This is a genomic window from Bradyrhizobium sp. Leo78 (assembly GCF_059512425.1).
In genome coordinates this window covers 1-56,858 of record NZ_JCAMOT010000022.1, presented here as the reverse complement: position 1 = coordinate 56,858, position 56,858 = coordinate 1, and the positions used below count along the sequence as shown (strand labels likewise).

Here is a 56,858-nt window from a genome sequence, read left to right as displayed (position 1 = left end):
TGAACTGGATCGGGCACTGGTACCGGCGCGACGGCACATCGTCGCCGACCGACATCGCCGACGAATTCACGGCCCGGCTGACCGAGGGCTTGGCTGCGGTCGCAATTCCCAATCACAACTCAAAACAAAAGACGCCGAGCGCGCCCTTGCGGCGCGAAACAAGGCGCAAGGCACCAGGGAAGAAACGCACAGGAGGAGCGTCTTAAAGAACATCACCCACGGATTGCGGCGGGCGCTGCAGATCAACCCGAATGGACTGGCCACTGTATGCCGCGAGCGACGACGCACCTGGCGCGTCGTGGGAGAACGGGTCGCGCGCCTCGCCGGAGGCTTGCGGGCGCGCGGCGTCGCCGATGGCGATCGCGTCGCGGTGCTGTCGCTCAATTCCGACCGCTATCTCGAGCTCTATCTCGCGGTCGGCTGGGCGGGCGCGGTGATCGTGCCGCTCAACATCCGCTGGAGCGCGCTGGAGAATGAGGATGCACTGCGCGACTGCCGCGCCAGCGTCCTGTTCGTCGACAAGGCGTTTGCGCCGACCGGCGCGCAGCTCGCGAAGGCGATCCCGGGACTAAAGCTGATCTTTGCCGACGATGGCGATGCGCCATCGGGCACCGAGAGCTATGAGGCCGTCATCGCGAGGAGCGAGCCGGTCGCCGACAGCATGCGCGAGAGCAAGGATCTCGCCGGCATCTTCTACACCGGCGGCACCACGGGGCGCTCCAAGGGCGTGATGCTCAGCCACCATAATCTGATGGCGAATGCCCTCAATGCGCTCGGTGAACGGCTGTTTCCGGCAAGCTCGGTCTATCTGCATGCCGCACCGATGTTCCATCTCGCCAACGGAGCGGCGATGTATTCGCTGCTCCTCTCCGGCGGCTCCAATGTGATCATCCAGGGCTTTACGCCCGACGCCGTTGCGGCCGCGATCCAGAGCCATTGTGTCACCGATGTGCTGCTGGTGCCGACCATGATCCAGATGCTGGTCGATCACGCGGCGATCGGCAGCTATGACCTGTCCTCGCTCAAGAACATCGTCTATGGCGCATCGCCGATCAGCGAGGCGGTGCTTGACCGCGCGGCGCGGGCGCTGCCGCATGTTCAGTTCACGCAGGCCTACGGCATGACCGAACTGTCGCCGATCGCGACGCTTCTGCACTGGAAGGAGCATATCGGCGAGGGACGCAAGAAGGGTCGCCACCGCGGCGCGGGCCGCGCCACCCTTGGCTGCGAAGTACGTATCGTCGACGAGAACGACCAGCCGGTGCCTTCGGGCAATGTCGGCGAGATCGTCGTGCGCGGCGACAACGTGATGATGGGCTATTGGGAACGGCCCGAGGAAACCGCGCGAGCCATCGTCGATGGCTGGATGCACACCGGCGACGGCGGCTATGTGGACGAGGACGGCTTCATCTATGTGGTCGACCGCGTGAAGGACATGATCATCTCCGGCGGCGAGAACGTCTATTCGATCGAGGTCGAGAATGCGCTGGCGCAGCATCCCTCGGTGCTGCAATGCGCGGTCATCGGCATCCCGAGCGAACAGTGGGGCGAGCAGGTCCATGCGGTCGTGGTCAGCGCAGCGGCGTCGAAGTCTCCGCCGGCGAGCTGATCGAGTTCACCAAGACGCTGATCGCGGGCTACAAATGCCCGCGAAGCATCGAGATCACCGAGGCGCCTCTGCCGCTTTCCGGCGCCGGCAAGGTGCTGAAGCGCGAGCTGCGCAAGCCGTTCTGGGACAACCGCGAGCGCCGTGTAAACTGACTCCCTCGGTTGATCGGAATCGATCGGACTGGGCCGGTCGCTCCGCGGGCTCCCGTTGAGCGGGGCGCTCATACTAGTCGCGGCCGACCAAAGCTCTCATCTCATCGAGGTCCTGAAAAACGTCAGCCTGACGACGCAACTCGTCAGCGACCATGGACGGATGACTCTTGATGGTGGATACCACTGTCGCGCGCACGCCACGGCGCTGTACGGCTTCGACCAGCGCGTGACGCGCTACCTGCCGGTCACCGATAGGCGTCAGTAGCGGCCGCTGGCTAGACAGTGCCGCAGTTCTGATAGATGTGCTTGATCTCAAGGAAGTCGATCAGCCCATCGTAACCGTGCAGCCGGCCTAGTCCGCTGCGGCGGTATCCACCGGTTTCCGCTTCGGCAAACAGCCTGTTATGGTCGTTAATCCACACCGTGCCATTGCGCAAAGCGCGTGCGACGCGCATCGCGCGCGCGCCATCGTGGGTCCAGACGCTGGCAGAGAGGCCGTATTCGCTGTGATTGGCGCGGACAACCGCCTCCTGCTCGTCCTCGAACCTCTCCAGAACGACAAACGGGCCGAAGATCTCCTCCTGCACGAAGAATCCCGAAGTATCGCGATGCGCAACCAGCGTCGGCGTCAGAAAGAATCCCTTGGCCAGATCTCCGTTCGGCCGTCCGCCACGCAGGACAACCTCGTCCGCTGCAGCCATCGCATCGTCGATCCTGTGCGAGACTGCGGCAAGCGACGCCGCATCGATCAACGGACCCATGTTCGTCTCTGCCGACAGGCCGGAGCCGATTTTCAGGTTTGTGAGAGAGGACCGCAGCGCTGCCTTCATCTCCTCATAACGCGACGCATGTACCAGAACACGCCGCGCCGCCGTACATTGCTGTCCGGAGATGATGGTCGCAGCGGCAGCGAGCTTTGGTGCCACGGTCGCGATATCTGCATCTTCAAAGACGAGACAGGCCGACTTCCCGCCGAGCTCAAGCGACAGTTTCTTCATGGTCGGCGCAGCCGCAGCCATGATGCGTTGCCCGGTCGCGTTCGAGCCGGTAAAGCTGAGCACGTCGACTTCGGGCGAAGTGACGAGATATTCCGCCACCTCGTGCCCCTGCTCGTTGACGAGATTGACGACGCCGGCAGGAAGCTGCTCGACGTCGCTAAGGCACTTGATGATCTCGGCAGTAACCAATGCCGTCTGCGGCGCGGGCTTGATCACCGCCGTGCACCCGGCGGCAAGGGCCGGCGTCAATGCGCGGATAAGCAACACCGCGGGTGCGTTCCACGGGATGATCAGGCCGGCGACGCCTGCCGGCTCTTTCAGCATCGTGGAGAACGTACCCGGTTCGACCTCGAGAACGTGTCCGGGGATATGACGCGTCAATCCCGCGTAGTAACGTATCTCCGAGACGCTGCCCTCGATCTCGCCGCGCGACTGCGCAAGCGGCTTTCCGTTCTCCAGCGTGAGAAGGCGCGCCAGTTCCGCGCCGCGCTGCTCCATCCGGTCCGCCCATCTCAGCATGACCAGCTGGCGAAGCCGCGGATTCTGCGACCAGCCCGCGCGCTCGAAAGCGCCGCGTGCGGCCGATACCGCCGCTTCCGCGTCTTTCCTTCCGCCGGCCTCGACGCGGCCGACCACCGCCTGATTGGAAGGATCAATGCTCGGCACCGTTTCACCGGAGGATGCCGGTTGCCAGACGCCGTCGATCAGATTGAGAGCATGATGAGACATAATATCCGAACCTAACTTTCGATCGTGGCGACGCGGCCCGACCACGCCGCCACTAGTCCTCACTTGAAGTCGCCCTTGGTCTCCGGGATCACGATTGCCCCGATCAGGTAGATCGCGAAGACCGCAACCGAGAAGATGGCGAGCGATGTCGGAATCTGCGCGGCGCCGGCACTCACCAGCGACACGAAGGTCGGCATCATGCCGCCGAGCGCAAAGCCGATGTTCCAGGACAGCCCTGTACCGCTGGCGCGCACAGCCGTCGGGAAGCGCTCGTTCAGGAAGATCAGCACCGGTGCATAGCCGGCATTGCCGATGAAGGCGATCGCCAGCGCATAGAGCGTGATCTGCGTGATGTCCTTCGCCGCGGCAAGGCCCAGATAGCACAGCGGAAGCAGCACGATGGCACCTGCCCCGACCAGGAGAAAGGTCTTCTTCCGCCCGATCTTGTCGCTCAGCGATCCGATCAGAACCGCCGAGAAGAACGACGAGACGCTGGCGCCCATCAGAATCAGCGACGAGGTCTGGTTCGGGACCGCGTTGATGATCTTCAAGAAGCTCGGAAGATATCCGGAGGTCAGATAATAGCCCGCTCCGCCGCCGAACGTGATCAGGATATTGAGCAGCAGGATCCTGCGGTACTCTCCTGAAAAAATCTCCTTAACCGGAGCCTTGGACGCCTCTGCCTTACGTGTCTTCTGCTGCCGCTTCAGTTCCTTGAAGTAAGGCGATTCCTCGAGGTTCTTGAAGATGAACCAGCCGAGCAAAGAGCTCAGCAGGCCGGAGAAGAACATCACGCGCCAGCCCCACTCCGCGAAGGCTTCACCGGGAAAGATCGAGGAGGTGATCAGGAACACGAACGACGCCAGCAACGCGCCGATCCCGGCGCCGCCGCCACCCACCAGGCCGGACATCGCCCCGCGCCAATTTGCCGGCACAGATTCCGTGCCGATGGTATGGGTCGACGCCACCACTCCGCCGACGAAGACGCCCTGCACCAGGCGCAGGATCAGGAAGATGATTGGCGCGATCACGCCGACCTGGGCGATCGTCGGCAGCAAGCCGAAGGCAGCCGTGCTGATGCCGACACCGAAAATTGCGACCAGCATGGCGCGCTTGCGTCCGTGCACATCGGCATAATGGCCGAAGACGGCCGAGCCGAGCGGCCGCATCAGGAGCGTGACGGCGAACGATCCATACACTGCGGCCAGCGACAGCGCCGTATTGCTCGATGGAAAGAACAATGCGCCGACAACCGGCGCGACATAGAGCAGAATGAACAAATCAAAAAGATCGAGCGCCCAGCCGAGCACCGAGGCAATGATCGCGTTGACCATCTGTCGATTGTCTGCCGACGTCCGCACGTTCGCGACGGACACGTCCATCTCAGCCATATTTCCCTCCCCGTCGAAGATTGCCGCGGCGGCTGACCGCCGTCCGCGGCGTTGTTAGTCGTCTTCCTTGTCGTCAGCGCCCAACGAACTTGGGCGGACGCTTGGCGTTGAAGGCTTCGACGCCTTCTTTGAAGTCCTCGGACTGACGCAGCCGGCTGTAGCAATGGCCCTCGAGCTCGATCGCGATCGTGAGCGTCGAGTCTTCGGTGTCGTTCAGGAGCTTCTTCGCGGTACGCTGCGCCAAAGGCGAGAAGGTGCGCAGCTCGTCGACCAGCCGGTCCGTCGCCTTCTCAAGCTCGGCGTCCGGCACGCATTCGGTCGCAATCCCCCACTCCAGCGCCTGCTTCGCCGAGATCCGCTTGGAGCGCATCACGATGTCCTTGGTGCGGGTGATACCGACCATTTTCTGCAGACGTGCCGATCCTCCCGACCCCGGGATCTGTCCGAGCTTCTGCTCCGGCAAGGCGTATTGCGTGGTTTCGGAAGCGATGCGGAAGTCGCAGGCGAGCGACAGCTCGAATCCGACGCCGAAGCAATAGCCGCGATTGGCGACAATCACCGGCTTGGCGCAACGTGCGGGCGCCGCGATATTCCAGGCCAGTTTTGATACGTGCTCCGGGCTCGCTTCCATGAAGCCGCCGATATTGCCGCCACTGGAGAAATGGTCGCCCTCGCCCCGCAACACGATGACGCGAACACGCGGATCTTCGTCGAGCGTCTCGAAGGTCAGCCGTAGCTGATCGCGCTGCGGCATCGAGACGACGTTATAGGGCGGCCGGCCGAGTATGATGTCGGCGCGCTCATGCGCCTCGTCGATCTCGACCTTGAACCCATCGAGCTTGGCGAGACGGGGATCGGCAAAGGTGTACGGGGATGGCATGTGGTTTTCCTTTCGTTGGTGTCGTGTGATCAGGCCGCATCCGAGGGCGGCAGGCGCTCGGCTTCGTATTCTCCTGCGACGAGCAGACGCCGGAGAAGTTTACCGACCGGCGATTTTGGAATGGCATCGACAAAGACGTAGCGTCGCGGGCGCTTGAAATTGGCAAGACCGGAGGTACGGCAGAACTGCTCGAGCTCCGCCTCGGAGACCGATCGGTTGCGCTTGACGAAGGCGGCGACGATCTTGCCCCATTTCTCGTCGGCGAGACCGACGACTGCCACTTCAGAGACAGCGGGATGCAGCGAGAGGCAGCTTTCGATTTCCACCGGCGACACATTCTCGCCGCCGGTGATGATCATGTCATCGACGCGGCCGGTCACGAACAGGTCGCCGTCGGAATCGATGAACCCGGTATCTCCGGTAAAATACCAGCCCTCGCGCAGCGCCTTGGCATCGGCCTCGGGCCGCCGCCAGTAGCCTTCGAATGCTTCGTCGCCGGCGAGCGAGGCGATGATCTCGCCCTCTTCGCCCGGTGCGGCAAGTTCGGCAATCGAACGAGCGTTGATCCGTACCACCCTGATGTGCTGGTTGATGCCGGCCTTGCCGGCCGAGCCGGGCTTGGCCGGCGCGTTCTGATCGATCGTGAAGGTGTAGATCTCGGAGCTGCCGTAATGATTGACGAACAGGTCCGGCTTGAACACTTCGCTCAACTTCTTGAGCAATCCATCCGTCATCGAGGCGCCGGCAAAGCCGAGTTTTCGCACGCTCGATACGTCGGTCGCCGAGAACGCCTCGTGGTGAACGAGATCGTGGTAGAGCGTTGGCACCAGATAAAGATTGCTGATCTTCTCGCTCTCGATAAGGGCCAGCGCCTGGCGGCTGTCATAGCGCGGCAGGCAAATGAAGGTGCCGCCGATCAGCGACATCGCGAGCAAGGAGCGCACACCCATGGTGTGATAGAGCGGCATCACGCCGAGCGTACGCTCGTTGCGGCCATAGAGGTTTTGCGCGACATGCGCGATTGCCGCCGCGCGCTCGGCACGATGGTGGCGCGGCACGCCCTTTGGTCGCGATGTCGTGCCCGAAGTGTAGAGCATGATCGACCATGCATCGGCGCCGACCCGAGGCTGGGCATCAGGAGCGTCGCCTTCCACCATGTCCGCGAAAGCCAGATCTCCGTCGGCATTCATACCGACCGCAATGCGTTGCAAGCCGGCCGCGCGCGTAGAATTTCTCACGGCGTCGGCGGAGACATCCTGATAGAAGACCGCGCAGGCCTCCGCATTCTCGATGCAGAAATCGAGCTCGTCGGCCTTAGCACGCCAGTTGATCGGCGTGATGACCAGCCCCGCAAACTGGCAAGCCCAGTGCAGGGTCGCAGCCTCCCAGCGGTTCTGCAGCACGGTGACGACGTGATCGCCGGGCTTCAGCCCGATGCGATCGAACGATGCTACGAGCGCCGAGATCTTGCCGTACCACTGGCGATAGGTGAGGCGAAGCTCGCCGTCGACGATTGCAAGCGCATCCGGATCACGCGCGACGCTTGCAATGAAACTGCTGCCGAGATCAAGCATCTGACTTCTCTTGGGTGGTGGTGGCGAGCTCGGCGGCCGCTTCCAGCGCCGCCTTTACGATCGGGGTGTAGCCGGTGCAGCGGCAGAGATGGCCGCTCAGGAGATCGCGGATATCGGCTTCGCTTGGCGCCGGATGCCGGCGCAGGTAATGGTCGAGCGACATCAGGATGCCGGCGGTACAGAAGCCGCATTGCAAAGCGTGGTTGCGGCGGAACGCTTGTTGCAGGATGCCGAGCCGGTCCGGCGACGGAGCAAGCCCTTCGACCGTCTGAATCTCGCAGCCATCCACCTGTGCCGCCAGCGTCAGGCAGGAGCGCGTGAGCATGCCGTCGACAATGACCGTGCAGGCACCGCAAACCCCATGCTCGCAGCCCACATGGGTTCCGGTTGCGCCAATCTGCTGGCGCAGGAAGTCGGACAGCAGCATGCGCGGCTCGGCTTCGGCTTCAACCGGCCTGCCGTTCAGCTTGAAGCGAACCGGATGACGGCCATCGGCGCTGAGACGGGTCATTGCAGCACCTCGCGCACCAGATCGCGACCGATGATCCGCACCAGATCGCGGCGATAGCGCGCGGTCGCGTGCACGTCATCGCGCGCGTCGAGCTCATAGGCAAAGCCGTTCAGCGCGTCGTCGAGCGCACTTCCGTCCAGGCGCGGCCAGTCCCGCGCCTGCGGAACATCGGCGACGCCGCCAACAGCAAAGCGGACACCTTTCGAGGTCGCAACCGCCGCGCAGGCCACGATGGCGAAATCACCGTGGCGGCGGGCGACTTCGCGAAACGCGCATCGCTCGCCGGCCCGAGCGGGAAACGATACGGCTTCAATGAGTTCGTCTTCCGCCCGCGCAGTGGCCATCATGCCAAGAAAGAACTCGGTCGCTGCAACCCGTCGGCGCCGTCGCGCATTGCGCAGATGCACCTCGCCGCCGAGGGCGATCAGCGCGAGCGGCATCTCGGCGCTCGGGTCGGCATGTGCGAGCGAGCCGCAGATGGTGCCGCGGCTGCGCGTCTGGACATGGCCGACCCAGGGCAACGCCCGCGCAAGAAGCGGCTGAGTCCGCGCCAGTTCCGGCCATGCGAGCAAGGCGGCCTGGCGCACGCCGGCGCCGATCGTCACTACTCCCGCTTGCTCCTCGATGCGGTTGAGCTCCTTCAGCCGCATGATGTCGATCAGGAGTCTCGGCTTGGCGAGGCGCATATTGAGCATCGCCATCAGCGATTGGCCGCCGGCGAGCACGCGGGCATTGCCGCCCTCTTTCGAAAGTCCCTCGAGGACTTCGTTGACGGATTCGGCGCGGACATAGTCGAAGGCGGCTGGTTTCATCGTCGCCCTCCAAACAGGCTTGCGAGCTTGGCGAGCAGCGCAAATATCGAGGTGCCGCCCGCCGGCGCCCCACCGCCGGCCTGGCGCGCAAGTGCCGCAAAGAACTGTCCGATGATCACGCGCGTGGCGCCGTCGAGCAGGCGGCCGCCGATGCTCGCGACCTTGCCGCCGATCGCTGCGTCATAGCTGTAGCTGAGCTGTGTGCCGCCTTTGCCGTCGGGCTCGAGCGTGATGCGACCTTCGGCGTTTCCGAAACCGAGTGCCCCCTCCGCTTTTCCACGCAGCGTGACTGCGCGGGGCGGGTCGAGATCAAACAATTGGACGTCAGCACGATAACGTCCGCTGACAGGACCGATGCCGAGCGTCACGTGGGCGCGGAAATGCGTGTCGGAAACCTTGTGGACCTGCTCGCATCCGGGGATCACAGCCTGCAGCGTCTGGGGATCGAGCAGCATCGTCCACACCTGCTCCGGCGCCCCGTTGACGGACGCACGGCCCTCGCCGCGCAGCCGGCGGTCTCCTTCGCGTGCAGGCGCCGCCTTCGATTGTCCGGTCGGCGGTTCGGGCTCCGGACCACGCACCAAATCGGCGAGCTTCGCCGGCACCAGCGGCAGCGTGACGTCGGCAAGGCCCAGCGCGTCGGCAACGGCATTGGCGATGCACGCCGGCGTCGACATGCAGTTGCCTTCGCCGACGCCTTTGGCCCCGAGCGGGGTGAAGGGCGACGGTGTCTCGATATGGATGATCTGCGGCTCGGGGACTTCGGTCGTCGTCGGCAGCAAATAGTCCGCAAACGTTCCGGTCAGAAAGCTGCCGTCCGCCGCATAAGCATATTCTTCATAGAGCGCCGCCCCGAGCGCTTGCGTAAAGCCGCCGCGGATCTGCCCGTTCACCATGCCCGGATGCAGGATGGTGCCGCAATCGTGCATGGTCACGTAGCGATCGATACGGGTCTCAAACGTCGTGCGGTCGATCTCGACGCCGCAAAAATCGAAGATGAAGCCGTGGCAGAGCGAGGAGTTGATGCGATCCTGATCGTCCGGCGGGGTCAGCTCCGGCGGCGTCCAGAACACGGTTTCGCGGATGGTCTGGCCGGCATCATCAGGCAATGAGCCCGGCGACCAATGACAGAGGGCCGCCACTCTGGAAAAAGGGATGCGGTTCTCCGGATTGCGCTTCGACGCGACGAAGCCGCCGGCGAACGTGATATCTGCCGGCTCAACATTCAGCTGGCTCGCGGCGATGCGCGCAAGACGGACCGCGATCCGCTCAGCCGCCAACTTCGCGGTCCCGGCTACGGCGGCCGCAAACCGGCTCGCATAGTTTCCGGAGGCGATCGACCAGGCATCCTTGGCGGTATCGATCTCCGTATTGACGCGAACATCCTGCGGCTTGAGGCCGAACACATCGGCCACCACCTGCGACAGCACCGTGCGATGACCCTGCCCTTGCGGCACGGATGCGACATGGACCGTGACACCCCCGACGGGATCAAGCGCAACCGTTGCGGTTGCCTGCGCGCCATTCTTCGGTCCGGCCTTGCGACGTTCCGCCGCCGTAAGCACCGTCGTGATATAGCCCATGTTGGAGACGCTGGGCTCAACGACAGCCGTAAAGCCGATGCCATAAAGGCGGCCTTGCGCGCGCGCCTCATCGCGTCGCGCCTTGAGTTCCGCGAGTTGGCCCTGCTCGACAGCTCTGGCGATCGCCTCCTGATAGTTTCCGGAGTCCAGCAGCGCACCGGTCGCCGTGCGATAAGGAAAGGCGTTCGCCGGAACGAGATTGCGCCGGATCACGTCGAGCGGATCAAGGCGCAGCCCGATCGCAATCCGCTGCATCAGGCGCTCGAGCGCGAAGTAGACTTGCGGTCCGCCAAAGCCGCGGTTGAGGCCGGTCGGCGTCTTGTTTGTGACGACCACGCGGTTGCGCACCTTCACATGGCGGATGTCGTAGGCGCCAGTGAGATTGCCATGCATACGGTAGAGCGTTGCGGGTTCGGGTGCGCGCAGGTGGGCGCCGCAATCCTCGACCTGGTCCCAATCGAGCGCGAGGATCTTGCCGTCCGCGGTGATCGCGGCTGAAAGCGTCGTGGCGCGGTTGGTCGCCGACACCGAGGCCGTCAGATGCTCAAGCCGATCCTCGATCCACTTCACGGGGCGCCCGACGGCGCGAGAGGCCGCGCTGATCAAAACGATATAGGGAAAGACGCCCTGCTTGACGCCAAAGCTGCCGCCGGAATCCGGTGGCGTGCGCAGCCGCACCCGATTGCCCGGCACCTTCAGCGCACGCGAGATCACGGTATGAATGCTGAAAGGACCCTGGAAATTGGCGAGGATGTCATAGGCATTCTCAGCCGCATCGTAGGTGGCGACGATGCCATAGGTTTCGATCGGCGTGCAGGAATTGCGCGGATAACGGATGTCGATTGAAAAGCGATGCGTTGCTTCGGCAAACGCCTGCTCGGGATTGCCATAGGAAAAACTGCGGTCGCTGGCGAGATTGCCGGGAAAACCATCGTGCAGGACAGGCGCATCGGCAGCGAGCGTCGCCAACGGATCGACCACCGCAGCGCGCGGCCGGTACTCGACGTTGATCAGTTCGATCGCATCTTCCGCCCGGGCGCGATCGCTCGCGACGACCACGGCGACGGGCTCGCCGACATAGCGAACCCGCTCGGTCGCAATCGGCCAGCATTCCACCGGCGCCTTCACGCCAACGACGAGGCTCGACGTCAGCGCCTTGACCTGCTCGCCGGTGAGGACAGCGGCGACGCCCGGCGCATGCCGCGCCGCCTCAGCGTCAACAGAGACAATATCGGCATGGGCATGTGGGGAGCGCAGGATGGCAGCATGCAGCGTCCCCGGTGGAGTGCCGAGATCGTCGATGAAGCGCCCGCGCCCGGTGAGCAGCGCGGCATCCTCGACGCGTTCGATCGAACGGCCGACCCAAGGCCGGTCTTCAGCCGTGTTCCGATCTGCAGATAATGCGGACTGAACCGCGGCCTCCGCCATTCCGACGCTCCTCTCCATCGCGCTCTCTGACGCGACGTGGAGCAGTTGTCAGAATGTCAGCCATGCGGGCCATACCGCCCGATCTCACGACCTACCAAATCGTCTCATTTCGGAGTGTGCGCCGCAATATCAACTTGCAAGCCGCGAGACGTTGCGAAATTCGCGCGGGCCGACTCCGGCGTGATCGCGGAAGAAGCGGGTGAAATGCGCCGGCTCCGGAAAGCCGAAGCGCTCACTGAGATCAGTGACCGACGTATCCTGGTGGATCACGGCATCAAGCGCCCGCTCCATCCGCACGACGTTCAGATAGATCTTGGGCGAAACCCCGAGCGAGGATTCAAACAGGCGGAAGAACTGCGCCCGCGACAGCCCTGCGCCCTTCGCGAACTGATCGACATTGGCGTGGGCTCCCTCCTGCGCGCGAATCACTTCCGTCGCGCGCCGGATCCGCCAGTCGCACGACATCGCGTTCATGCCGCGGATGGAATTGGGAAAGCTCCGCCACGGTGTGAAGCGTTCGATCACCGCGATCATCAGGTCCGAGAGGGTCTGCTCATGGGCACGGACGCAGTCCGGATGCGACATCATGTCGGTGGCAAGATGCATCGTGAGTTGCCGGATCCGCGGCGAGACCTCCCCGGACGGCTGATCGAAGAAACCCGGCGCGCCGCTCGCGGCCCATCCGGGCCGGAACTCCTTCAACCATTCAGGTTCAATATAAAGCGCCAGAATGAGGGTTCGCGGCCGCGCGGGATCGTGAACATAGGCGTGCGGCTTCCAGCCGTCGACGAGCACGGCGCATGTGTCGGTCAGCGGATAGACCCTATCTCCCACCAGGAACTGTGTATCGGCGCCTTCGACCTTCAGCAGGACATGGCAATGCGGATGCGCATGGCGCACCAGCGAACGATCCATATCCAGCAGCGCGACCCTGCCGAAGGCGCCATGAGCGATGCGCAGAGCTGTCGACATCAAGGCCTCCCTTCAGACGTCGTTGTTGCTTCCTTTCCCGTCAGCACAAGTCGAATGATCTGTCAATCCGAGAGGCAGCCACGGCACGCCATCATCGTTGCGGAGCAACATCGCGCGCAGCGAGCGCACGCTCGCGTAATTGCGTCAGCGTTGCAGTGGGCGTAATCGCTTCCGGATCGATCCTGAGCTCCAGTATGGCGGGTTTGCTTTTTTCATCGGCGAAGGCCCGGGCCCGCGCAAATGCTGCGGGAAAGGCATCGGTTTCCAGCACAAGTTCACCATAGCCGCCGAAGGCCCGCGCGAGCGCTGCGAAATCCGGATTGTCCAGCGCCGTCGCATGTACCCGTCCGGGATATTCCTTCTCCTGGTGCATGCGGATCGAGCCGTACATGCTGTTGTTGATGATGATCGCGATGACGCCGAGCCCATGTCGCGCCGCCGTGGCGAGCTCGTTCGCGCTCATCAGAAAGCAGCCGTCGCCCGCAAAGCAGACAGCAGTGCGCTCGGGATGCGCCAGCTTGGCGGCGATTGCCGCCGGCAGGCCATAACCCATCGATCCGGAGGTCGGCGCAAGCTGGGTCCTGAAGCCGCCATAGCGGTGAAATTTGTGCACCCAGATGGCATAGTTGCCGGCACCATTCGAGATGATCGCGTCCGCGGGGAGCACCTCGCGCAAGTGCAGCATCACTGCGCCCAGATCAACCGGGCCCGGCATTGATCCCGGCGTCTGGTCGGAGACGAATTCGGCACGGCCTGCCGCAACCCAGGCCTTCCGTTGCAGGCTCCTGGTTGCCTGCGATCCGTCGGACGGCTGCAGTCGCGCGACGGCCGCGGCAAACTCCGGCATGCCAGCGTTGACCAGGAGATCGGCTTGATAGACACGGCCGAGTTCGTTCGGATCGGCATGCACGTGAACGAAGCGCTGCGATGGCCGGGGCACTTCGAACAGGGTGTATCCGGACGTCGTCGTCTCGCCGAGCCGTCCGCCGACAGCGATGATGAGATCAGCGCTGCGAATGCGCCGGACCAATGCTGCACTCGGTCCAAGCCCGGCGTGGCCGATGTAGTTTGGATGGCGGTTATCCAAGATATCCTGCCGCCGGAAGCCCGCGACAACGGGCAGATCGAACAGCTCGATGAAGGTCTTGAGGTCCTCGCAGGCTCGCGCGTTCCACCCGCCGCCGCCGACAATAACAAGCGGCCGCTCCGCATCCGCTACCATCTCGACGAGCCGCGAGAGCTGATCAGCACTCGGATGCGCCGCAGACCGCCGATACGGCCTGGCATCCGCAGCCACGACCTCCTCGGCCAGCATATCCTCCGGCAGCGAGACCACGACCGGACCCGGGCGTCCCGAGACCGCGACATGAAAAGCGCGGCTGACCAATTCCGGGATGCGCTCGGCGCGGTCGATCTCCACGACCCACTTCGCCATGCCGCCGAACATCTGGCGGAAATCGACTTCCTGCCACGCTTCGCGTCCCAGCATGCCGCGAGCAACCTGCCCGATGAACAGGATCATCGGCGTCGAATCCTGCGAAGCCGTATGCACGCCGATTGCGGCGTGGCTTGCGCCGGGCCCTCGTGTCACGAAGCAGATACCCGGCTGCCCGGTCAGCTTTCCATAGGCCTCGGCCATGTGAGCCGCGCCAGCCTCATGACGCGTCACGACGGTCCGGATCGCGTTGCCGTCACCGGCCAGCGCATCGATTGCGGCCAGAAAGCTTTCCCCCGGCAGGCAGAATACCGTGTCGACGCCGTGGATCTTCAGCGTATCGATGAGGATTTCGCCACCGCTGCGCGGGCCTGAGGTCGTCAACATCGATCGTTGCTCACCCGACGATTGCTTGATGACAGAAAGCTGGCCATCGATCATGCCCTTCGTTTCCAGGGAATGAGACGATGTTCGATCTCATCGAGCACGATCGAGAACAGGAATCCGAGCACCGCGATCACGAGAAGCCCGACATACATCGTATCGACCGTCAGCACCTGCCAGGCATTCCAGATCATGTAGCCGACGCCGTCATTGGCGGCGACCATCTCGGAAATCGCGATCAGGATCAGCCCCATGCCGACCGCCAGTTTGACACCGGCCATGATCGAAGGCAACGCTCCGGGCAAGGCGATGGTCCGAAACACCTGCCACCGGTTGGCCCGGTAATTATGCCCGACATCGAGATAGATCTTGTCGATGTTGGCGACGCCGACCACCGTATTGATGATGATCGGGTAGAACGCGCCCAGCGCGACCATGACCACCTTCGACATTTCGCCGAGACCGAAGATCAAGAGCACCAGCGGGAGGATGGCGCTCTTCGGGATCGGATAGGTGGCCGAGATCAAGGGATCGATCGCCGCACGCAGCGGCCGCGATATGCCCATGGCAAGACCAAGGAACAACGCAGGCACGCCGCCGAGCAGCATGCCGAGCGCGAGGCGTTTGAGACTTGCGAGGACATTGGCGCCAAGCTCGCCGGAAGCGACCAACGCGGCAAACTGATGAACGATGGCCGATGGCGGCGGAAAGAAGCGCGCATCGAGAAGCCCAAATCGGGCCGCGAGCTCCCAGAGGCCCAACAGCACGATGGGCGTGAGGACACCGACTACCCTGTCACGGCCTTTGACCTCGGCGCTCATGCCTTCTCTCCTTCCGCGTTTTGACGCGCGCGCTGTACCTCCTCGCGCAATTGCTCCCAGATATGGAACACGAGATCGCCATAGGAAGGTTTTTGCCGGAGTTCCAGCACATTCCGCGGACGCGGAAACGGCACATCGAGCACGGCCTTGGCGCGCCCTGGATTGGCGGTCATGATCATGATGCGGTCACCGAGCGTGACTGCTTCGTCGACGCTGTGGGTGATGAATACGACCGTCTTCTTGGTCGCTTCCCAGATCCGCAGCAATTCCTCATGAAGCAGCAGCTTGTTCTGCTCGTCCAGCGCCGAGAACGGTTCGTCCATGAACAGGATTTCCGGATCATTCGCGAAGGCTCGCACGATCGACACACGCTGACGCATGCCACCCGATAGCTGGTTGGGATAGCGGTCGCGAAACCGCCACAGGCCGATCCGCTCGAGCCACGTGCGGACCGTGTCGGACACCTGCGCCTCAGGGACACGCCGCATACGCAGGCCGTAGGCGGCATTATCGAACACCGTCATCCAGGGGAACAGCGAGTCGCCCTGGAAGATCATGGAATTGACCGGGCGTTTCTCATCGGTCCTGTTGACGGCGACGGTGCCTGAACTCTGAGTATCGAGCCCGGCAAGGATGCGCAGCAGTGTGGTCTTGCCACAGCCGCTCGGGCCGACGATCACGAAGAACTGCCCTTGCGGAATATCGATGGTGATGCCGTCGAGGGCTACGAAACCCGACGATCCGAAATATTTGCTGACACCCGAAAGGGACAGTTGCGGCGTCGACGGCACCAGTTCCGGTCGCCCCTGCTTATTCAACACGTTCGCAATAGCCATGACGTATCCTTCTTTGCCGTCAGTTTTCGGCAGGCTTGTAGGAGCCGAGCTTCTGCACCGCCTTGTCAGCAAACGAGGCGTCGACGACGTCCTCGACCTTGCCCGGCCGCTCCAGATAGCCGTTGTCGGCAAAGAACTTCAGATCGTCCGCCATGCTCTTCACGTTAACCTTGCCATCGGGATCAATCCCGTTCGGCACCATCTTCTTAAACAGCTCCGGATCCTTCAGGCCGGTGCTTTTCATGATGGTCTGAATCACCTGGTCGACACCCTTGCCCGTGAATTTTCCGCCAGCGGTAGCATCGTTGTAGATGCGCGCCGCCTTGAGGTAGGCGACCATGAACCGCTCGGCGACGGCCGGACGCTTGGCGATGAAGTCACCGCCATAGAGCAGCACGGCAACCTGCTGATCCGGATAGCCATCCGCCACGAACTTCACGGCGACGCCGCTATTGATCGCCTGCGTGACCGACGGCTCCGTCGTGATCGCCGCGTCGATTGCACCGGTGGTGAAGGCTGCGATCTGCTGGGGATAGTTGATATAGTTGTGCGTAACGTCCTTGTAGGTCAGCCCTGCACCACCAAGGATGTGGCTGAGCTTTGCATTGGTCGCGGCTCCCGGACCAACCTCGCCGAATTTCATTCCTTTCAGGTCTGCAACGGTCTTGACGGTGCCGTTGTCGACCAGCGCCTTGCGGACGAGCAGCGGCATGTAATCGTAAGAGCGTGGCGTCGAGCCCTTATCGGCTACGACCTTCACATTGATGCCGCGCGCCACCGCATTGTAGAGCCCTGCGGAAGATGCGCCTGCGCCAACGTCGATCTGGCCCGCACCCAGTGGCGCAATCATCTTCGGTCCGGAATCGAAGCTGACCAGGGTGACGTTGAGATTCTGTTCGGCAAAGAACCCGCGTTCGGCGGCAAGGTGAAAGACAACATCGCTGACCACGTTGTTGATGGCGACCTTGACGTCATCGGCCGCTTTCGCCCACGTGGGCACCAAGCTCGATGCCGCCACAGCACTGAAAACCAAACTCGCACGGATCATCCTAGAGAGCATCAATCACCTCCCAATGTTACCTGCGACCGCACTCTTGCGGGCGCGCTGCGTTGTTAACGTGTTCGGATCAGCCCCTTGCCTATCGCGCTCGTGCAAGAACGCGGGAGAAGGCGGCATTCGGATCTTTTTGCAAGACCGTCGCGAGGTCGACCTCTTCTTCGCCCTTGACATGGATGCGCTTGAAATCGAGCTCGGGCGCATCGACCGGCACGGTCGCGTCGAGCCCCATCTTGGCGCTGATCCCTTTGTCGGTTGTCGGATCGAGCTTGGAGCCGAGCGCGCCGGAGACGACCAGGAGATCGCGGTCGGCCTGGAAGCGGGTGGCGACCGCCCATTCGATCTCCTCGGAATCACCAATGTCGACATCCTTGTCGACGACTATGACCTGCTTGATGTCATAGTGAGCGCCGAAGGCAGCCATGATGATGTTCTTCGGCTCGCCGTCGGCAATCTTGTCGATCTTGACGGCAAGATGATACCGACAGGTGCCACCCCGGGTGAGACGTACATCGAGCACGTTCGGGAAACTGCGCCGCAGATGCTGCACCAGCGTCGCCTCGCGCGGTACGCCGCCGAGAATGAGATGCTCGTAACCACCGCCGACGATGGTATGGTAGATTGGCTGAGCGCGGTGAGTGACCATGTCGACCTCGATCACCTCGCGATCCGCACGCGGCCCGTAGTACTGGGGAAATTCGCCGAACGGCCCCTCGGGCTCCCGCACGCGGGGAAGAATTCGTCCCTCGATCACGATCTCCGCATGGGCGGGAACGCGGACCGAGTTGGTCTTGCATTTCACGACATCGACGGGGTGACCGAGCAGCGCGCCGGCAATCGCCATCTCGTCCTCGTCCAGCGCAGCAATCGCCTGCGACGCCAAGAGCAGGGCCGGATGAACCCCAATCACGATGGCGATTTCGAGTGCCTCACCAGCTTCCTCAGCCATGCGGAAATAGGACAGCGTGTGCCGTGGCAACAACAGAACGCCGATCCGGTTCGGACCGCTGATCTGGCAGCGATGGATCGAGACGTTCTGAATGCCATTGCGCGGATTGCGCGCGATCAACAGCCCCGCCGTGATGTAGGGGCCGCTGTCGCGCTCGTTATGTTTCGGGATCGGGAGCTGCCGGAGGAGATCGACCTCGTTGTGGACAACCTCCTGCACCGGCCCGCTTGCCACTTCACGGCTCGGCAGCGGATTGCGCGCCGCCGCGAGGAAACGCGTCAGCAATTGCTCCTCGCCGACGCCGATGGAATCGGCGACCCAGTCGCGAGCCGCGAACAGATTTGAGACCACCGGAATGTCGTGCCCGCCGGGCTTTGGAAACAACACCGCGCGGTCACGCTCCAGCCCTTTCGAAACGGCAGCGAGCTCATCGGCAAGCCCTACTCCCTCGCGAGCAACCGCGAGTTTGCCGCGCTCGGCGAGGTGAGCGAGCCATGATCGCAAGTCTTTCGGCGCCTCCGCCGCAGCGGCTCTGGCCAGGTTCTCGGTCCGCATATGGCGATCCTTTCCGTGGTCTTCTTCAAGCATAGGGAGCAATTTTTCGCGGCGAACGACGCTTCAACGCCTCGTCCTCGCCCCAGCGGCGCACCACGCCGATGTCGATGTCGAACAGGTCGAGCACGCGCCCGACCGTATGCTCGACCATGTCGTCCAGGCTGTCGGGCTTGGCATAGAACGCCGGCACCGGCGGCGCGATGATCGCTCCCATCTCTGAAAGCGCGGTCATGGTACGCAGATGGCCGGTGTGCAGCGGCGTCTCGCGCACCATCAACACCAGCCGGCGACGCTCCTTGAGCACAACGTCGGCGGCCCTGGTCAGGAGCGTGGTGGTGACGCCGGACGCGATCTCCGACATTGATCGCATCGAACAGGGCGCGATGATCATGCCCGCCGTGCGGAACGAGCCACTGGAGATCGAAGCCGCCATGTCGTCGATGGCGTGGCTGAAATCGGCCAGCACCTTCACCTCGGCGATCTTCAGGTCGGTTTCATAGGCGAAGGTCTGCTCCGCCGTCTTCGACATCACCAGGTGCGTTTCGACACCGGCGTTGCGGAGCAATTGCAGCAAGCGCACGCCGTAGACGACGCCGGAGGCTCCGGAGATGCCGATAATCAGCCGTGAGGGCGTCCGATCATGCATGACGTTTCGCTTCTGCTCCCTGCTGCCGCGACGCAAGTGACGCCAGGCGTCGCGGCCATCGAAATGAATGTTGTTTGCCTGGGCGGTGCGGGTGCCCCGATTTCGGGCTGCAGGCGCGTCAAGCTGTTTGAACGGACAGTAGAGGCAAGCTAAGATCAGTACAAATAATGATTGATGATAAACTCAATCATCCAAAATGATGCCTAGCGGCAGCCTACAGCACCGGCGCGTCGTCGAGGACAGGAAGGAAAAAACCAATGGAACTCAGGCAGATGCAATACTTCCTTTGCCTGGCGGAAGAGAGGAACGTGACCCGCGCAGCCCGCCAGCTCAACATCGTACAGCCGGCACTCAGCATGCAGATCGCCAAACTTGAGGCCGAGCTTGGCCAAAAGCTGTTCGAGCGGAGCATCAACGGAATGACGCTGACGGTCGCCGGCGAAGCGTTCTCCCGGCTCGTGTTTCCCATCGTGCGCGACGTCGAATATGCCAAGCAGGAAATGGCGCGGCTCAACGGCCGTATTTCCGGCCGGGTGTCGGTCGGACTGATTACCTCGGTGGCGCAGAGCACGATGGCGAGTTCGTCCGCAACCGTTGCGCATCTCTATCCGGAAATCACGCTCTCGGCCTGCGAGGGATACACGGAAACCTTGACCGACTGGGTGAATTCCGGGCAACTCGACTTTGCGCTGATCAACGTGCCGCGCCGGCGGGTTTCGCTCGCCACGCACCATGTAATGGACGAAGAGATGGTGTTCGCCTGCCGAAAGGATGCGCCGATCAAGCCACCGACGAACCTGCGTTTCGGGCATCTCGCCGAGTTCGACCTGGTCATGCCATCGAAACGGCACGGCCTGCGCATGATCCTCGAGGAGCACGCCACCACGGCCGGCATCGAATTGAAGCCGAGGCTGGAGCTCGACACCCTACCCGCGGTGTGCGACGTGATCGCCACCACCAATCTCGTGACCGTGCTGCCCACGATTGCACTTCAACAGTCGCTTGCGGACGGCAGGGTGAGAGCGCACCGCTTTGCCGAACCGCGCATCGTCCGATCGATCGCCTGGGTTCATCATCCGCGCCGAATGGTGTCCGCCGCTGCCAGAGCCGTGCTGGACATCATTCGCCACGACCTGCTCGAGGCCGCGACATCGGCAAGCAACTATGTGCAGCCGGCTTCCGGAGATACGGCGAGGCGCCGGGCGATACGGCGCGCCAAGTCGCGGTAGCCATCCTGCCGGCAATCATCAGAAGCTATCGCGGTCATCATCTCTAATTATTTGCGGTGATGACGAGACGCATCCTATGAGAAGCGGGGGTCACGCAACCAAGGACGCTTTCTCATGACCGGCGATCTTCGCCGCTCCTCACCGCGCGCGCAAGCCTGGGGTGCCGGCAGCGGAACAAGCCGCGAGGCTCGCTTGCGTCAGCGTTTGCCCACGCTGGATGACATCGAGCGCCGCGCCCGTCGCCGCATCCCGCGCTTTGCCTTCGATTTTCTCGAGGGCGGAACGGGTGACGATCTGAACACCCGGCGCAATCGACTGGCGCTCGATGCGGTGGAGCTGGTCCCCCGCTACGGCAAGCCTGGTCCCGTTAGCACTGAGGTTGAGCTGTTCGGCGTCCGTTGCGCGGCGCCGATCGGCATCTCTCCTGTGGGAGTCGACGGCATTATCTGGCCCGGCGCCACGCGGATGTTCGCAAGCGCAGCCGGCAAGGCAAGGATTCCTTACATTGCCGGCACGCTCGCCACCGCCACGATCGAGGATGTCGCCGAGCTTGCCGGTCCCTATGCCTGGTTTCAGCTCTACGGACTGCCGGCCGACGACCACGCCGTCACCTTCGATCTGATCAAGCGGGCAGGCGCGGCTGGCGTGCGGGTGCTGGCGGCGACGCTGGATGCGCCGGTTCGCTCCAAGCGTCCTCGTGATCTGCGCAACGGCCTGGTGGTCCCATTCCGTCCCACGCCAAGAACCATCCTGGACGTGGCTCTGTCGCCGCCGTGGCTGCTTGCGCTCGCCACGGCGGGCACGCCGGCCTTTCGCAACATGGAGCGTTACGTCGAAAAACCGGCGACGCTGGCGAACACCGCCGGCTTTGTACAGAGCCAGATCAAGGGCACGTTTTCCTGGGATGTCATCAAGCGGATGCGGGATGCCTGGTCAGGCGCGCTGATCGTGAAAGGTGTCATGCATCCCGAGGATGCCGAACAGGCGCTTGCAGCGGGAGTGGATGGCATCCTGGTCTCCAATCATGGTGGTCGCCAGTTCGATGCTGCGCCTGCTGCGATCGACGTCCTGCCCGCTATCGCTGCAAGGGTCGGGACCAGAGCCACCATCCTGTTCGACAGCGGCATACGATCGGGCCTTGACGTCGCGCGCGCTATCGCGCTCGGCGCCAGCGGTACATTTGCGGGGCGCGCATTCCTGCTCGGGCTCGGCGGACTCGGCGAAAGAGGCGCAGGCTATGTCGCCGGACTCTTGAAGGAAGAGCTGGAGACCGCGATGGGACAGCTCGGCGCACCATCGCTCGACGCGCTCGCGCAACTCACACGCCGCCACCGCGGCGCCTTTGACTTTACCTGACTGAAGGGGAGACGGCGTTGTGCACATCATCGCGACGGGAGACATGCTGACGAACGACCTTGGCGACCGACTGCGCGCAATTCTTGGGCCCCAAGGCCTGGCCGAGCCGAATGCTGAGTTCGAGCGCTATTGTGTTTCTTTCGACGGCGCGTTCCGGGGACCCGCGCAATATATCGCGCGCCCCTCCTCCACCGCCCAAGTTTCTGCCGTTGTGACCGCATGCCGAAAGGCAGGCATTTCGATGGTACCTCAGGGGGGCAACACCGGCCTGGCGGGCGGTGCTCAGCCAATCGATCCCCACAGCGTGATCATTTCGCTGGAGCGGATGCGCGCCCTGCGCGCGGTCGACGCGCAGAACGACACCATTACTGTCGAGGCAGGGATGACGCTCGCGGAGGTGCAGAGACATGCAGCCGATGTCAACCGGCTGTTTCCGCTCAGCCTCGCCTCCGAAGGATCCTGCCAGATCGGCGGCAACCTTTCGACCAACGCGGGAGGAACGCAGGTCCTGCGCTACGGCAACATGCGCGCTCTGACGCTCGGGCTCGAAGTCGTACTTCCCGACGGCAGCATGTGGAGCGGGCTGCGTGGCTTACGCAAGGACTCGACCGGCTATGATCTCAAACAGCTCTTTATCGGAGCCGAGGGCACGCTCGGCATCATCACGGCCGCCACGCTGCGGCTGTTTCCGAGACCGCGAGACATCGTCACGGCTTTCGTTGCTGTCCCGACGCCGGCGGCGGCACTTGATCTCCTCCACCTCGCCCGCAGCCACGTCGGCGAGAGCCTGAGCGCGTTTGAGCTGATGCGGCGCGAATGCATGAAGTGGGTCTTGGTGGCATTGCCGGGACAGACTTCACCCTTTGCCGAGGAACATCCATGGTATGTGCTCATCGAGGCTGCCGGCCAGGGCGAGCCGGGTTCGCTGCGTGATCCGATCGAGCAAATGCTGTCCGAGGCGCTGGAAAAAGGCCTGGTGATCGACGGCGTGCTTGCGGATTCGGAGGCGCAGCGCCGCCGTCTCTGGGCCCTTCGCGAAGGCCAGGCCGAAGCACAGAAAGCGGGTGGCGCCGGCATCAAGCACGACGTCTCGGTCCCGGTGTCGCAGGTGCCTGAGTTCATCGCGCGTGCCGACGCTGCGCTGGCGGACGCAATCCCGGGCATCCGTCCCTTTGCGTTCGGCCATCTCGGCGACGGCAATATTCATTATAATCCGATGCCGCCGCTGGGCATTAGCTCCAGTCAGTTCAATGAACGTCGGAGCGAAATCAACCGGATTGTGCACGACATCGTCGCCGATCTCGGCGGTTCGATCAGCGCAGAACACGGCGTGGGCCAACTCCGTCGATCGGAGATGCTCCGCTACAAATCACCAGCAGAGCTGAACGCGCTGAGGCTCCTGAAGCAAGCCTTCGATCCCCACAATCTCATGAATCCTGGCAAAGTCATCGCCTAAGCCTGCCGACGCGACGCTTGGCTTTGCGTTTGCTCGATCGGAGGAGGACCCTAAGGCTTCAGATCCATATCGATGCGAATGAAGTCGCCGCGATAGGTCACTTCGCCGAGGTAGATGACGCGATCGCTAGCGGTGTTGAAGACCCGCCGCACCTCCGCGACCGGAGAACCAAGCGGAATTTCAAGAAGCTTGGATGCTTCGAGATCGGCTGTACCGATACTCCGACAACACGATTACGAACTGGCTGCAGCAATCCACCGAGTTCTTCATGGCGAACGCCGGCATCAAGGATTTCACCCCGGCCAACAAATATTTCGACCCGAGCCTTTACCTCAAGACGATTGCGTAGGGGGCCATTAGCCCAAGCTTGCTCGAGGCCGGTGGGTCGCGGCGGAGCTGGCGATCAATAACGACCGCCATTGCGCTTTTGTTGCGTGAGCCATTCCGACAATGTTCTTGGTGTTGATCCTGAAGTCTTGCGATCGAATTGGCTTCGTGATGCCTTGGGAACGTTCCGGATACCCTTCTCCGAAGGTTTTCGCAAGAGCTCTGCAGACTGCGTCTCTATGGCGGCCTCCGAAGCGGCGGCTAATCGCGCGGCAGCCTCCTTTTCGAGGCGCAGTCTTTTCAATCGCGCCATCTTGTCGCGCTCTGCTTCTGCTTCGGCGCTGTCCGACAAAAGCGTCTTTTGGGGTACGATCTCAGCCGAGACCAGGACCCCGATGACAGTTCCTTCGCCAAGAGCCTTGCAGGCTTCGAACCGATGCAGTCCCTCGACCAGAACGAACCGGCCTTCGTCGGGCCGAACGAGAATGGGCACTTGTTGTCCGATTTCTAAAATACTTTCCGCGATTTCTTGAACGAGCTCAGGCTTGAGTGCTTTCTTCCTCTTCACGGGAACGTAAATCTTGTCGATTGGGAAGCTTTCCGGCTTGGACATAGCTTCTACTCCGCAGTGACTGAGCTCAATTACCGAACCACCTGGCGGCGGTGACAAGATTTTAGGGATGAAGCGCTCCACCGCCAAGGCAATTTCCGCGCGTCCCTCGCGCGACACCGGTCGGACGACCGCCCCTTTTTTGAGTCCAGTTTCCTATCGGCTGAGGAATCAAAACTGGTGGTGCCACGAACGAGAAGGCCCTGCTTCTAATTTGATTAGCCGATCGCATCCTTACGCTTGCGAAACTCGACCGCGTGATCGCACGCGGCGATCTCAGAGCAAGGAAAACGCGGCCACTCGGTGGTGTGATGAGAAGCGAGATCGCGCGCTACATCGAGCAATGGCCTGACGTGAAACCGCGCACTGAAGGGGTACGCAGTGATTGAGGTTTCAGCCGACTTAAACAGCGAGGGCGAGCGCTTTTCGAGTTTCTGAGGTTCGACTTCGTCAACGCAATCGATCTTCGGATATTCCGAACCGGTAAGCCATTTATTTTACTGATGTTTTTTGACCTGGCTGGGGCGGGAGGGATCGAACCTCCGAATGGCGGAATCAAAATCCGCTGCCTTACCGCTTGGCTACGCCCCAATGTCAGGTCCGGAAGGCGCGGAACATAGCCGCAGCCCTCTCGGTCTGGCAACGCCGGTCTACAGAGGGAGTCGGACCATTTCAACTGTTTCTCCCCCTCAATTCGGTTATCCGGACGGTTGAGGGAAGCATGGTTTCGTGGGAAGACGACGCCAATGTTCCCTCGGGGAGTAACGCCATGACCTACCGCGCGCCGATCGACGACATCCTGCTCGCCCTTAACCATGGTGCTGGACTGAAGGCCGCCCTCGCCGCCGGCCATTACGGCGATTTCGACGGCGACATCGCCCAGCCGGTGCTGGAGGAAGCCGGCAAGTTCGCAAGCGACGTGCTGGCGCCGCTCAACCGCATTGGCGACCAGAACGGCGTCAAGCTCGCGGACGGCAAGGTGACGACCGCGCCGGGCTGGCCCGACGCCTATCAGCGCTGGGCGGCCGCGGGCTGGAACGCGGTGTCGGGCCCGGAAGCCTTCGGCGGCCAAGGCTTGCCGCTCGTGATCAATGCCGCCTGCACCGAGATCTGGAGCGCGTCGAATTCGGCGTTCGGCCTTTGCCCGCTGCTCACGCTCTCCGCGATCGAGGCGCTGGACGCCCATGGCAGCGAAGAGTTGAAGGCTATATACCTTGCCAAGCTCGTCTCCGGCGAGTGGACCGGCACGATGCAACTCACCGAGCCGCAGGCGGGCTCCGACGTCGGCGCACTGCGCACCCGCGCCGAGCGCGCCGGTGACGGCACCTACCGCATCAAAGGCACCAAGATCTTCATCACCTATGGCGATCACGACATGACCGACAATATCGTTCATTTCGTGCTCGCCCGCCTGCCCGATGCGCCCGCGGGCACCAAGGGCATCTCGCTGTTCCTGATCCCGAAATTCCTGGTCAATCCCGACGGCTCGCTCGGCGCACGCAACGACATCTATCCCTCCGGCGTCGAGCACAAGCTCGGCATGCACGCCTCCCCGACCTGCACCATGACTATGGGCGACCATGGCGGCGCCATCGGCTATCTGGTCGGCGAAGAGAACCAGGGCATGCGATGCATGTTCACGATGATGAATCAGGCCCGGCTCGCGGTCGGCCTCGAAGGCGTCGGCCTTGCCGACCGCGCCTACCAGCAGGCGCTCGCCTATGCCCAGGAACGCCGCCAGGGCCGCGCCGTCGGCAGCAAGAGCGAGAGCTCGGATCCGATCATCGCGCATCCCGATGTCAAGCGCATGCTGATGCAGATGCGCGCCATGACGGCAGCCGCCCGCGCGATCTGCTATGCGACTGCGGTCGCACTCGACATTTCCACGCGCGCGAAGGATCCGAAGGTGCGCAGCGATGCGGCCGCGCGCGGCGCGCTGCTGACGCCGATCGCGAAAGCCTTCTCCACCGACGTCGGCAACGAGGTCGCCTATCTCGGCGTGCAGGTGCATGGCGGCATGGGCTTCATCGAGGAGACCGGTGCGGCCCAGCATTATCGCGACGCGCGCATCACCGCGATCTATGAGGGCACCAACGGCATCCAGTCGATCGACCTCGTCACCCGCAAGCTCGCGGCCAATGGCGGCGCCTCGGTTTGGGCGCTGCTCGAAGAGCTCTCCGCGATCGTCAAGCAGGTGGAAGCTTCCAACGATCCCGCGTTCGGCACCACCGGCGCCAAATTGCGCGATGCGCTCGGCGCCCTCGAACGCAGCAGCCGCTGGTTGCTCGAGCGCCTCGCCTCGGCGCCAAACGATGCGCTTGCCGGCGCCACGCCTTACCTGCGCCTGTTCGGCGCGACGCTCGGCGGCTGCATGCTGGCCGGCGAAGCGCTCGCCGTGAAAAGCGGCGACGAGGCCGGCGATCCGCAGCGCTATATCGCGCTGGCCCGCTTCTTCGCCGAGAACGTCACCGTCCAGTCACCATCGCTCGAGAAGACGGTGACCGACAGCGCCGATGCCATCAACGGCGCAGACGCGGTGTTGCTGGGGTAGCGGCGCATCCGCATTTTTTCTGTCATTCCGGGGCGCGCGAAGCGTGAACCCGGAATCCATTTCTCCGCCTGTGCCTGTGGCCCGATGGATTCCGGGCCTGGGTGCTGCGCACCCATCCCGGAATGACGGGCGTGAGCACGGACGTCGCTTCCAATTGACCTGCTGTGGGGCGGACGCAGAACGCAGTATAATCGCGCTCGCATACGAGTCCTTCCAAGCGATGCCATCAAGTGAGGGAACAAACGTGCCCACCGGATTTGTTCAGACCTATCGCGCTTTCGCCTACAACAACGCGTGGGCCAATTATCGGCTGCTCACGGCCTGCAAAAATCTCAGCCAGGAGGATTTTGCGGCCGAGCGGACGGGTTTCTTTCCCAGCCTGCAGCGGACCTTGAACCACGTCTACGTCATCGATCTGTTCTACGTTGACGCGCTCGAAGGCGGATGGCTCGGACCGCGGACCTGGGAAAACGAAGTGCCATGTCGAACCGTTGCGGAGCTGAAGCGCGCTCAAGCGGTCGTCGACAAGCGGTTGATTGCGATCTGTGACGGCCTGACGCCCGAGCTGCTCAACGAGATCGTGCGGGTCAATCGCGACACGTCCGTACAGACCGAACGCTGTGACCGCCTCCTCATGCATCTCTTCCAGCACCAGATCCACCATCGCGGCCAGGCGCACGCGATGCTGTCTGGAACGGCGATCAAGCCACCTCAGCTCGACGAGTTCTTTTCAGCCGGAGAAGCCCCCCTCAGGGCCGCCGAGTTTGCGACCCTTGGTTGGACCGAGGATACCGTGTGGCGATCGTGATCGTCGGCTCCGGCCGCCCGATACATTCCGCGCCTGCGTGATCCTGACGCACCCCGGAATGACAAGGGCGTGGGAAAGCCGTGAGGGACATTGGGAGCCGGGCGGAGATCATGTAGGATAGCGAGGTGTTCGCCGGCGGCCATGGCGCCGCCTCCGCAAGGGACCGCTTGATGACCGGGCACCTCATCGTATCAGACGAAGCCGCAACGCGCGTGATCACGATGCGTCGGCCCGAGAAGAAGAACGCGATCACCGAGGAGATGTATCGCGCGATGAGCGATGCGATCGACACCGCGCAGAACAATCCGAATATCCGTTGCCTCATCATCACCGGCGGCTCCGGCGTGTTCACCGGGGGCCATGATGTCGAGGATTTCCTGAAGCAGGCCACTGCCAATCCCGACGCGGTGCGCACCGCCGCCGCGGTCAAGTTCCTCTACTCGCTGGCGCACAACGTGAAGCCGGTCATCGCCGCCGTCGACGGAGTCGCGATCGGCATCGGCACCACCATGCTCTTCCACTGCGACTACGTGCTCGCCAGCAGCACGGCGACCTTCTCGACGCCGTTCATCCATCTGGGGCTGGTGCCCGAGGGCGCCTCGAGCCTGTTGATGCCGCGCACGATGGGGCACCAGCGGGCCTTCGAGATGCTGGTGATGGGCCGCACCATGGACGCCCACGACGCCCGAATCGCCGGCTTCGTCAACGCGGTGGTGGCTCCGGGCCATACCGAAACGGAAGCGCGGAAAGTGGCGCGCGAGATCTGCGCGCTGCCGGCCGACGCGGTCGCAATCGCCCGCAAGCTGATCAAACTCCCGCCGGAAGATATGACCCGCCGCATCGACCAGGAGGCTCATCTGTTCAGCGAGCGGATGCGCTCCAAGGAAGCAGTCTCTGCCTTCAAGGCATTCTTTGCGCGCAAACAAAATTGAACCGGAACGTCGCAAAATCGTTGCCGCGCCTCTCCATATTCACCCCATGAGAACCCATCACATCCTTGCAGCGCTGGCGCTGATGGCTGGATTTGCCCTCGCACCTTGCCAGGCCCAAACCGCCTCGCCCGTCGATCTGCGCATCCTCGCGATCAACGATTTCCACGGCTATTTGCGGCCGCCGCCGGGCGGCATCCGGATCAGCGATCCCGACGACAAAGCGAAGAAGATCGTCGTGCCCGCCGGCGGCGCCGAGCACATGGCGACGTTGGTGCGCCAGCTCCGCGAGGGACACAAGAACACGATCTTCGTCGCCGCCGGCGACCTGATCGGCGCGAGCCCGTTTTTGTCGGCGATGTTCCATGACGAGCCGACCATCGAGTCGCTGTCGATGATGGGGCTCGAGGTCGCCTCCGTCGGCAACCACGAATTCGACGAGGGCATGGACGAACTGCGGCGGATGCAGAACGGCGGCTGCCATCCGACCGAGAAGTGCCGCGGTCCTCATCCCTTCCCCGGCGCCAAATTCCACTATCTCGCCGCGAGCACCTTCGAGAAGGCCTCCGGCAAGACCGTGTTTCCGCCCTACGAGATCAGGCAATTCGAGGGCATCCCGGTCGCGTTCATCGGGCTGACGCTGAGGGGCACGCCGAACATCATCTCGCCGGCGAGCGCCGCCGGCCTCGAATTCCGCGATGAAGCCGAGACGGTGAATGCGCTCGTTCCGGAACTGAAGGCGCGCGGCGTCGAGGCGATCGTGGTCCTGATCCATGAAGGCGGCCTGCCGACCGGCGACTACAACGAATGCCCCTCCATCTCCGGCCCGATCGTCGACATCGTGAAGAGGTTTGATCGCGCGGTCGACGTCGTGATCTCCGGCCACACCCACCAGGCCTATGTCTGCGACATTGACGGCCGGCTCGTCACTTCCGGCGACAAATACGGCACGCTCGTCACCGCGATCGACCTCAAGCTCGATCCCAAGACGCGCGACGTGATCAGCGCCAAGGCCGAGAACACCATCGTCCGCAGCCAGACGCTGGCCAAGGACGCGAGCCAGACCGCGCTGATCGAGGCCTATGACCGGCTGGCCGCACCGATCGCCAACCGTCCGGCAGGCTCGGTGACGGAAACGCTGTCGCGCGTGCCGAACCAGGCAGGCGAAAGCGCGCTCGGTGACATCATTGCTGACGCCCAGCTCGCCGCGACGACGTCGCCGGAAAAAGGCGGCGCGGTGATCGCCTTCACCAATCCGGGCGGCGTCCGCACCGATATTGCGCGGAGAGAGGACGGCGCCGTCACCTATGCCGACCTGTTCTCGAGCCAGCCGTTCCGCAACCAGCTCATCACGCTGACGCTCACCGGCAAGCAGATCAAGGACACGCTCGAGCAACAATGGCTTGACCCGAAGCGTCCGCGGATCCTGCAGGTGTCGAAAGGGTTCGCTTACGCCTGGGATGCGAACAAGAGTGACGGCGAGCGCATCATCGCCGAGAAGATGACGCTGAACGGCGTCCCGATTGAGCCCGCCGCGACCTATCGGGTGACGGTCAACAATTTCCTGTCGCTCGGCGGCGACGGCTTCACCGTGCTGAAAGAAGGTCAGGCGCCGCTGACCGGCCCCTATGATGTCGATGCGCTCCAGGCCTATTTCCAGGCGAACAGCCCGGTTGGGCCCGCGCCCGGCAACCGGATCCAGCGGATCAACTGACCAACAGGCCCGTAGCCCGGGTGGAGCGAAGCGCAACCCGGGATCTTCGATCAGCACACGGCAAATCGCACGGGTTTCCCGGGTTGCGCTGCGCTCCACCCGGGCTACGAAAGCCATAGAGGGCTTTCGCGGTGGGCGCCAAGCGCCTAAATAGAGGCTTACTCGCAAGAACGCGCAGCGAATGCGCTGGAAACCTGCATGACCCTTCTTCTGACGCATTCCGCCTGCCTCGACCACCTGACACCATCAGGCCACCCCGAACGCCCCGACCGGTTGCGTGCGGTCGCCGAGGTGCTCGGTGAAGAGCGGTTCGCACCGCTCGCACGCGGTGAAGCGCCGGAAGGCGGCCTCGATTCCGTCATGCTCTGCCATGGCGAGCTTTATGTCGGCGAGCTCCGCCACATCGCTCCGACCTCCGGCCTGGTTTACATCGATGGCGACACCTCGATGTCGCCGGGCACCTGGGAAGCGGTGATGCGCGGCGTCGGCGGCGCCGTTGCGGCTACCGATGCGGTGATGTCGGGCGAGCATCCGAATGCTTTCGTCGCGGTTCGGCCGCCCGGCCACCATGCCGAAGCCAGCCGTCCCATGGGCTTCTGCTTCTTCGACAATGCCGCGATTGCCGCGCGCCACGCCCAGCGCAAGTTCGGCATCGGCCGCGTCGCCGTGGTTGATTTCGATGTTCATCATGGCAACGGCACCCAGGATATCTTCTGGGCCGATCCGACCGTGATGTATTGCTCGACGCACCAGATGCCGCTGTTTCCGGGCACCGGCGGCCGCGGCGAGCGGGGCGAGCACGACACCATCGTCAACGCACCGCTCGCGCCCGAAGATGGCGGCGCGCAATTCCGCTCGGCGTTCGACAATTTGATCCTGCCGCAATTGGAAAAATTCGGCCCCGAGCTCGTCATCATCTCCGCCGGCTTCGATGCGCATTACCGCGATCCGCTCGCCTCGCTCAACCTGAGGGCCGACGACTTCGGCTGGGTGACGCACAAGCTTCTGGATCTCGCCGATCGGCACGCCGGCGGACGGGTGGTTTCCGTGCTCGAAGGCGGCTATGATCTGCAGGGATTGAAAGAGTCGGTGGCCGCGCATGTCACCGCATTGATGGGCGCGTGAATCGGCGCCACATTACTTCCGCAGAGAATTGCTTTGATTCTGCACTGGGAACGGCGCAGCCGAAAAACGCGAATGGGAACGCGAGTAAATGGCAGAAAACACCACTCAAGTCGAAAACAACAAGGTCGACGTCAAGAAGCTCTCCTTCGAACGTGCGATGGAGGAACTTGAATCGATCGTCAAACGGCTTGAGGACGGCAAGGTGCCACTTGAGGAATCGGTCGCGATTTATGAACGCGGCGAGGCGCTGAAGCGCCGCTGCGAGGAACTGCTGCGGCAGGCCGAAGCGCGCGTCGACAAGATCACGACCGACGCCAGCGGCCAAGCCACGGGAACCGAGCCGCTCGACGTGCAATAGAGCATGATCCGAGAAATGGATCGATGCCGTCTGATCGGATCATGATCTAACCGCGACGTGGCGTCGCAATCGTGCAGCAGGTTCAGGCGAATCTGCCGGTCTTCCCCAGAGTCGGCCGAAATAGCTCTTGGCGCATCGCGCTGGCTGCTATAGTCCCGATCTCATCTGGGGACAGTAAGTGCGCGTTCGGCACCGCCATATCATTTATATCCAGGGATACGATCCGCGCGGCCTTGCGCAATACTACCGCATGTTCAGGACCGAACTGCGGAAATTCAGCCGTCTCTACCAGTTATCGGCCACCATGAGCCGGCCGAAGGTTGCCGACGACGACGAGATCGCGTCCTGGACCATCGAGACCAAGGCGGCCGACTGGCAGACCCGCACGTCCTACGATTTCCTGCGGTTCGAGGATTTCATCCAGCGCGACCTCGCCGCGCCGATCTGGCGTACCGTGTTTCATGCCCTCTGGATCTATTGGGGGCTGGTCTTCACCGGCACGATCGCCCGGTTCACGCGGGCGAACTGGCGTTTCACGGCGTTCATCACCTATCCGCACGTCGTGCTGCTGCTGGAAGCGTTGTGCGCTGCGGCAGTCGCGTTCGTGTTCGAAAAGGGGCTTAGTGCGATCGGCGTCCCCGATCTCTTCAGTGTTGCCGCGGCAACCGCGATCTTCGTGGCCGTGCTCGGCACCATGCTGAAATACACCGAGAACAACACTTACGTGCTCTATCTCCTGTCGGACACGATCTGGACCTGGGAGTTCTCGCATCGACGGCGTCCGGAGTGGGACGAGCGCATCGACCGTTTTGCACGGCACCTCGTCAACATCGCGCGCAGCAGCGATGCCGACGAGATCGTGCTGGTCGGCCACAGCTCGGGATCGTTCTTAGGGACCGAGATCCTGGCGCGGGCGCTGAGGCTCGACCCGTCATTGGGCCGCCACGGCCCTCGCGTGGTGCTGTTCACCATTGGCGGCAATCTTCCGATTGTCGGCTTTCACAAGGTATCGCAGGATTTTCGCGACCATTTGCGGCAATTGGCGCTGGAACCCTCGATCGAATGGATCGACTGCCAGGCGCGCAAGGACGTGATGAACTTCTACCAGTTCGATCCGATCTCGAGCCACGGCATCGAACTCGGCGAGACCAGGCGCAATCCGACCATTGTGCCGGTCCGCTTCCGCGACATCGTGAAGCCGGAGCATTATAATACCTTCCGCTGGCAGTTCTTCCGGGTGCATTTTCAGTTCGTGATGGCCAATCAACGCCCGCATCCTTACGATTTTTTCATGATCGTGTGCGGTCCGGTGCCGCTGAAGGAGCGGATGGCGTTTCCGGAGGCTGCCCTGGAGGTTGCGACCGGCAATCCGGCTGCCCGCGAGCAGGCCTGGCGCCAGATCGAGATGTGCGGCGCGGAGGCAACGCCTGGCGGGAATTTGCTTGCGCTGGAACCTTCCGCCCGCCGGCACGGTTAAAAACCCTAGACTTTTCAATTCCCCCGCTTGGGCTCCCCCGGGAACCCAGCCGCTGGGCGGCTTGGCTTTGCCGTCCGCTTTGGTGTAAAGCTTGCCGTTCTATGGCTGTTTGGGGGCAGCTTGCCGCAGATTTGGCGGCAGCGGATACCTCTTAAAGGGCTGAAAAAAATGACCGGGACGGGTGCAGTTACCAGCGTGATGCATATCACGTGGTTCGATCCGGAGTGCATCTAGGCTTTCAAATCAGGCGCCGGCCTGCCAAGGCGGCAACTGGCGTCTGGACTCTCACGGCGCAATCGATGCGCCCCCATCTCCGGTCGGGCCGCTGGCCCTGACCTCAAGAACTGGAATATCGCTGTGACCACATACAGTAAGACGCCGCTTCTCGACACAATCCGCACGCCCGACGACCTGCGCCGGCTCAAGGTGGAGCAGGTACGGCAGGTCGCCGATGAGCTTCGGCAGGAAACCATCGACGCGGTTTCCGTGACGGGCGGCCACTTCGGCGCCGGGCTCGGCGTGGTCGAGCTGACCACCGCGATCCACTATGTCTTCGACACCCCGCGCGACCGGCTGATCTGGGACGTGGGCCACCAGGCCTATCCGCACAAGATCCTGACCGGCCGGCGCGACCGCATCCGCACGCTCCGCACCGGCGGCGGCCTGTCCGGATTCACCAAGCGCAGCGAGAGCGACTACGATCCGTTCGGCGCCGCCCATTCCTCGACCTCGATCTCCGCCGGGCTCGGCATGGCGGTGGCGCGCGATCTCTCCGGCGGCACCAACAACGTAATCGCCGTGATCGGCGACGGCGCGATGTCGGCAGGCATGGCCTATGAGGCGATGAACAATGCCGGCGCCATGAATTCGCGCCTGATCGTGATCCTGAATGACAACGACATGTCGATCGCCCCGCCGGTCGGTGCGATGAGCGCCTATCTGTCGCGGCTCTATTCGGGCAAGACCTACCGCTCGCTGCGCGAGGCGGCAAAGCAGATCAACAAGCATCTGCCGAAGGTGCTGGCCAACCGCGCCAACCGCGTCGAAGAATATTCCCGCGGCTTCATGATGGACGGTGGCACGCTGTTCGAGGAACTCGGCTTCTATTATGTCGGTCCGATCGACGGCCATAACCTCGACCACCTGCTGCCGGTCCTGAAGAACGTCCGCGACATGGATACCGGCCCGATCCTGGTCCACGTCGTGACGCAGAAGGGTAAGGGCTACGGCCCGGCAGAAGCCTCCGCCGACAAGTATCACGCCGTGGTCAAGTTCGACGTCGCCACCGGCACCCAGACCAAGGCCAAGCCGAATGCGCCGGCCTACCAGAACGTGTTCGGTCAGAGCCTCGTCAAGGAAGCCCAGAAGGACGACAAGATCGTTGGCATCACCGCCGCGATGCCGTCCGGCACCGGCATCGACATCTTCAACAAGGCGTTCCCGAACCGAACGTTTGACGTCGGCATCGCCGAGCAGCATGCCGTGACCTTCGCGGCCGGCCTTGCCGCCGAGGGCTACAAGCCGTTCTGCGCGATCTACTCGACCTTCCTGCAGCGCGGCTATGACCAGGTGGTCCATGACGTCGCGATCCAGAGCCTGCCGGTCCGCTTCGCGATCGACCGCGCCGGCCTGGTCGGCGCCGACGGCGCCACCCATGCCGGCTCGTTCGACAACGCCTATCTCGGCTGCCTGCCGAACTTCGTCATCATGGCGGCCTCTGACGAAGCGGAGCTCGTGCACATGGTCGCAACGCAGGTGGCGATCAACGACCGCCCGAGCGCGGTGCGCTATCCGCGCGGCGAAGGCCGCGGCGTCGAGATGCCCGAAGTCGGCATCCCCCTTGAGATCGGCAAGGGCCGCATCATCCGCCAAGGCAAGAAGGTCGCCCTGCTCTCCTTCGGCACCCGCCTCGCCGAATGCGAGAAGGCCGCCGACGAGCTGGCGGCGCATGGCCTCTCCGCCACGATCGCAGATGCGCGCTTCATGAAGCCGCTCGACGAAGAGATGATCCTGAAGCTCGCGCGCGACCACGAAATCCTGATCGCCATCGAGGAAGGCTCGATCGGCGGTTTCGGCTCGCATGTGATGCAGCTCCTCGCCGAGCACGGCATGCTCGACGGCGGTCTGCGCATGCGTTCGATGGTGCTGCCCGACGTGTTCCTCGATCACGACACGCCGGCGGCGATGTATGCGCAGGCAGGCCTCGACGCCAAGAGCATCGTCGCCAAGGTGTTCGAGACCCTCGGCAAGGATTTCAAGACCGAGACCGTCAAGCTCGCCTGACCTGAGGCTTGCCTGCGGATTCCGCGATGAAGATCTATCTGGCAGGTCCCGACGTGTTCCTGCCGGATGCGATGGAAATTGGACGGCGCAAGGCCGAGCTTTGCACGCGGTACGGCTTGATCGGCATCTACCCGCTCGACAACGCGGTCGATCTGTCGGCGCTAGACGCTTCCCTCATCATCTTCAAGGGCAACGAGGCGATGATGGAGGCAGCCGATGCCGTCATCGCCAATTTGACGCCGTTTCGTGGCCCCAGTGCCGACGCAGGCACCGTCTATGAGCTCGGCTACATGGCGGGGCGCGGCAAATTGTGCTTCGGCTATTCCAACGACCCCGCGTCATATGCAACTCGCGTGGCGCGCCTATATGAAGTGACGACGTTGCCCGACGGCCGCCTTGCCGATGGACACGGCCTCACTGTGGAAGAGTTTGGCTTGCCCGACAATCTGATGATGATGCACGCCCTCGACCTGCACGGCTGCCCGCTCGTGACGCCGAAGGCTGCACCTGCGGATATCTGGCACGACCTCGCCTGCTTCGAGGCCTGCGTCCGCCTTGCCGCAGACCACGGGCGAAAGACGGGTCGAAGCCAATGAAGAAAAGCGAAAGCGAGCATGCCCCGCGCAAGCGCGCGGATGTGCTGCTGGTTGAGCGCGGCCTGTTCGAGAGCCGGGCGCGGGCGCGCGCCGCGATCGAAGCCGGGCTCGTGATCGCGGACGGCAAACAGGTGGCGAAACCCTCCGATACGCTTGCGTCCGATGCGACGCTGTCGGCGGAGCCCGCGCACCCCTATGTTTCGCGCGGCGGCGTGAAGCTGGCCGGGGCGCTGGAACAATATTCTGTAGACATCGAAGGCCACGTCTGCCTCGATGTCGGCGCCTCGACCGGCGGCTTCACCGAGGTGCTGCTCGCCAATGGCGCCAGCCTGGTGTTTGCCATCGACGTCGGGCACGGCCAATTGCATCCTTCGCTGCAGGGCCATCCCAGGGTCGTGTCGATGGAAGAGACCGATATCCGCTCGTTCGAGGGCAAGCGCCTGCCGGCGCGGCCGGACGTCGTCGTCATCGACGTCAGCTTCATCTCGCTGAAGTTGGTGTTGCCGGTCGCGTTGTCGCTCGCGGCAGCGCCGATGCACCTGCTCGCGCTGATCAAGCCGCAATTCGAGGCGCAGCGAAAGCATTTGAAGCATGGCATCATCCGCAACGCGATGGTGCATCAGGAAATCTGCGACGACATCGCGGCCTTTGCCGCTGCCCAGGGCTGCACCGATATCCAGGTCTTTCCGTCCCCGATCACCGGCGGCGACGGCAACATCGAATTCTTCCTCGGCGCGCGCCGTGGCTGAACGGCTGATGATCGACCATGTCGGCCATCGCGGCGACGGCGTCGCGATGGAGAACGGCCAGGTGATCTATGTGCCTTATGCGCTCGCCGGCGAGACGATCGAGGCGGCTAGCGTTCCCGGCCATCCCGACCGGCGTCGATTGCTGCAGGTCGAGCGTGCCAGTCCCGAACGCATCGCGCCGTTCTGCCCGCATTTCGGCGTCTGCGGCGGCTGCGCGATCCAGCATTGGGATCATGAAAGCTACCAGGCCTGGAAGCGCGAGCTCGTCGTCGAGGCGCTGGCGCAGGCCAAGGTTGCGGCCGAGGTCGCCCCGCTGATCGACGCCCACGGCCTCGGGCGCCGCCGCATCACGCTTCACGCGCGGATGGGGACGCATGAGGTGCTCAAGGTCGGCTTCGCCGCAGCAAGTTCCCACGACATCATCCCCGTCGATCGTTGTCCGATTCTCGATCCGGGTCTCAGCGGCGCGCTCGACGCCGCCTGGGCGATCGCCGAGCCGTTGATAGCGATGGGCAAGCCGCTCGACATCCAGGTGACTGCAACCCTCAATGGCCTCGACGTTGACGTCCGCGGCTCCGGCGCCCTGCCCTCGACCATGATCGCCGCCCTGTCGCGCATCGCCGAACAGCATCGCCTGGCGCGGCTGACGCGGCATGGCGAGTTGGTGCTGATGCGCGCCCCTCCCGCGGTGATGATCGGAGCGGCCCAGGTGATTCTGCCGCCGGGCTCGTTCCTGCAAGCGACCATCGCCGGCGAAGAGACGCTGGCGCGGCTCGTCAGCGATCACTGCCAGCGCGCCAAGCACGTCGCCGATCTCTTCTGCGGCGTCGGCCCGTTCGCCCTGCGCCTCGCGACGAAATCGCGGGTCGCCGCCTTCGATAGCGACACCGGCGCTGTCACGAGCCTGCAGAAGGCCACGACCTCGACGGCGGGCTTGAAGCCGGTCAAAGCCGAGCCACGCGACCTGTTCCGCCGCCCGCTGGTGCCGCAGGAATTGCGCGACTACGACGCAGTCGTGTTCGATCCGCCACGTCAGGGCGCGCAGGCGCAGGCAACCCAGCTTGCCGCAAGCAAGGTGCCCACCGTCGTGGCCGTGTCCTGCAACGCACCGACCTTCGCCCGCGATGCCAAGATCCTGATCGACGGTGGCTACAGGATCGAAGGCGTCACACCTGTCGACCAGTTCCGCCACACACCGCACGTCGAGCTGGTGGCGCGATTTACGCGCAAGCGCTGACCGCCGTAGCCAAATAGCATCACGCTTGGCGGTGCCAGTTGATGTGCCCTCGCCCCTTGTGGGAGAGGGCTGCTCAGTCGCCAGCAGCGAACTCACTAGGGTGAGGGGTTCTCTCCACGAGCACAGGAGTCCGTGGAGAGAACCCCTCATCCGTCGCGGACTTCGTCCGCGCCACCTTCTCCCACAAGGGGAGAAGGGAAGGATGCCGCGGCGTCTTCGAGCGCGTAGTAAGACGACAGGCTTGACCTTGGTCAACGGCCCCGGCCCCCGCTTGTGCTAACTGCTTCCGTGCAAAACTTGGTTGGAAGCGGGTCGATGCTCATCGATAGACGACAGATGTTCGGAACCGCGCTTGGGCTTGGCGCGGCGGCGATCATAGGCTTGTCGTCGCAGGCAGGAGCAGCAGCAATGACGTATGAGGACGCGGCCGGCATCGTCAGAGCGCCGTTGCGGTCCACGCCGCGAAACCGAGAACTGGTGCGCTTTGCCAGCCTGGCGGCCAACAGTCACAACACTCAGCCCTGGACCTTCACCGCGAGCGCCGACAGGATCGTCATCATGCCGGACTACACGCGCAGATGTCCCGCGGTCGATCCGGACGACCACCATCTCTTCGTCAGTCTGGGATGTGCCGCGGAAAACCTCGTGCTGGCAGCCTCGATGCTCGGGCTGAAGGCGAATGCGGTTGTCGAGGGCGACCGGATCGTGATTGATCTGGAAGCAGCCCGCTCCTTGAGCTCGCCGCTCGCCGAGGCGATCACGGTTCGCCAGAGCACCCGCACGATCTATGACGGCAAGCCCGTTTCACCCGAGACGCTGCGCTTGCTGGAGAGCGCATGTCGGGAGCCTGGCGTCTCGGCCATCATGATAAGCGACCGGGCCGGGATCCTGGACGTCGCCGACTACGTTGTTCAGGCTAACTCGGCACAGATGCGCGACAAGGCGTTCATCGACGAACTGCGACGCTGGCTGCGCTTCAGCGAAGCCGACGCCATGGCGAAGATGGACGGATTGTTCTCGCGCTGCTCTGGAAATCCCGCGCTGCCCGCCTGGATTGCCCGGCCGCTTCTCAGCTTCTTCCTCACCGAAGAGGCAGAGAACAAGAAGTATCGCGAGCAGATCGCAAGCTCGGCGGGTGTCGTCGTCCTTGCATCTGATGCCGGCGACAAGGCCCACTGGATCGCAGTCGGCCGCGCCTGCCAGCGTTTCGGACTGCAGGCGACCGCGCTTGGACTGAAATATGCGTTCGTCAACCAACCGGTCGAGGTGCCCGCGATCCGCTCGCAATTCGCCTCGTTCCTGGATCTTGGCGGTCGGCGCCCGGACATCATCATGCGCTTCGGCACAGGGCCCGCTCTGCCCAACTCGCTGCGCCGGGCACCGGAACAGGTGATGCGCGAGGTGTCGTAGCGGACGCCTGCCGGTTTGGAGGTGCCGGTTGATGTGCCCTCGCCCCTTGTGGGAGAGGGCTCCTCCACTGCTGGCGACGAAATCGCTTGGGTGAGGGGTTCACTCCACGAGGACGGTCGCTCGTGGAGAGAACCCCTCGGCGCGCATTGCATGCGCGCCACCTTCTCCCACAAGGGGAGAAGGAAAGGACGCTACCTTCCCCACCTGTCCTGCCAGATCTTTTCCCCGATCATGCAGCTCACGCGCGGCTCCTTTTCGGCCACCGGCACGATCTTGCGCTCGGGCGCGTGGCCGGCGACCTCCATCAGCAGCTTGGTGCGGATCGCTTCTTTGAACTTCTCGCGCTCCTTGATCGTCACCACGAAGGAGCCTGGACCGCCGATCACGCAGTCCTCGTAATACTGATCGAGATTGTCGATATCCATGGTGGAATAAGACGGCTCCTTCACCATGATCGGCAGGCCGTTGATGACGATGCCCTTCTCCAGCGCCGCGTCGCGCGCGGTCGAGACCGGTGCGCCGTTATTGTTGGGACCGTCGCCGGAAATGTCGATCACGCGCCTGAGGCCGCGATAGGGATCTTCGTCGAACAGCGGCACCGCAAAATTGATCGCACCCGAGATCGAGGTCCGCGACGCCCGGCGGATCGGCGTCTTCATGATCTCGGCGGCAACAGCGTCGGCCGTTTCCGGGCCGTCGATCAGCCGCCAGGGAATGATGATCTTCTGATCAGAGGAAGCGGCCCATTCGAAATAGGTCACCGAGATCTTGCCGTTCGGGCCGGCCTTGAGTGCCTGCAGGAACTCCTTCGATACGATTGCCTGCGCGTAGCCCTCGCGCTGGATCGCGAGTTCGTCCATGTCCATGGAATAGGAGACGTCGACGGCAAGTATCAGTTCGACATCGACGGTGGGGTTCGCGTCCTTCTCCACCACCTGGCGGGTGCCCTGGTTGCCCGGCCCCGGCGCGGCGATGCCGGCCCCGTCGCCGCCGACGAGCCAGCCGGCGACAAGCACAACCCCGATCGAGACATACCAGCGCATGAGCTGCCCTCCCGTCGAACGTCAACAATGGTGACACGCAAACTGCGCGGCGCAAAGGGCGAACATCATTTGTCCTTCACATTCAGGTTAGCCTTCCGTCCAGCTCTGCTAGTCTCGCCTTGTACTCGCCCCGATTTTGGCGAGGTTTTGTCGCTTGCCCGCGATTATCCCGCTCCTGCAAGGAGCCCGTGCAAAAACCCCCGGTTCCGGGATCGCCAGGAAGGCGATATTATTTCGGGTTCGCAGAGCAGCAGGAAGTGCCGCACCATGAGCGACACCGTCACCACCCCCAAAACCAAGGTCAAGACCAAGGTAGAACGGCCGCGCCTGCACAAGGTCATCCTGATCAACGACGATTACACGCCGCGCGAATTCGTCGTCACCGTGCTGAAGGCGGAATTCCGCATGACCGAGGACCAAGCCTATAAGGTGATGCTCACCGCACACCAGCGCGGCGTCTGCGTGGTTGCGGTCTTCACCAAGGACGTCGCCGAGACAAAGGCGACCCGCGCCACCGACGCCGGCCGCGCCAAGGGCTATCCGCTGCTGTTTACGACCGAGCCAGAGGAATAGGCCGCGACGAGACCCGAAAGGTTCTGGTAACCGGATTTCCTGCCAATTTTAGCTGCCGGTGCGACCGACGGTTCAGTTTTTGCTGGCATGATCGCGTTCATGACGGTCGCATTCCGCAAGCAACGGCAGGCCTCCCTTCCGGACATCTCGTTCGGGCCGTATCGATTTGTTATTCTCGCGCTGCCATGGCTGATACTGGCCGCGGCGATGCGGGTCATTGCCTTCGGCGGCGGCGGAGTTGCTCTGCCTGCAATCATCATCGCCAACCTTGCCGTCATTCACGCCGTTCTCGTAGCAGCTCAACGCTGCATCGAGATGACCGGTGGCCAAAGCAGCCTCGGCGAGCTTGGGATCGCGGAGCAATTCAAATTGTCGCTCGCGATCGCGTGTCGGATAGCGCTGTTGATGATCGCGGCAGCAGCCGCGCTTGCGGCGGCCGGCTACGGATCCCTGGCGCCCCATATGCTGGCGGGAATCGACGGCATGGCCTTCGATCAGTTCACCGTCATAGGAAAATTCTGGAGCGCCGCAGTCGGCGCCGTGACACTTCTGATGGTTGTCGGTGCCGAGCAAAACGGCGGTCGGGTGGCATTCTTCGAAGCCGCTGGCGAGCTTGCAAGGCGGTGGTTCTGGCTGGGGGCCGCCGTGATAGCTCTTGGGTTGGTCAATCTAGGTCTGAGCTTTGGCCAGGGCTTGGTCCGCAGTGCGATTGTGGTTTTCTGGCAGACCTCCACGTCCAGTCAGTTCGTCAAGAATCTCGTCTATTTCGTATTCATCTTCAGCTTCGCAATGCTGCGGTTGTGGGTGACACTGTTGATCCTGACCTACGGCCTGAAGCAGTCCTATGTCCACGATTAGGGGTCGCCGCGGAATTCAGCTCGCAGACGCCTCGCCCATCAGGCCATAGACGCGCTGGGCCTTTGAAAAACCTGCGATCGGAAATTCGCCGAGATCATCCCAGCCGCCGCGGCAGATGCCGGCAAAGCCTTCGGAGGCCACGACCGTGCGGCCAAGTCGGCCGGCGATCTTCTCCAGTCGCGCGGCAAGATTCACCGCTCGGCCAATGCAGGTGAAGTCGAGCCGGTTGCCGCCGCCGATATTGCCATAGAGAATTGTTCCGACGTGCAGCGCAACGCCGAAACGGAAACGCTCGACGACGTCGCCGACCGGATACCGCAGCGCCTCGACGCTGGCCCGCATGTCCTGCGCGGCTTCCAACACGTGCGAACAGACCTGTTGCGCATCCCCGACATACTCATCGATCGGAAAAACCGCGAGCAATCCGTCGCCCATGTATTTCAGCACCTCGCCATCATGGGCCCGGATCGAGGCGACCTGACAGTCGAAATAGCGGTTGAGCATGTCGACGACGGTCTCGGCCGGGAGTCGATCCGATAATGCAGTGAAGCCACGCAAGTCCGACAGCCAGATCGCCGCATGCATGGTCTCGCCGTGCCCGCGCCGGATCTGACCATCGAGGATGCGCGTGCCCGCGCGGTTGCCGACATAAGTGTCAAGCAAGGTCGCGGCGACGCGGCGAAGACCGATCACCTCGATGAGACGCGTCAGCGCCGGCAGCACCGATCGCAGTGCGGCGAGCTGGTCGTCGGTGAAACCGCCCGCCTGCTTGGTGGTCCAACTGGAGGCATGCGTGAAGCCATCGATGAAGCGTAGCGGTATGGCCACATAGTCGGTCACGCCTTCCGCGCGCATGTCGTCGAGAAAGGGAAATCGCCGGCTTTCGGGATCGTCGGTGCGGGACCGCACCTCCCTGACCTCGCCAAAAACGATCGCAAGCGGGCTTGCGATGAACTCCGGCGTTTGCTTGATGTCGTAGTCAACCGAGCCGACGACGACAGGCTCGCCGGGCTTCCAGATGAAATTGCGCCCATAGATTTCTGGGTGCAGCGTCCGGATGAAGAATCCGACCCGCCATAGCGGGATGCCGGCCGCAACCAGGCGCCCGCACAGTTCGGAGACCATGTCGGTGACAACAGGGGTCGACCTTGCGCCGTCGATCAGCCAGTCCGCGATCCCCCTGATGTCGATCTGCATCACGGCCTCTGTGCTGTCAGATTCTATCCAACCTGTCCCCGGTGCCGCAGGAAATGATCGGCGAGCACGCAGGCCATCATCGCCTCGCCCACCGGCACGGCGCGGATGCCGACGCAGGGGTCGTGGCGGCCCTTGGTCATGATATCGGTGTCGGTGCCGCTGCGGTCCACGGTCAGCCGCGGCGACAGGATCGAGGAGGTCGGCTTCACCGCAAAACGAACAACCACCGGCTGGCCGGTGGAGATGCCGCCGAGGATGCCGCCGGCATTGTTGGACAGGAAACGCACGCCGTTATTGCCGGTGCGCATCTCGTCGGCGTTCTCCTCGCCCGACAATTCGGCCGCGCCGAACCCGGCGCCGATCTCGACGCCCTTCACCGCATTGATGGTCATCATCGCAGCCGCCAACTCGCTATCGAGCTTGGCGTAGATCGGCGCGCCGAGCCCGGGCGGCACGCCCTCGGCCACGACCTCGATCACCGCGCCGATCGAGGAGCCCTTCTTCCTGATGCCATCGAGATAATCTTCGAAGAACGCCGCCTTGTCCTGGTCCGGGCAGAAGAACGGATTGCGGCCAATCTCGTCCCAATCCCACTTATCGCGATCGATCTTGTGCGGGCCCATCTGCACCAGCGCGCCGCGGATCTTGATGTCCGGCAGGATTTTTCGCGCAATCGCGCCGGCGGCAACCCGGGTCGCGGTCTCACGCGCCGAGGAGCGGCCGCCACCGCGGTAATCGCGCAGGCCGTATTTGGCCTCATAGGTGAAGTCGGCATGGCCGGGGCGGAACTTGTCCTTGATCTCGGAATAGTCCTTCGAGCGCTGGTCGGTGTTCTCGATCAGGAGGCCGATCGGCGTGCCCGTCGTCACCTGCACGCCGGTCTCCGGATGCGCCATCACGCCGGACAGGATCTTCACCGCATCCGGTTCCTGGCGCTGGGTGGTGAAGCGGGACTGGCCCGGCCGGCGTCGGTCGAGATCGTGCTGGATCTCCTCGACCGTCAGCGGGATCAGCGGCGGACAGCCATCGACCACGCAGCCGATCGCCACCCCATGGCTCTCGCCGAAGGTCGTGACGCGGAACAAATGGCCGAAGGTGTTGTGAGACATCCGGTGATCGCCGCCTTGTGCGTTGTAATGCAATGTTGACTGTCAGCATGTCGTAACGCGCGCAGTCGACAGCGTCAAACTTCGGTCGTCATGCCCGGGCTTGTCCCGGGCATCCACGCGCTTCGTTCCGCGCCGCCAAGACGTGGATGGCCGGGACAAGCCCGGCCATGACGGCGGAGCGCGGTTCTTAACTATACTTCACCAGCCCGCCATCGCGAAACACGTAGACGGCGCCCTGCTCGATGTAGAGGTCCGCGGCGCTATCAGGGGTTTCGATGCCGAGCGACACCATCAGGGCGCGGCAGGTGCCGCCATGGGCCACGGTGACGGTGTCGCCCAGGAGCGAGTCGTACCAGTCGCGCACCCGCAGCTGCACCGCGGCGTAGGTCTCGCCGCCCTCCGGCGCCATCGTCCATTTCGCGGTCTGGCGCTTGGCGTAGAGCTCGGGATCGGCGAGTTGCATCTCCGCCAGCGTCGAGCCTTCCCAGACGCCGTAGCCGATCTCGCGCAACCGGTCGTCGAGCGAATAGTCGCCAGGCGGCAATTCCAGCGCGCGACGCGCCAGCTCCATAGTCTGGCGCGCCCGTCCGAGCGGGCTCGAGACGTAGGGCAGCGTTGCCCTGTCATATCCGTCGCGCGTGAGAAGGTCGGCTAGCACATGGCCGGCATGGGACGCTTGGGCGCGCCCACGATCGTTCAGCGGAATATCCAGGGTGCCCTGCAGCCGGCCTTCCGCGTTCCATGCCGTCTCGCCATGGCGGATGTAGTAGATTGTTGGCATTGCTATCGATGCAGCAGCTATTCCTTGGCGAGCGAAATGTCGGGCGCATCGGGACGCTTCATGCCGACAATGTGATAGCCGGAATCGACGTGATGCACCTCGCCGGTGACACCGCGGGAAAGATCGGACAACAGATAAAGCGCGCTGTCGCCGACCTCCTCGATCGTGACCGTGCGCCGCATTGGAGCGTTGTACTCGTTCCACTTCAGAATGTAGCGGAAATCGCCGATGCCGGACGCCGCGAGCGTCTTGATCGGACCTGCCGAGATCGCGTTGACGCGGATGTTCTTCTCGCCAAGATCGGCGGCCAGATAGCGCACGCTCGCTTCCAGCGCCGCTTTCGCGACCCCCATCACGTTGTAATGCGGCATCCACTTCTCGGCGCCATAATAGGTCAGCGTGATGATCGAGCCGCCGTCGGTCATCAGCTTCTCGGCCCGCTGCGCGATCGCGGTCAGCGAGTAGCAGCTGATCAGCATCGACTTGGAAAAATTCTCCGCTGTGGTCTCGATGTAGCGGCCGTCGAGCTGGTCCTTGTCGGAGAAGGCGATCGCATGCACGACAAAATCGATCTTGCCCCACTTCTCCCTGATAACGTCGAACACCGCGTCGATGGTCGCAGCGTCGGTGACGTCGCAATGGCCGAGCAGGAGCGCGTTCAATTCCTTCGCCAAGGGCTCGACCCGCTTCTTCAGGGCATCGCCCTGCCAGGTGAGCGCGATTTCGGCGCCGGCATCGTGGCAGGCTTTGGCGATCCCCCAGGCGATCGAGCGGTTATTGGCGACACCAAGGATCACACCGCGCTTGCCCTGCATCAGACCCGATTTCTGTGCCATCCGCTGTCCATTCTCGCGTTGCATTTGGTATTCGGAGGTACACCAGCGCTCCACCGCGGTACAGTCCAAATCCGTCTCCTGTTAACGCTGATTTAGCCCCGTCGCGATCGACGGAATAGTCGTGTCATTTGGGTGTTATGTTAGGCAAGGCGTCCGAGCTGAAGCAGGATGAAGATCCGGTGTCATGACCGCGTTCCGGCAGAGTGTTGAAGCCATGATCCCGGCGCTGCGCCGTTACGCGCGGGCGCTGGCGCGCGATGCCGATATCGCCGACGATTTGGTGCAGGACACCTTGGTGCGGGCGCTGCGTTCCGAGCGGCTGTTCCTCGGCGGCGACGTGCGGAGCTGGCTCTATACGATCCTGACCAACCTCAACAAGAACCGCCGCCGCTCGCTGGCGCGGCGGCCGCAATTCATGCCGCTGCTGGACAACAATCCGGACGCCAGCGGCACCGAGGCCGAAGGCCGCGACATTGCGCGCGCGCTGGCGACGCTGGTGGAAGAGCAGCGCGCGGCGCTGCTTCTGGTGATGCTGGAAGGATTGAGTTACCGCGAAGTCGCCGACATCCAGGGCGTGCCGATCGGCACCGTGATGTCCCGGCTTGCGCGTGCTCGCGCCCACGTTAAGGCCTTCCTCGAAGGCGAACGGGCGACGACGCTGAGGCGGGTGAAATGATGGCAGGCGTTGTGCATGGCCATGACATCAGGTTCAGGCGATTTCGATTGTTGAGAATTAGACAGAGACGACTGCGATGACCAACCCCAGGATTCCCGTCACCGAGGACGAGCTGCACGCCTATGTCGACAACGAATTGCCGGTGGAGCGCCGCGGCGACGTCGAGGCGTGGCTGGCAGCGCACCCCGATGACGCCGAACGGGTGCGGTCGTGGCTCGCCATGGCCGACGTGCTGCACGCGCGCTACGATTCGGTCGCAGACGAGGCGGTGCCGAAGCGGCTCGAGATCGAGCAATTGGTGCGTCAGCCGCGCAAGCTGGTCTATGGCGCCATTGCGGCGGCGCTGGTGGCATTCATCGCCGGCGGCGGCGTCGGCTGGATCGCGCATGGCGCGGCGGCCAAGCCCTCGCCGCTGCAGAGCTTCACGCTCGATGCGATGGACGCGCACCGGCTCTATGTGGTCGAGGTCCGCCATCCGGTCGAGGTGCCCGGCGATGAGCGCGCCCATCTGCAGGCCTGGCTGACCAAGCGCTGCGGCTGGGACGTGCGCGCGCCGGAGCTGTCGGCGGCGGGATTGAAGCTGGTTGGCGGCCGGCTGCTGCCTGGCCCGACCGGGCGGCCGGCTTCTTTCCTGATGTATGAAAGCGCCTCCGGCGAGCGCTTCACGGTCTACGCCTCCAAGGCGCAGGCGGAGACCACGCAAATGCGTTACGCCACGCACGGCAATGAGGGCGCGCTGTTCTGGGCCGACCGCGGCGTCGGCTACGTCGTCTCAGGCGGCAGCGATCGCAACCGCCTGACCCAGATCGCGCAAGCCGTCTACGACCAGATGGAAAAGACCGGCGGCTGAGTCGGCACGATCATTCCCGGCCACCGCTGAGAAAAAAGGGCCACCTGCGACAGCAAGCGGCCCAAGTCTAGGGAGGAAACGCCCAAGGAGGGCTGCGACAGCGCGAGGCGCCGTCGCACGAGGTTATGTAGTTCGCGCACAGCGATTCGAAAGACCGGGCAATACCGGGTTTTGCGAAAACGCCCGCATTTCGCGGACGTTCGTGACGCAATGGCCACACTTGCCCGATGTCCCAATTCCGTCATCGAAAATCTGGAATAAGGACATCGGCGCGTCTCAGAATCGCACCGGATGTGCCCGCGTTATCGCGCAGCGCTCGATCCGCCGATCAGCGCTCGCGGCCTCGATTGGGGTTTGGTATTGCGCTGGTCCCCCTCTCGAGGCCGCACCCTCAGCCAAGATCGCTGCGGGGATTGTAAGGATGCTGGTCGCGCCACTTCTGCATCAATGCTTCCAGCTCAGCATCGTTCCCATCAGGCAGGATGATGCGAGTGGTGACGTAGAGGTCGCCCGCGCCGCCCGACTTCGGCAGTCCCTTGCCCTTCAGCCGAAACGTCCGCCCGCTCGAGGTGTTCTTGGGGATCGACAATTCGACCGCGCCGCCAAGCGTCGGCACGCGGACCTTGCCGCCCAGCACCGCCTCGTACAGCGTGATCGGCAGCTCGACCCTGAGATCGTTGCCGTCGACCTTGAAGAAGGAATGCGGCGCGATCGTCACTGTGATCAGGAGATCGCCCGGACGATGGCCAGGCGCCGTCTCGCCCTGCCCCTTCAGCCGGATCTGCTGGCCGGAGCTGACGCCGGCGGGAATCTTGACATTGAGTTCCTTGCCGGTCGGCAGGCGGACGCGCTTCTCGGCGCCGTTCACCGCCTCCTCCAGCGACACCGTCATGGCGACGCTCTGGTCGAGGTCGAGCCCGACGCCGCCAGTATCGAATTCAAACTGGGTGCCGCCGCCCCTGCGCGCACGCGCACCGGCGCCGAACATGCTGTTGAGGATGTCCTCGAAGCCGCCTGCACCGCCGCCTTCCATGCCGCCGCCAGAGCCGCTGCGGAACGTATAGGTTTCGAACCCGCCCGGACCGGCACGGCCGCGCGCATCGCCGCCGCCAAAGCCTCCGCCGGGGAAGCCCTGGAAACGCGGCTTGCCCTCGGCGTCGATCTCGCCGCGGTCAAACTGCTTGCGCTTCTCCTCGTCGCCAACGATCTCGTTGGCCGAGTTGATCTCGGCGAAACGCTCGGCAGCCTTTGGATCGTTCTTGTTGCTGTCGGGATGATGCTTCTTGGCGAGCTTGCGATAGGCGCTTTTGATCGCGGCAGCGCTGGCGCCCCGCGGCACCCCCAAGACCTCATAGGGGTCGCGCATCCGTCACGTCTCCTTCACGGGAAATCAGACCTGAAATTTTCGGGCTTGTCGCCCCACTTTGGTGTCATTTGGGGACGCCGTGGCATTTTTGCAACTGCTTTGGCGTTCAGGATTTCCAAGGTTTCAGACTATGGATCTCCCACCTCCCGCGTCCGGCCTTACAGCCGGCACCCTGCAGCCAGCTCTCGGTCCGGCCGTTGACATAGCTTGCCAGGAAATCCCGGCAAGTCCGACCGTCCTCGGCGGCGTAAGCCTGCGACAACGGCGTCACCGAGCCGCGCGCGCCCGTCTCGGGATTTTCCCAGGCCTGGCTGGAATCCTTGTCGCCCTTGGTCAGCACGTCTGAGGCGGCGTTGCGGGCAAAGGCAAGGTCGCTGTCGGTCGGCGCCGATGACCTTACGTGGGGCGCGCCGAGCGACCCCGTCAAGTCCCTGTCGTCCAGCCGGGCAAAACTGTCGCCGCGCGACAGGGCGCAGCCGCCGGCCCCTAGGCCGATTAGAACCAATGTCACCACCGTCCCCGCCGGTCGGATCGCCGATAGGCCAACGCGTCCCCATGCCCTATATAAGGACGTCCTATATAGGGCGAGTAACGCGCGCTCTGAGGCCGACGGACGCAACGCTGGACTCCTGACATGACAGACACGACCTCCATCAAACACCCTACACCGTTAACATCGGGTGATTTTACCGCTGCGGAAGAACCATTTGCGCTGTTCGCCGAATGGTTTGCCGAAGCAACCAAGTCCGAGCCGAACGATCCCAACGCGATGGCGCTCGCAACCGTCGACGCGGGCGGGCTCCCGGACGTGCGGATGGTGCTGATGAAAGGCTATGACGCTGATGGCTTCGTGTTCTACAGCCACGTCGCCAGCGCCAAAGGCCGCGAACTCGCCGCAAATCCTAAGGCCGCTTTACTATTCCACTGGAAATCCTTGCGCCGGCAGGTGCGCATCCGCGGCAACGTGTCGCCGGTGAGCGACGCCGAGGCCGACGACTATTTCGCGACGCGCCCGAAGCAGGCGCAGCTTGGCGCCTGGGCCAGCAAGCAGTCGCAGCCGTTGGAGAGCCGTTTCGCCTTCGAGCAGGCGATCGCGAAGGTCGCCGCGAAATATGTGATCGGCGAGGTGCCGCGCCCTCAGGGGTGGAGCGGCTGGCGCATCAGCCCTGTCAGCATCGAGTTCTGGCACGACCGTCCCTACCGCCTGCACGACCGCATCGAGTTCCGGCGCGAGGGCCCAGGCCAAGCCTGGACCAAAGTAAGGCTTTATCCGTAAGACTCAGACCGTCATGGCCGGGCTTGTCCCGGCCGTCCACGTCTCAGTTTCGAGCCAGTCCGAACACGTGGATGCCCGGCACGAGGCCGGCATGACGAAGAACGAGAGAACCGTCCAATGCCGAACCATTCCAACGCGCCGCGACGCACGCTGCTCCTGACCGGCGCCAGCCGCGGCATCGGCCATGCTACCGCGATCCGGTTTTCCTCGGCCGGCTGGCGCGTCATCACCTGCTCGCGGCACGCCTTTCCGGAAGTTTGCCCCTGGGGCGCCGGACCCGAGGATCACATCGAGGTCGATTTCGGCGACCATGACGACACCGTGCGCGCAATCTCGGAAATCCGCCGGCGGCTGGAGAACGACGAACTGCACGCACTCGTCAACAATGCGGCGATCTCGCCCAAGGGGCCGGGCGGCACGCGGCTCGGCACCATGGACACCGATATCGACACCTGGCTGCATGTCTTCCGCGTCAACTTCTTCGCGCCGATCATGCTGGCCCGCGGGCTGATCAACGAATTGAAGACCGCCAAGGGTGCGGTGGTGAACGTCACTTCGATCGCGGGCTCCCGCGTGCATCCGTTCGCGGGTGCGGCCTATGCCACCTCGAAAGCGGCGCTCGCGGCGCTGACGCGCGAGATGGCGTCCGATTTCGGCCGCGTCGGCGTCCGCGTCAACTCGATCGCGCCGGGCGAGATCGACACCTCGATCCTGTCGCCGGGCACCGAGAAGATCGTCGAGCAGCAGATCCCGATGCATCGCCTGGGCACTCCAGACGAAGTTGCCAAGATCATCTACGTCCTGTGCACGGAAACCAGTTCCTACGTGAACGGCGCCGAGATCCACATCAATGGTGGCCAGCACGTGTAGGACAGATTGCTGAGTTGACGGCTCTCTCCAGAGACACTGTCGCCCGTGGAGACAACCCCTCATCCGGCGCTTCGCGCCACCTTCTCCCACAAGGGGAGAAGGGAAGAACGCCTTGCCGACGCCAGTTGATGTGCCCTCGCCCCTTGTGGGAGAGGGCAGCTCCGCCATCACCACAGGCTCATTCGGGTAAGGGGTTCTCTCCACGTATACCGTCGCCTGTTCGCGGGCGAGCGACCACGGCTGCGATTTCCAATTTATCGGATCGTGCGTAACAAACGAGGAGCACGAAGCAATCCAGACCGTTTCCGCCGTCGACTTCTGGATTGCTTTGCCTGCACTCGTTAGCGGCCGTCCTGGCCGTCAATCCGCGTAGAACTTCCGCGGCTTCTCAACCACTCGCTGCGCGCTGGTGTTGTACGCGCTCGAGCACTCGTCTTCGTTTTCGCCATCGAGCAGGGCTGCGCCGCAGTGACGGCAGGTGCGCGGCGATATCGCCTGCATCCTTCCAACCATGCGGTCCTGCTGATAGCGCACGAAGTCGATGATGTTACGCCGTGGCGTTATGATCTTCTCAACCATTGCTGTCCCTCCGGCTTGAGGCGGGGGTTATCGCAGCAAAGTTTCGCTCAAACGTTCAGTGCAACACTCAAATTTTAGCGGAGGATTCGCGGAGGAATTGCGGCAGCCTTATTGCCGCGATCGCGACTGCAATGGAACTCGCGATCGTGCGCAGCAATGGAACTAGAGCCACTTCTTCAATTTGAAAAGGTAGTACGGCACGATCGCTGCAATCAGCATCATCACCAGCGCGATCGGATAGCCATGCGGCCAGTCGAGTTCCGGCATCGCCTTGAAGTTCATGCCGTAGATCGAGGCGATCAGCGTCGGCGGCATCAGCACCACGGCCATCACCGAGAACAGCTTGATGATGTTGTTCTGCTCGAGATTGACGACACCGAGCATGGCGTCCAGCGTGAAGGTGATCTTGTTGGAGAGATAGGAGGCGTGGTCGGTCAGGGAGGCGACGTCGCGCTGCATGGTCTTGAGCTGCTCGCGCATGTCCTTGGACCATTTGACGCCTTCGATCACCGCCGACATGAAGGTGACGACGCGACCGATGGAGACCAGGCTTTCACGCACTTTCGAGGTCAGGTCGCCCTTGCGCCCGATCTCGATCAGGATCCGCGAATATTGCTTGGCATGGCCGTGCCGCTCGGCCTCCGGTTCGAAGATGTCGTGGGAGACCTGGTCGATATCGGCGCCGCAGCGCTCCAGAATGTCGGCGCAGCGGTCGATCACCGCATCGAGCAACTCCATCAGCACCATCTCGCCGTTGATGGTGGGCGCGCAGGACCGCCCAAGCTTGGCCTCGACCAGCGCGAACGGTTTCGGCTGGTCGTAGCGCACGGTCACCAGTCGGTGGCCAGCCAGGATAAAGGTGACCGCCGTGGTGTGGGGCATGTCGGTGTCGGAATGGCACATCAGCGTCGCGGTCATGTAGCGCGCGCCGTTCTCGATATAGAGCCGGCTGGAAATCTCGATTTCCTGCATGTCCTCCCGGGTCGGCACCGCGATCCCGGCCAGCCGCTCCACGGCGCGGTCCTCCTCCGGCGTCGGCCTGACCATGTCGATCCAGACCGCATTCTCCGGCAAGGCCGCAACCTCGTCGGAAACGACCTTTTTCAGCGTGAAATCGGCAGGAACGAACACTGACAGCATCAGCAACTCCGGAACAGGGCACCGGCGCACCCAACAGGACTAAACGCGATTCTGGCAAGGGCTTCATGACCGGCGCATTAACCGCCTGTCCATATTTGTGGCGGCGAAATGGCGGCGGCGCGGCCCGGACTTGGCAACCGTTGCTGATCTGCACAGAAATCGGCCGCCGGATCGCAGGATTTGCGGCAAAAAAGCCACAGAAGGGGTCCCGCGACGCGGGATAGGTCTCTAAACGCTGGGAATAGCGGCAGGTTTCGGCAATAATACGATCAAAGAGATGATGGAATCGTGGCGATTGGGGCGCATTTTCGCGCTGCGAGCGCAGATTTGCAACGGAAGTGTACCATGTCGTCGCTGAAAGTTACGCTGGGGATTGTGGCCGCCGGCCTGATGTTGTCGGGTTGCATGCAGGCCACAACTTACGAGGCCACCAACACCGCCAACTTCAAGCAGCGCGACAAGGACCTGCTGGCGAAGACCACCTACGCGAAAGTTCCGGTTGCCGAGCCGTTCCGCCGCGCCATTGTGGATTACCACCGCAAGGAGGCGCCGGGTTCCATCGTGGTCGATTCCGACAACCACTATCTTTACCTGGTGCAAAAGGACGGCAAGGCGATCCGCTACGGCATCACCGTCGGCGAAGAAGCCATGGCATGGTCCGGCATTGCCAAGGTCGGCAGCAAGACCGAGTGGCCGGCCTGGCACCCGACGCCCGGCGAAATCTCCAGGCTCGGCGTTCCGACCTATGTCGCGCCGGGACCCGACAACCCGATGGGTTCGCGCGCGCTCTATCTGTACTCCGGCGGCAAGGACACGCTGTTCCGCATCCACGGCACCAACCAGCCCGAATATATCGGCGCCTCGATCTCCTCGGGCTGCATCCGCATGACCAATGAGGACGTGATCGACCTTTATGACCGCGTCGGCGTCGGCACCGTCGTGGTCGTGCTGGAGCCGAAGCACGGCGACTCGCCATTCAATTCGAAGATGGCGCTGCAGGGCGGCGGCAGCAACGCCATGGTGCAGTAGTAAGTTCGCGGAAGACGCGATCAAAAGCGCCGGCTTTGCCGGCGCTTTTTTGTTGGTTGCGGTTTGGTCGCCGCAGGCTTTGACTTCGTAGCGTCGGAATCGCCGGCATCCGGCTTCGCATTTTTTGACTTCGTACTCTCCGACTTGGTGTCAGTCTTGGCGCCGCTCTTTGGGTCCTCCTTGGCGGCGACCTCGCGCGGCGGCGCTTCCTCGGGGCGCTCGGCCGGCAACAGCGGGGCGACGGCCGGCAGCGGGTCCAAGACATCCCACTGGCAGATCCGATAGTTGTTTCGCCGCTCCATCCGGTCGAGGTGGATGTGGTCCTCATGGTAGCCGTCGGAGCCGGGCCCCAGCACGGTCGTGAAGCGGGTGCAGGCCGAGTGCAGCATGCTCTCGCGCAGATCGCGCGCCACATTGCGGTCGGTGAGCGCGATCGTGCGGCCGTTCGCCAGCCTGAAGGCGCGGACATCGAGCGCATTGGCGCGGCCATGTTCGGAGAGCTGTGCACCGGCGACACCGTTGCGGCCGCGGCACTGGAAGGAATCGAGATTGTCCAGGTCGCTGATGCTGCTGCCGAGCGCTGTAGCCAGCGGCGCGATGTCGGAGCGCACCCAGTCGGCGATCGCGGTAGCCATGGTGCAGCGGAGGATCGCCGCCGGCTTCACCGCAACCTTTCGCTTGTCGGGCAGCACGATCGCCTCCAGCCGCACCAGATCGTCGCCGCCGCAGCCGCCGGGACCATGGATATCGGGGACACTTGGCGCGACGGCGATCTCTTCCGTCAGCGCCTGCCGGCAGGCTGAGGGCTGCGGCGGCGGAGCCTGCTCGGCAGCTTTTTCGTCGGCAGCCTTGTCGACGGCTTTGCCGTGATCGGCCGGCGTCGCTTTTTCGGCGGCCTTGCCATGATCGGCCGGCGGCGCCTTTTCCGCGGCTGCGGGCGGCTCAGGCGGCTTTGCAGCAGGCGCCTCGGCCGGACGCGGCTTTGGCAATGGCACCACCACTGCCCGATGAACGGCCCGATGCGGCCTTGGCCGAGGAGGACTGAACAAGTCGGCAAAGGGAAACGGGACCGATCTGCGGGCTGCCGAGGCGGGTTCGGCCAGCATTGGGAGCAATATGGCTACGGCGGTAACCAGTGCCATTCCGGTGCGGCCAAACGCACCATAATTGGATTTTCGGCTTGCTTTCTCCGCGCTACAGTTCATGTCAATTTCATGATTGGACGGCTGGCTATACTGTCTGGCTGGCCGGTCATGCGAGAGAAAAACACTGAGGAGGGACGTGCGTATGCTTGGTTTGATGCAGGACTGGCCTTTGCTGTGCCACCGGATTATCGAACACGCAGCGAAATATCACGGCACACAGGAGGTCGTGACGCGGTCGGTCGAAGGCCCGATCCATCGCACCACCTATGCCGAAATCCATGCGCGCGCGCTGAAGGTCTCGCAGAGCCTGGAGCGCGACGGCATCAAGCTCGGCGATCGTGTCGCCACCATCGCCTGGAATACTTGGCGCCATCTCGAAGTCTGGTATGGCATCATGGGTATCGGCGCGATCTGCCATACCGTCAACCCGCGCCTGTTTCCCGATCAGATCGCCTGGATCATCAACCACGCCCAGGACCGCGTGGTGATGACCGACCTCACCTTCGTGCCGGTGCTGGAGAAGATCGCCGACAAGCTTCCGAGCGTCGAGCGCTTTATCGTGCTGACCGACAAGGCGCACATGCCAGAGACCACGCTGAAGAACGCGGTCGCCTATGAAGACTGGATCGCGGCGTCCGACGGCAAGTTCCAGTGGAAGACGTTCGACGAGAACACCGCAGCGGCGATGTGCTACACGTCGGGCACCACGGGCGACCCCAAAGGCGTATTGTATTCGCACCGTTCCAACGTGCTGCATGCGCTCATGGCCAACAACAAGGATGCGCTGGGCACATCCGCGACCGATACAATGCTGCCGGTGGTGCCACTGTTCCATGCCAATAGCTGGGGCATCGCTTTTTCCGCGCCCTCGATGGGCACCAAGCTGGTGATGCCCGGGCCGAAGCTCGACGGCGCCTCGGTCTACGAATTGCTCGACACCGAGAAGGTGACGCACACCGCCGGCGTGCCGACAGTGTGGCTGATGCTGCTGCAGCACATGGCCGCCAACAACCTGAAGCTGCCGCACCTGGAGATGGTGATATGCGGCGGCTCGGCGATGCCGCGCTCGATGATCGAGGCTTTCCTCAACATGGGCGTGGAGCCGCGCCACGCCTGGGGCATGACCGAGATGAGCCCGATCGGCACGGTCGCGGCGCTGAAACCGCCCTTCGGAGAGCGCACCGGCGAAGAACGGCTCGACGTCCTGCAGACGCAGGGCTACCCGCCGTTCGGCGTCCAGATGAAGATCGCCGACGATGCCGGCAAGGAGCTGCCGTGGGATGGCAAGACCTTCGGCCGGCTCAAGGTCTCGGGCCCGTCGATCGCCAAGGCCTATTTCCGCGTCGACAGCAGCATTCTCGACGAGGAAGGCTATTTCGACACCGGCGACGTCTCGACGATCGATGCGCACGGCTACATGCGGATCACCGATCGCTCCAAGGACGTGATCAAGTCGGGCGGCGAATGGATCTCGTCGATCGACCTGGAGAACCTCGCGGTCGGCCATCCGGCCGTGGCCGAGGCCGCCGTGATCGGCGTGTTCCATCCGAAGTGGGACGAGCGTCCGCTGCTGATCGTGCAGCTCAAGCAGGGCCAGCAGGCGACGCGCGAGGAGATCCTGAAGTTCATGGACGGCAAGATCGCGAAATGGTGGATGCCCGACGATGTCGTCTTCGTCGACGGCATTCCGCACACCGCGACCGGCAAGATCCTGAAGACCGCGCTGCGCGATCAGTTCAAGGCCTACAGCCTCCCGACCGCAGCCGCGTAACGAACAGGCTCTCCGTCATGCCCGGGCTTGGGGACAGCCCGTAGGGTGGGCAAAGCGCAGCGTGCCCACCATCTCTTGCACCGACGGTAGTGTGCGGAAGGTTCTGCAAAAGCCTGAGAGGCTGGAGCGGTCATGGTAAGTCCGGTGATTGCGAAGATCACCGCTCATAGAGGAGCTTGGACCCGCCATGACCGTGACGAAGATTAGGACGGACGTCTCTGC

51 protein-coding genes, 1 tRNA gene and 2 pseudogenes (1 of these 54 running past the window's edge) are annotated in these 56,858 nt (G+C 63.3%); 26 read left to right on the top strand and 28 right to left on the bottom strand.

Going from position 1 to position 56,858, the window contains the following annotated elements; all coding sequences use genetic code 11:
* Both AC5ZG1_RS25555 and AC5ZG1_RS25550 read left to right on the top strand, forming a co-directional pair.
* Positions 1-206, top strand: the 3' portion of a protein-coding gene (locus tag AC5ZG1_RS25555) for a TetR/AcrR family transcriptional regulator (RefSeq protein WP_496134402.1). 529 nt of this gene lie to the left of the window's left edge; only the last 206 of its 735 coding nucleotides appear in the window; the start codon falls outside the window, past its left edge; its stop codon occupies positions 204-206.
* A gap of 5 nt (positions 207-211) precedes the next feature.
* A pseudogene (locus tag AC5ZG1_RS25550) lies at positions 212-1,761 on the top strand (acyl-CoA synthetase).
* Positions 1,762-1,837: 76 nt separating this feature from the next.
* Here AC5ZG1_RS25550 and AC5ZG1_RS25545 read toward each other — a convergent pair.
* The 15 genes and pseudogenes from AC5ZG1_RS25545 to AC5ZG1_RS25475 form a co-directional block, all read right to left on the bottom strand.
* Positions 1,838-1,987, bottom strand: a pseudogene (locus tag AC5ZG1_RS25545) (LabA-like NYN domain-containing protein); the annotation flags it as partial.
* Positions 1,988-2,036: 49 nt separating this feature from the next.
* Positions 2,037-3,488 (bottom strand): aldehyde dehydrogenase family protein, encoded by a 1,452-nt coding sequence (locus AC5ZG1_RS25540; RefSeq protein ID WP_496134401.1) that lies wholly within the window; start codon positions 3,486-3,488, stop codon positions 2,037-2,039.
* A 59-nt stretch (positions 3,489-3,547) separates the two neighbouring features.
* The gene (locus tag AC5ZG1_RS25535) at positions 3,548-4,879 is read right to left on the bottom strand and encodes an MFS transporter (RefSeq protein WP_456646416.1); all 1,332 of its coding nucleotides are present in this window, start codon (positions 4,877-4,879) and stop codon (positions 3,548-3,550) included.
* A 73-nt stretch (positions 4,880-4,952) separates the two neighbouring features.
* The gene (locus AC5ZG1_RS25530) at positions 4,953-5,759 is read right to left on the bottom strand and encodes an enoyl-CoA hydratase/isomerase family protein (RefSeq protein WP_028165737.1); all 807 of its coding nucleotides are present in this window, start codon (positions 5,757-5,759) and stop codon (positions 4,953-4,955) included.
* A 29-nt stretch (positions 5,760-5,788) separates the two neighbouring features.
* The gene (locus tag AC5ZG1_RS25525; protein ID WP_456646417.1) at positions 5,789-7,333 is read right to left on the bottom strand and encodes an AMP-binding protein; all 1,545 of its coding nucleotides are present in this window, start codon (positions 7,331-7,333) and stop codon (positions 5,789-5,791) included.
* On the bottom strand, positions 7,326-7,844 hold the full coding sequence (locus AC5ZG1_RS25520) for a (2Fe-2S)-binding protein (protein WP_130579896.1): 519 nt from the start codon (positions 7,842-7,844) through the stop codon (positions 7,326-7,328). Before AC5ZG1_RS25520 ends, AC5ZG1_RS25525 begins: the two co-directional genes overlap by 8 nt.
* Positions 7,841-8,656: an FAD binding domain-containing protein gene (locus AC5ZG1_RS25515; protein WP_028165740.1), complete on the bottom strand. Its 816-nt coding sequence runs from the start codon at positions 8,654-8,656 to the stop codon at positions 7,841-7,843. Before AC5ZG1_RS25515 ends, AC5ZG1_RS25520 begins: the two co-directional genes overlap by 4 nt.
* Entirely contained in the window at positions 8,653-11,667 is a 3,015-nt protein-coding gene (locus AC5ZG1_RS25510) for a xanthine dehydrogenase family protein molybdopterin-binding subunit (protein WP_496134400.1), read from the bottom strand. Before AC5ZG1_RS25510 ends, AC5ZG1_RS25515 begins: the two co-directional genes overlap by 4 nt.
* A 129-nt stretch (positions 11,668-11,796) precedes the next feature.
* Entirely contained in the window at positions 11,797-12,639 is an 843-nt protein-coding gene (locus AC5ZG1_RS25505) for an AraC family transcriptional regulator (RefSeq protein ID WP_028165742.1), read from the bottom strand.
* A gap of 91 nt (positions 12,640-12,730) precedes the next feature.
* The gene (locus AC5ZG1_RS25500) at positions 12,731-14,461 is read right to left on the bottom strand and encodes a thiamine pyrophosphate-binding protein (RefSeq protein WP_496134461.1); all 1,731 of its coding nucleotides are present in this window, start codon (positions 14,459-14,461) and stop codon (positions 12,731-12,733) included.
* 50 nt (positions 14,462-14,511) lie between these two features.
* Positions 14,512-15,279, bottom strand: coding sequence for an ABC transporter permease (locus AC5ZG1_RS25495; RefSeq protein ID WP_028165744.1), 768 nt, complete (start codon positions 15,277-15,279; stop codon positions 14,512-14,514).
* Entirely contained in the window at positions 15,276-16,115 is an 840-nt protein-coding gene (locus AC5ZG1_RS25490; protein ID WP_028165745.1) for an ABC transporter ATP-binding protein, read from the bottom strand. The genes AC5ZG1_RS25495 and AC5ZG1_RS25490 overlap by 4 nt, the downstream gene beginning before the upstream one ends.
* 19 nt (positions 16,116-16,134) lie before the next feature.
* Positions 16,135-17,175 (bottom strand): ABC transporter substrate-binding protein, encoded by a 1,041-nt coding sequence (locus tag AC5ZG1_RS25485; protein ID WP_080663838.1) that lies wholly within the window; start codon positions 17,173-17,175, stop codon positions 16,135-16,137.
* A 79-nt stretch (positions 17,176-17,254) separates the two neighbouring features.
* The gene (locus tag AC5ZG1_RS25480; RefSeq protein ID WP_456646421.1) at positions 17,255-18,676 is read right to left on the bottom strand and encodes a UbiD family decarboxylase; all 1,422 of its coding nucleotides are present in this window, start codon (positions 18,674-18,676) and stop codon (positions 17,255-17,257) included.
* Positions 18,677-18,701: 25 nt separating this feature from the next.
* Entirely contained in the window at positions 18,702-19,322 is a 621-nt protein-coding gene (locus AC5ZG1_RS25475; RefSeq protein ID WP_456646422.1) for a UbiX family flavin prenyltransferase, read from the bottom strand.
* A gap of 257 nt (positions 19,323-19,579) precedes the next feature.
* Here AC5ZG1_RS25475 and AC5ZG1_RS25470 point away from each other — a divergent pair, with 257 nt between their 5' ends.
* The 3 genes from AC5ZG1_RS25470 (at position 19,580) to AC5ZG1_RS25460 (ending at position 23,363) form a co-directional block, all read left to right on the top strand.
* Positions 19,580-20,551, top strand: coding sequence for a LysR family transcriptional regulator (locus tag AC5ZG1_RS25470; protein WP_456646423.1), 972 nt, complete (start codon positions 19,580-19,582; stop codon positions 20,549-20,551).
* 114 nt (positions 20,552-20,665) lie between these two features.
* Positions 20,666-21,907 carry an alpha-hydroxy acid oxidase gene (locus tag AC5ZG1_RS25465; protein ID WP_496134399.1) on the top strand — a complete coding sequence of 414 codons (1,242 nt, stop codon included), beginning with the start codon at positions 20,666-20,668 and terminating at the stop codon, positions 21,905-21,907.
* Positions 21,908-21,950: 43 nt separating this feature from the next.
* Entirely contained in the window at positions 21,951-23,363 is a 1,413-nt protein-coding gene (locus AC5ZG1_RS25460; RefSeq protein WP_496134460.1) for an FAD-binding oxidoreductase, read from the top strand.
* Positions 23,364-23,413: 50 nt separating this feature from the next.
* Here the strand turns inward: AC5ZG1_RS25460 and AC5ZG1_RS25455 are convergent, their stop codons facing one another.
* A complete protein-coding gene (locus tag AC5ZG1_RS25455; RefSeq protein ID WP_496134459.1) occupies positions 23,414-23,542 on the bottom strand; it encodes a hypothetical protein in 129 nt (42 codons plus the stop codon).
* Positions 23,543-23,556: 14 nt separating this feature from the next.
* Between AC5ZG1_RS25455 and AC5ZG1_RS25450 the strand changes: the two genes are divergently transcribed.
* Positions 23,557-23,712: a hypothetical protein gene (locus AC5ZG1_RS25450; RefSeq protein WP_496134398.1), complete on the top strand. Its 156-nt coding sequence runs from the start codon at positions 23,557-23,559 to the stop codon at positions 23,710-23,712.
* 54 nt (positions 23,713-23,766) lie between these two features.
* Here AC5ZG1_RS25450 and AC5ZG1_RS25445 read toward each other — a convergent pair whose 3' ends face one another.
* Positions 23,767-24,303, bottom strand: coding sequence for a ParB N-terminal domain-containing protein (locus AC5ZG1_RS25445; protein WP_496134458.1), 537 nt, complete (start codon positions 24,301-24,303; stop codon positions 23,767-23,769).
* Positions 24,304-24,816: 513 nt separating this feature from the next.
* Positions 24,817-24,891, bottom strand: a tRNA-Gln gene (locus tag AC5ZG1_RS25440).
* Between the two features lie 178 nt (positions 24,892-25,069).
* On the opposite strand from AC5ZG1_RS25440, the gene AC5ZG1_RS25435 reads away from it, so the two are divergent.
* The 12 genes from AC5ZG1_RS25435 to AC5ZG1_RS25380 all read left to right on the top strand — a co-directional run bounded on the left by AC5ZG1_RS25435 (position 25,070) and on the right by AC5ZG1_RS25380 (position 39,537).
* Complete coding sequence (locus AC5ZG1_RS25435) at positions 25,070-26,851, top strand: acyl-CoA dehydrogenase family protein (RefSeq protein WP_496134397.1); 1,782 nt, start codon at positions 25,070-25,072, stop codon at positions 26,849-26,851.
* 244 nt (positions 26,852-27,095) lie between these two features.
* The gene (locus tag AC5ZG1_RS25430) at positions 27,096-27,659 is read left to right on the top strand and encodes a DinB family protein (RefSeq protein ID WP_496134457.1); all 564 of its coding nucleotides are present in this window, start codon (positions 27,096-27,098) and stop codon (positions 27,657-27,659) included.
* Between the two features lie 170 nt (positions 27,660-27,829).
* On the top strand, positions 27,830-28,591 hold the full coding sequence (locus AC5ZG1_RS25425; RefSeq protein ID WP_456644806.1) for an enoyl-CoA hydratase-related protein: 762 nt from the start codon (positions 27,830-27,832) through the stop codon (positions 28,589-28,591).
* 46 nt (positions 28,592-28,637) lie between these two features.
* On the top strand, positions 28,638-30,302 hold the full coding sequence (locus AC5ZG1_RS25420; RefSeq protein ID WP_496134396.1) for a bifunctional metallophosphatase/5'-nucleotidase: 1,665 nt from the start codon (positions 28,638-28,640) through the stop codon (positions 30,300-30,302).
* A 198-nt stretch (positions 30,303-30,500) separates the two neighbouring features.
* Entirely contained in the window at positions 30,501-31,427 is a 927-nt protein-coding gene (locus AC5ZG1_RS25415) for a histone deacetylase family protein (protein WP_474418789.1), read from the top strand.
* An 88-nt stretch (positions 31,428-31,515) separates the two neighbouring features.
* Positions 31,516-31,785 (top strand): exodeoxyribonuclease VII small subunit, encoded by a 270-nt coding sequence (locus AC5ZG1_RS25410; protein ID WP_028168306.1) that lies wholly within the window; start codon positions 31,516-31,518, stop codon positions 31,783-31,785.
* Positions 31,786-31,963: 178 nt separating this feature from the next.
* Positions 31,964-33,262, top strand: a complete 1,299-nt coding sequence (locus AC5ZG1_RS25405) for a hypothetical protein (protein ID WP_474418790.1) — start codon at positions 31,964-31,966, stop codon at positions 33,260-33,262.
* Positions 33,263-33,619: 357 nt separating this feature from the next.
* Positions 33,620-35,545 (top strand): 1-deoxy-D-xylulose-5-phosphate synthase, encoded by a 1,926-nt coding sequence (gene dxs / locus AC5ZG1_RS25400; RefSeq protein WP_130227722.1) that lies wholly within the window; start codon positions 33,620-33,622, stop codon positions 35,543-35,545.
* Between the two features lie 26 nt (positions 35,546-35,571).
* A complete protein-coding gene (locus tag AC5ZG1_RS25395; protein ID WP_496134395.1) occupies positions 35,572-36,141 on the top strand; it encodes a nucleoside 2-deoxyribosyltransferase in 570 nt (189 codons plus the stop codon).
* Complete coding sequence (locus AC5ZG1_RS25390) at positions 36,138-36,890, top strand: TlyA family RNA methyltransferase (protein WP_496134394.1); 753 nt, start codon at positions 36,138-36,140, stop codon at positions 36,888-36,890. The genes AC5ZG1_RS25395 and AC5ZG1_RS25390 overlap by 4 nt, the downstream gene beginning before the upstream one ends.
* Complete coding sequence (locus tag AC5ZG1_RS25385; protein WP_496134393.1) at positions 36,883-38,127, top strand: class I SAM-dependent RNA methyltransferase; 1,245 nt, start codon at positions 36,883-36,885, stop codon at positions 38,125-38,127. Before AC5ZG1_RS25390 ends, AC5ZG1_RS25385 begins: the two co-directional genes overlap by 8 nt.
* Before the next feature lie 408 nt (positions 38,128-38,535).
* Positions 38,536-39,537, top strand: coding sequence for an Acg family FMN-binding oxidoreductase (locus AC5ZG1_RS25380; RefSeq protein WP_496134392.1), 1,002 nt, complete (start codon positions 38,536-38,538; stop codon positions 39,535-39,537).
* A 191-nt stretch (positions 39,538-39,728) separates the two neighbouring features.
* Here AC5ZG1_RS25380 and AC5ZG1_RS25375 read toward each other — a convergent pair whose 3' ends face one another.
* Positions 39,729-40,580, bottom strand: coding sequence for a DUF1194 domain-containing protein (locus tag AC5ZG1_RS25375; protein ID WP_496134391.1), 852 nt, complete (start codon positions 40,578-40,580; stop codon positions 39,729-39,731).
* 267 nt (positions 40,581-40,847) lie between these two features.
* Between AC5ZG1_RS25375 and clpS the strand changes: the two genes are divergently transcribed.
* Together clpS and AC5ZG1_RS25365 are read left to right on the top strand one after the other, a co-directional pair.
* Positions 40,848-41,153 (top strand): ATP-dependent Clp protease adapter ClpS, encoded by a 306-nt coding sequence (gene clpS, locus AC5ZG1_RS25370; RefSeq protein ID WP_028168298.1) that lies wholly within the window; start codon positions 40,848-40,850, stop codon positions 41,151-41,153.
* 99 nt (positions 41,154-41,252) lie between these two features.
* A complete protein-coding gene (locus AC5ZG1_RS25365) occupies positions 41,253-42,011 on the top strand; it encodes a hypothetical protein (RefSeq protein ID WP_496134390.1) in 759 nt (252 codons plus the stop codon).
* A 15-nt stretch (positions 42,012-42,026) separates the two neighbouring features.
* Here the strand turns inward: AC5ZG1_RS25365 and AC5ZG1_RS25360 are convergent, their stop codons facing one another.
* The 4 genes from AC5ZG1_RS25360 to fabI all read right to left on the bottom strand — a co-directional run bounded on the left by AC5ZG1_RS25360 (position 42,027) and on the right by fabI (position 45,934).
* A complete protein-coding gene (locus tag AC5ZG1_RS25360) occupies positions 42,027-43,208 on the bottom strand; it encodes an adenylate/guanylate cyclase domain-containing protein (protein ID WP_496134389.1) in 1,182 nt (393 codons plus the stop codon).
* Between the two features lie 23 nt (positions 43,209-43,231).
* Positions 43,232-44,317, bottom strand: a complete 1,086-nt coding sequence (gene aroC, locus AC5ZG1_RS25355; RefSeq protein ID WP_496134388.1) for a chorismate synthase — start codon at positions 44,315-44,317, stop codon at positions 43,232-43,234.
* Positions 44,318-44,504: 187 nt separating this feature from the next.
* Positions 44,505-45,104, bottom strand: coding sequence for a histidine phosphatase family protein (locus AC5ZG1_RS25350; protein ID WP_474419495.1), 600 nt, complete (start codon positions 45,102-45,104; stop codon positions 44,505-44,507).
* 11 nt (positions 45,105-45,115) lie between these two features.
* Positions 45,116-45,934 carry an enoyl-ACP reductase FabI gene (fabI, locus tag AC5ZG1_RS25345; protein WP_028168293.1) on the bottom strand — a complete coding sequence of 273 codons (819 nt, stop codon included), beginning with the start codon at positions 45,932-45,934 and terminating at the stop codon, positions 45,116-45,118.
* A 184-nt stretch (positions 45,935-46,118) separates the two neighbouring features.
* Here fabI and AC5ZG1_RS25340 point away from each other — a divergent pair, with 184 nt between their 5' ends.
* Positions 46,119-46,610, top strand: coding sequence for a sigma-70 family RNA polymerase sigma factor (locus AC5ZG1_RS25340; RefSeq protein ID WP_028168292.1), 492 nt, complete (start codon positions 46,119-46,121; stop codon positions 46,608-46,610).
* A gap of 76 nt (positions 46,611-46,686) precedes the next feature.
* The gene (locus tag AC5ZG1_RS25335; RefSeq protein ID WP_496134387.1) at positions 46,687-47,460 is read left to right on the top strand and encodes an anti-sigma factor family protein; all 774 of its coding nucleotides are present in this window, start codon (positions 46,687-46,689) and stop codon (positions 47,458-47,460) included.
* Between the two features lie 391 nt (positions 47,461-47,851).
* On the opposite strand, the gene AC5ZG1_RS25330 is transcribed toward AC5ZG1_RS25335, so the two are convergent.
* Both AC5ZG1_RS25330 and AC5ZG1_RS25325 read right to left on the bottom strand, forming a co-directional pair.
* On the bottom strand, positions 47,852-48,826 hold the full coding sequence (locus AC5ZG1_RS25330; RefSeq protein WP_028168290.1) for a DnaJ C-terminal domain-containing protein: 975 nt from the start codon (positions 48,824-48,826) through the stop codon (positions 47,852-47,854).
* A gap of 106 nt (positions 48,827-48,932) precedes the next feature.
* Positions 48,933-49,337, bottom strand: a complete 405-nt coding sequence (locus AC5ZG1_RS25325) for an RT0821/Lpp0805 family surface protein (RefSeq protein WP_130227363.1) — start codon at positions 49,335-49,337, stop codon at positions 48,933-48,935.
* A 123-nt stretch (positions 49,338-49,460) separates the two neighbouring features.
* Between AC5ZG1_RS25325 and pdxH the strand changes: the two genes are divergently transcribed.
* Positions 49,461-50,102, top strand: coding sequence for a pyridoxamine 5'-phosphate oxidase (gene pdxH / locus AC5ZG1_RS25320; RefSeq protein ID WP_208825588.1), 642 nt, complete (start codon positions 49,461-49,463; stop codon positions 50,100-50,102).
* Positions 50,103-50,219: 117 nt separating this feature from the next.
* Complete coding sequence (locus tag AC5ZG1_RS25315; protein ID WP_028168287.1) at positions 50,220-50,972, top strand: SDR family NAD(P)-dependent oxidoreductase; 753 nt, start codon at positions 50,220-50,222, stop codon at positions 50,970-50,972.
* Between the two features lie 360 nt (positions 50,973-51,332).
* On the opposite strand, the gene AC5ZG1_RS25310 is transcribed toward AC5ZG1_RS25315, so the two are convergent.
* Both AC5ZG1_RS25310 and AC5ZG1_RS25305 read right to left on the bottom strand, forming a co-directional pair.
* Complete coding sequence (locus tag AC5ZG1_RS25310) at positions 51,333-51,551, bottom strand: hypothetical protein (protein ID WP_496134386.1); 219 nt, start codon at positions 51,549-51,551, stop codon at positions 51,333-51,335.
* 162 nt (positions 51,552-51,713) lie between these two features.
* Positions 51,714-52,691 carry a magnesium transporter CorA family protein gene (locus tag AC5ZG1_RS25305; protein WP_028168285.1) on the bottom strand — a complete coding sequence of 326 codons (978 nt, stop codon included), beginning with the start codon at positions 52,689-52,691 and terminating at the stop codon, positions 51,714-51,716.
* 345 nt (positions 52,692-53,036) lie between these two features.
* Here AC5ZG1_RS25305 and AC5ZG1_RS25300 point away from each other — a divergent pair, with 345 nt between their 5' ends.
* On the top strand, positions 53,037-53,720 hold the full coding sequence (locus tag AC5ZG1_RS25300) for a L,D-transpeptidase (RefSeq protein WP_028168284.1): 684 nt from the start codon (positions 53,037-53,039) through the stop codon (positions 53,718-53,720).
* A gap of 20 nt (positions 53,721-53,740) precedes the next feature.
* Here the strand turns inward: AC5ZG1_RS25300 and AC5ZG1_RS25295 are convergent, their stop codons facing one another.
* Positions 53,741-54,925, bottom strand: coding sequence for an extensin family protein (locus AC5ZG1_RS25295; RefSeq protein ID WP_496134385.1), 1,185 nt, complete (start codon positions 54,923-54,925; stop codon positions 53,741-53,743).
* Between the two features lie 82 nt (positions 54,926-55,007).
* On the opposite strand from AC5ZG1_RS25295, the gene AC5ZG1_RS25290 reads away from it, so the two are divergent.
* The gene (locus tag AC5ZG1_RS25290; RefSeq protein ID WP_456644795.1) at positions 55,008-56,636 is read left to right on the top strand and encodes a fatty-acid--CoA ligase; all 1,629 of its coding nucleotides are present in this window, start codon (positions 55,008-55,010) and stop codon (positions 56,634-56,636) included.
* Positions 56,637-56,858 lie beyond the last annotated feature (222 nt).

Excerpts from the sequence above, each read along its gene's own strand:
- AC5ZG1_RS25540 (WP_496134401.1), bottom strand. The coding sequence starts at position 3,488 with ATGTCTCATCATGCTCTCAATCTGATCGACGGCGTCTGGCAACCGGCA.
- AC5ZG1_RS25535 (WP_456646416.1), bottom strand. The coding sequence starts at position 4,879 with ATGGCTGAGATGGACGTGTCCGTCGCGAACGTGCGGACGTCGGCAGAC.
- AC5ZG1_RS25530 (WP_028165737.1), bottom strand. The coding sequence starts at position 5,759 with ATGCCATCCCCGTACACCTTTGCCGATCCCCGTCTCGCCAAGCTCGAT.
- AC5ZG1_RS25525 (WP_456646417.1), bottom strand. The coding sequence starts at position 7,333 with ATGCTTGATCTCGGCAGCAGTTTCATTGCAAGCGTCGCGCGTGATCCG.
- AC5ZG1_RS25520 (WP_130579896.1), bottom strand. The coding sequence starts at position 7,844 with ATGACCCGTCTCAGCGCCGATGGCCGTCATCCGGTTCGCTTCAAGCTG.
- AC5ZG1_RS25515 (WP_028165740.1), bottom strand. The coding sequence starts at position 8,656 with ATGAAACCAGCCGCCTTCGACTATGTCCGCGCCGAATCCGTCAACGAA.
- AC5ZG1_RS25510 (WP_496134400.1), bottom strand. The coding sequence starts at position 11,667 with ATGGCGGAGGCCGCGGTTCAGTCCGCATTATCTGCAGATCGGAACACG.
- AC5ZG1_RS25505 (WP_028165742.1), bottom strand. The coding sequence starts at position 12,639 with ATGTCGACAGCTCTGCGCATCGCTCATGGCGCCTTCGGCAGGGTCGCG.
- AC5ZG1_RS25500 (WP_496134461.1), bottom strand. The coding sequence starts at position 14,461 with ATGTTGACGACCTCAGGCCCGCGCAGCGGTGGCGAAATCCTCATCGAT.
- AC5ZG1_RS25495 (WP_028165744.1), bottom strand. The coding sequence starts at position 15,279 with ATGAGCGCCGAGGTCAAAGGCCGTGACAGGGTAGTCGGTGTCCTCACG.
- AC5ZG1_RS25490 (WP_028165745.1), bottom strand. The coding sequence starts at position 16,115 with ATGGCTATTGCGAACGTGTTGAATAAGCAGGGGCGACCGGAACTGGTG.
- AC5ZG1_RS25485 (WP_080663838.1), bottom strand. The coding sequence starts at position 17,175 with ATGCTCTCTAGGATGATCCGTGCGAGTTTGGTTTTCAGTGCTGTGGCG.
- AC5ZG1_RS25480 (WP_456646421.1), bottom strand. The coding sequence starts at position 18,676 with ATGCGGACCGAGAACCTGGCCAGAGCCGCTGCGGCGGAGGCGCCGAAA.
- AC5ZG1_RS25475 (WP_456646422.1), bottom strand. The coding sequence starts at position 19,322 with ATGCATGATCGGACGCCCTCACGGCTGATTATCGGCATCTCCGGAGCC.
- AC5ZG1_RS25470 (WP_456646423.1), top strand. The coding sequence starts at position 19,580 with ATGGAACTCAGGCAGATGCAATACTTCCTTTGCCTGGCGGAAGAGAGG.
- AC5ZG1_RS25465 (WP_496134399.1), top strand. The coding sequence starts at position 20,666 with ATGACCGGCGATCTTCGCCGCTCCTCACCGCGCGCGCAAGCCTGGGGT.
- AC5ZG1_RS25460 (WP_496134460.1), top strand. The coding sequence starts at position 21,951 with ATGCTGACGAACGACCTTGGCGACCGACTGCGCGCAATTCTTGGGCCC.
- AC5ZG1_RS25450 (WP_496134398.1), top strand. The coding sequence starts at position 23,557 with ATGCTTCGAGATCGGCTGTACCGATACTCCGACAACACGATTACGAAC.
- AC5ZG1_RS25445 (WP_496134458.1), bottom strand. The coding sequence starts at position 24,303 with ATGTCCAAGCCGGAAAGCTTCCCAATCGACAAGATTTACGTTCCCGTG.
- AC5ZG1_RS25435 (WP_496134397.1), top strand. The coding sequence starts at position 25,070 with ATGACCTACCGCGCGCCGATCGACGACATCCTGCTCGCCCTTAACCAT.
- AC5ZG1_RS25425 (WP_456644806.1), top strand. The coding sequence starts at position 27,830 with ATGACCGGGCACCTCATCGTATCAGACGAAGCCGCAACGCGCGTGATC.
- AC5ZG1_RS25420 (WP_496134396.1), top strand. The coding sequence starts at position 28,638 with ATGAGAACCCATCACATCCTTGCAGCGCTGGCGCTGATGGCTGGATTT.
- AC5ZG1_RS25415 (WP_474418789.1), top strand. The coding sequence starts at position 30,501 with ATGACCCTTCTTCTGACGCATTCCGCCTGCCTCGACCACCTGACACCA.
- AC5ZG1_RS25410 (WP_028168306.1), top strand. The coding sequence starts at position 31,516 with ATGGCAGAAAACACCACTCAAGTCGAAAACAACAAGGTCGACGTCAAG.
- AC5ZG1_RS25395 (WP_496134395.1), top strand. The coding sequence starts at position 35,572 with ATGAAGATCTATCTGGCAGGTCCCGACGTGTTCCTGCCGGATGCGATG.
- AC5ZG1_RS25390 (WP_496134394.1), top strand. The coding sequence starts at position 36,138 with ATGAAGAAAAGCGAAAGCGAGCATGCCCCGCGCAAGCGCGCGGATGTG.
- AC5ZG1_RS25380 (WP_496134392.1), top strand. The coding sequence starts at position 38,536 with ATGACGTATGAGGACGCGGCCGGCATCGTCAGAGCGCCGTTGCGGTCC.
- AC5ZG1_RS25375 (WP_496134391.1), bottom strand. The coding sequence starts at position 40,580 with ATGCGCTGGTATGTCTCGATCGGGGTTGTGCTTGTCGCCGGCTGGCTC.
- clpS (WP_028168298.1), top strand. The coding sequence starts at position 40,848 with ATGAGCGACACCGTCACCACCCCCAAAACCAAGGTCAAGACCAAGGTA.
- AC5ZG1_RS25365 (WP_496134390.1), top strand. The coding sequence starts at position 41,253 with ATGACGGTCGCATTCCGCAAGCAACGGCAGGCCTCCCTTCCGGACATC.
- AC5ZG1_RS25360 (WP_496134389.1), bottom strand. The coding sequence starts at position 43,208 with ATGCAGATCGACATCAGGGGGATCGCGGACTGGCTGATCGACGGCGCA.
- aroC (WP_496134388.1), bottom strand. The coding sequence starts at position 44,317 with ATGTCTCACAACACCTTCGGCCATTTGTTCCGCGTCACGACCTTCGGC.
- fabI (WP_028168293.1), bottom strand. The coding sequence starts at position 45,934 with ATGGCACAGAAATCGGGTCTGATGCAGGGCAAGCGCGGTGTGATCCTT.
- AC5ZG1_RS25340 (WP_028168292.1), top strand. The coding sequence starts at position 46,119 with ATGACCGCGTTCCGGCAGAGTGTTGAAGCCATGATCCCGGCGCTGCGC.
- AC5ZG1_RS25335 (WP_496134387.1), top strand. The coding sequence starts at position 46,687 with ATGACCAACCCCAGGATTCCCGTCACCGAGGACGAGCTGCACGCCTAT.
- AC5ZG1_RS25330 (WP_028168290.1), bottom strand. The coding sequence starts at position 48,826 with ATGCGCGACCCCTATGAGGTCTTGGGGGTGCCGCGGGGCGCCAGCGCT.
- pdxH (WP_208825588.1), top strand. The coding sequence starts at position 49,461 with ATGACAGACACGACCTCCATCAAACACCCTACACCGTTAACATCGGGT.
- AC5ZG1_RS25315 (WP_028168287.1), top strand. The coding sequence starts at position 50,220 with ATGCCGAACCATTCCAACGCGCCGCGACGCACGCTGCTCCTGACCGGC.
- AC5ZG1_RS25310 (WP_496134386.1), bottom strand. The coding sequence starts at position 51,551 with ATGGTTGAGAAGATCATAACGCCACGGCGTAACATCATCGACTTCGTG.
- AC5ZG1_RS25305 (WP_028168285.1), bottom strand. The coding sequence starts at position 52,691 with ATGCTGTCAGTGTTCGTTCCTGCCGATTTCACGCTGAAAAAGGTCGTT.
- AC5ZG1_RS25300 (WP_028168284.1), top strand. The coding sequence starts at position 53,037 with ATGTCGTCGCTGAAAGTTACGCTGGGGATTGTGGCCGCCGGCCTGATG.
- AC5ZG1_RS25295 (WP_496134385.1), bottom strand. The coding sequence starts at position 54,925 with ATGAACTGTAGCGCGGAGAAAGCAAGCCGAAAATCCAATTATGGTGCG.
- AC5ZG1_RS25290 (WP_456644795.1), top strand. The coding sequence starts at position 55,008 with ATGCTTGGTTTGATGCAGGACTGGCCTTTGCTGTGCCACCGGATTATC.